The following is a 57,671-nucleotide window of genomic DNA, read 5'->3' as shown; positions in this document are numbered from 1 at the left end:
GTTGATCGCGAATTCCTGGGTGTCCGCCGGAATCTGCATGTCCGGCGTGGTCAGCACGAACTCGCCCTTCTCGCGGTCCAGGGTGAACGCGTGCGTGCCGTGGCCGACGGTGAGCACCATCTGCGTGCTCGGCCCGTAGATGCAGTAGCCGGCCGCGACCTGCGCGGTACCCGGCTGCAGGAAGCTGGCATCGCTGGGCTGCTCGGTGCCCGGCGGGCAGCGCAGCACCGAGAAGATGGTGCCGACCGACACGTTGACGTCGATGTTGGAGCTGCCATCGAGGGGATCGAACAGCAGCAGGAAGTCACCGCGCGGGTAGGTGTCGGGCACCGGCTGGCAGTGGTCCATTTCTTCCGAGGCGCAGGCGGCGAGGTGGCCGCCCCAGGCATTGGCTTCCAGCAGGATCTCGTTGCTGATCACGTCCAGCTTCTTCTGCGCTTCGCCCTGCACGTTGCCGGTACCGGCTTCGCCGAGCACACCGCCCAGCGCGCCCTTGCTGACCGCGATGGAGATGCTGGTGCAGGCGCGGGCGACGACAGCGATCAGCTGGCGCAGATCGGCGTTGATGCGGCCGGCATGTTGCTCTTCGATCAGATAGCGGGTCAGCGACGTCTGGGACATGGAATCAGGCGGCCTTCAGAGGAGAAGCGCCTATTGTCGCCCTTCGCCGGAGCCATTACGAGGCGCGGGCGGCGCCAGATAACAGAACGGCCGCGCATGGCGGCCGTTCTGCTTCAGAGGGGCGATATCGCTCAGCCCTTGCTGACGGTCGCCACGGCCTTGGCCACGTATGCCAGGTTGCCCTGGTTGAGTGCGGCCACGCAGATGCGGCCGGTACCGACGGCGTAGATTGCGAACTCGTCGCGCAGGCGGTCCACCTGGGCGCGGCTCAGGCCCGAGTACGAGAACATGCCCGCCTGGTCGTTGATGAAGGCGTATTCCGGTGCGCCGGCGGCGACCAGATTCTCCACCAGGCCATGACGCAGGGCGTGGATGCGCTCACGCATCTCGGTCAGTTCCGCTTCCCACACCTGGCGCAGCTCAACGCTGTTGAGCACGCCGGCCACCAGCGCGGCGCCGTGGTTGGACGGGCTGGAGTAGATCGTGCGGATGATGCGCTTGACCTGCGACTGCACGGCCTTGGCCGCGTTCGCGTCCGGGGCGACCACCGACAGCGCGCCAATGCGCTCGCCATACAGCGAGAACGACTTCGAGTACGAGTTGGCGACCACGAAGCTGTCGATGCCGGCCTCGGCGATGATGCGCACGGCGGCGCCGTCTTCGCTGATGCCCTTGTCGAAGCCCTGGTAGGCCATGTCGATGAATGGGAACAGCTGGCGATCCTTCAGCAGCTCGGCCACCTGCTTCCACTGCGCGACGGTGAGGTCGGCACCGGTCGGGTTGTGGCAGCACGCGTGCAGCAGCACCACGGTGCCCGGCTGCAGCTTGCCGAGGTCGGCCAGCATGCCGTCGAAGTCCACGCCGTGGGTGGCGGCATCGAAGTAGGTGTAATCGACCACGTCGAAGCCGGCCGCGCCGAACACTGCGCGATGGTTTTCCCAGCTCGGGTTGCTGATGGCGATGGTGGCGTGCGGCAACAGCTTGTGCAGCAGGTCCGCGCCGATGCGCAGCGCACCGCTGCCGCCGATGGTCTGCGAGGTGGCCACGCGGCCGGCGGCCAGCAGCGGCGAGTCCTTGCCGAAGACCAGCTCGCGGGTGGCCTGGTTGTAGGCCGGCAGACCGTCGATCGGCAGGTAGCCGCGCGGTTTGGCGTCATTGGCCAGCTGCTGTTCGATCTTGTTCACGGCGCGGAGCAGCGGGATGCGGCCGCTCTCGTCGTAATAGATGCCCACGCCCAGGTTGACCTTGATCGGGCGGCTGTCGGCGTTGTAAGCCTCGGTCAGGCCCAGGATCGGGTCGCCTGGGACCAGTTCCACATTTGCAAAGAAGGACACGGCGGTACTCATTCGGATGACGGAAGGGGGAGGGTGGCGCGACGCGGAGTTGGCGGCAGAATCAGCCAAAACCGACCCATCGTAACAAAGCCCCGCCGAGGGCGCCGAGGCTGTCGTCACGTACGCTTCCGTACCATGGCGTGCGGCACGCCCATTCACCGAGGATCCCGCCCCGCATGCTCCGTCTTACCCCGCTGGCCCGCCACTGTGCGCTGGCCTCGGCCGTGTTGCTGCCATCGCTGGCGCAGGCCCAGAACACTCCCGCCCCGTCCGCGCCGATCGAGCGGCTGCCCACGGTCCAGGTCCAGGCCGCGCGCGTGGCACAGGTGGCCGATATCGACCTGCCGGCCTCGCTGACCACGGTCTGGGTGGACGAGGACCGCACCGGGCCGCTGGCGCAGCTCTCCGAGGCGCTCAACGGCATTCCCGGGGTGGTTGCCCGCGATCGTCAGAACTACGCGCAGGACACCCAGCTCTCGATCCGCGGCTTCGGCGCGCGCTCGACCTTCGGCGTGCGCGGCGTGCGCGTGCTGGTGGACGGTGTACCGGCCACCATGCCCGACGGCCAGGGCCAGCTCTCCCACGCCAGCCTGCTCTCGGCGCAGCGCGTGGAAGTGCTGCGCGGGCCGTTCTCGGCGCTCTACGGCAACTCCTCCGGCGGCGTGGTCCAGGTCTGGAGCGCGGACGGCGCCGAAGGCGACCCATGGCGCCTGCGGGTGGATACCGGCAGCGACAACACCGTGAGCGCCGGCGCCCAGCTGCGCGGCGTGCAGGGCCCGGTCCGCTACAACGTGGCCGCCAACCACTTCCGCACCGATGGCTGGCGTGACCACAGCCAGGCCCGCCGCGAGTCGCTCAACGCCCGGCTCGGCACGGATGTCGGTGGCGGCCAGCTGGATCTGGTCCTGAACTACTTCGATGCGCCCGACGCACAGGATCCGCTCGGCCTGACCCGCGCGCAGGTGCGCGAGAACCCGCGCCAGGCCACCGCCGTGGCGACCCAGTACAACACCCGCAAATCCGTGCGTCAGGCCCAGGCCGGGCTGGTGTTCACCCGAACGGAAGGCGCGCAGACCTGGCGTGCGATGGGCTATGCCGGTCAGCGCAGCGTGGAGCAGTACCTGGCGATCCCGCCGGGGCCGCAGCTGAATTCGCCGCTGCACGCTGGTGGGGTGATCGATCTGGACGGCGATTACGGTGGGCTCGACGCGCGCTGGGCGTGGCACGGTGACTGGGCCGGTCGCCCGCTGGATGTGGTGATCGGCGCCAATGCCGACCGCCAGCAGCAGGATCGCGGCGGTTACGAGAATTTCGTGGGTGATCAGGTAGGTATCAAGGGCCGCCTGCGCCGCGACCAGAGCGACCGGGTCGAAAACGTGGACCAGTTCGCCCAGGCGTGGTGGCAGTGGGCGCCGCGTTGGTCGTTGCTGCTGGGGGTGCGCCACAGCACGGTCCGTTTCCGCTCCAACGACCACTACATCACCGCGGGTAATCCCGACGACAGCGGGTCGCGTCGCTACGAGGCGACCACCCCGGTGGCCGGCGTGGTGTTCCGCGCCACCGATGCCTGGCGGCTGTATGCCTCGGCCGGGCGTGGCTTCGAGACCCCGACCTTCAACGAGCTGGGCTATCGCGCCGATGGCCAGGCCGGGCTGGCGCTGGATCTCTCGGCGGCCCGCAGCCGCAACCTGGAAGTCGGCAGCAAGTGGCATGGACAGAATGGCGCGCAGGTCGAAGCCGCGCTGTTCCGCGCCGATACCGATGACGAGCTGGCCGTGGCGAGCAACAGCGGCGGCCGCAGCACCTACCGCAACATCGGCCGCACGCGCCGCCAGGGCGCGGAGGCCAGCTATGTGCAGCCGCTGGGGGCGCAGGCGGATCTTTCGCTGGCCTACACCTGGCTCGAAGCCACCGTGCGTGATCCGTACGCGCTGTGCGCGGCCGCTGGCTGCAACACGGTGACCGCCGGCTCACGCCTGCCCGGCGTGCCCAGGCAGCAGTGGAACGCGCGGGTGCAGTACCGCCCGGGCCCGTGGCAGTGGGCCGCCGAGGTGGTGGCCTCCAGCGACACCGTGGTCAACGATCTGGCCACCGAGCGCGCGCCGGGCTACGCGCTGCTGAATCTGGAACTATCGCGGCGCTGGACCACCGGACAAGGCACGCTGCGTGCCTTCGCGCGGATCGACAACGCCCTGGACCAGCGCTACATCGGCTCGGTGATCGTCAACGACGGCAACCAGCGCTTCTTCGAGCCGGGGCCGGACCGCCGCTACAACGTGGGCCTGCAGTGGCAGTGGGCGCCCTGATCCACTGGACCTGGACCTACCGGGGCGGTTTGGCCGGCACGAACGGTGAGGTCGGGTCGCTGGCCGGGAAGGTCTCTTCCAGCGCCTCGTCCTGGTTGTCGCTGGCGTGCTCCTTGCGCTGTCGGCGCTGGTATTCATCTTCGCGGCGATGATGACCGGCCGGGCCTTTCTCGCCGGCCGCCGAATCCTTGCGGTCGCGCGGAACGGGATCCGGCGTAACCGCCACCGGCAGGTGATCGGGTGCGTCGTCGGGCACGGACATGCCGGCGCCGCGGTCTTCGGCGTCCTGATTGTCATGTTTGGCGCGCTGCTCGCCGGGGACCGGGGCGGTGGCGTCGCGCAGGGGATCGCGGGGCATGGGAGTTCTCCAGTAGCTGTGCACCCCACTACAGCGCGCGGCGGGTGAAGTCGCCGCGAATCCCGGTGCATCAACGAATCTGTCACGGCTCGATAACGGTGGCGGGTCTATTCCTGCCTGCCCCGCCGCTGTCGGAGTCGTGTCATGCCCCGCCTGGACCGCCGTGCCGCACCCGCGTTGTTCAACGCCTACCTGCAGCCGGAACGGAGCGGGCGCCGTGCGCGCCGTGACCGTGCCGAGGACGCGCAGGCGGTTGCACAGGACTACCTGCAGTACATGCGCAGCGATTACGAGCAGCGCCGCAGTCACGGCCGGCGCAGCTGGCGCGACCTCTATCCCGCCTACGCCTTCGCGCTGACCACGCACTATGCGGACTGGCCGCGCGGTGCCGATGACACCGATGGCGAGCTGGCCGAGCACTGGGAACAGATGCGCGGGCAGTCGCGACTGGGCTGGCACCAGGCCCGCGCCGTGGTCGAAGACGCGTGGCTGGCGCTGGACCACATGCCGGCCGCGGCGGTGCACGGCCTGCTGCAGTAGCTGCGGCGTGCAGCCGGCCTGCACAGCCCGGACACAGGCGTTTCACGTGCTGCGCGGTACAGCTGCCCTCCCTGTAGCGTTGGAGTGGCGCCACCATGGCCCGACCGATCTGGACCGGCACGCTGTCATTCGGGCTGCTCAATGTCCCGGTGTCGCTGATGTCCGGCGAACGCAATGTCGATCTGCACTTCCGGATGCTCGATTCGCGCGACCGCAAGCCGATCCGCTTCGAACGGGTCAACGCCGATACCGGTGAAGAAGTGCCGTGGAAAGAGATCGTCAAAGCCTACGAGTACGACAAGGGCAGCTACGTCGTACTGGAGGAAGACGACATCCGCTCGGCCGCACCGCAAAGCCATGAGGCGGTGGAGGTGGAAACGTTTGTCGATGCCGGCACCATCGATCCGCGCTATTTCGAGAAGCCCTACCTGTTGGTGCCCGCCAAGAAAGCCGAAAAAGGCTACGTGCTGCTGCGCGAAACGCTGCGCAGCACCGGCAAGGTCGGCATCGCGCGGGTCGTGGTGCGCACCCGCGAGTACCTGTGCGCGGTGATGCCGCACGGCGATGCGCTGGTGCTGATGATCCTGCGCTATCCGCAGGAACTGGTGGACCCGGAAGACTACAAGCTGCCCAGCGGCAGCCTGTCCGAGTACCGCATCAACAGCAAGGAAACGGCCATGGCCGAGCAGCTGATCGCCTCGATGTCCGGCGAGTGGAAGCCGGACGAGTACCACGATGAATTCCGCGAGCGCCTGCACACGTTGCTGAAGAAGCGGATCAAGGCCAAGGGCGGCACCACCAAGGTGGAGGAAGAGCCGGTCCCGCGCGAGGACGATGCGACCAACGTGGTCGACTTCATGTCGCTGCTGCAGAAGAGCCTGGATGCCAAGAAGCGCACGCCGGCCGCCAGAAAGACAGCGGCGAAGAAGGCCACGGCCAAGGTCGCCAAACCCACGGCGGCCAAAAAGGCGACCAAGACAGCAGGCAAAGCGACCAAGAAAACCACCAAGCGTGCACCCGCGCGCAAGGCCGGGTAAGCCGCCGTGTCCCTGCAGGAATACCGTCGTAAACGCCGTTTCGACGGCACCCCCGAGCCGGACGCCGAGCGCCGCGATGCGCCGGCGCGGCGGCCGATCTTCGTGGTGCAGCTGCACCATGCCAGCTCGCGCCATTACGACTTCCGGCTCGAAGCTGACGGCGTGCTCAAGAGCTGGGCGGTACCGAAGGGCCCCTCGCTGCGTGTCGGCGAAAAACGGCTCGCCGTGGAGGTGGAAGACCATCCCCTGTCCTATGCGACGTTCGCCGGCGATATCCCCAGCGGGCACTACGGCGCTGGCCATGTGGATGTCTATGACCACGGCACCTGGGCCTGCGATGGCGACCCCCTGGAGGCGATCGCGGCCGGCAAGGTGGACTTCGTGCTGCACGGCGAGCGCCTCAAGGGCGGCTGGAAACTGGTGCGCACCGCGATGAAGGGCAAGCAGCATCAGTGGCTGCTGATCAAACGCGATGATGATGAGGCGAGGGATATGGAGGCCGATGATCTGTTGGAGGCGCCACCGGAGGCCGCCAAGCGCACGGGCACCAGGAAGGCCGCCGCTGCCAACACAACGAAGGCCACCCCGGCCAGGAAAACCGCCCCCGCCAAGGCCGTGACGACCCGCGTCGCACGCAAGGCCGATGCGCGCTGGTCCAAACGCGCGCTGGCGCTTGAAGGCGCACGCGAGAGGCCCTACCCGCACGATTTCAAGCCGCAGCTGACCGACCATCGCGCCACCGCGCCGGACGGCGAGCAGTGGCTGCACGAGATCAAATGGGATGGCTATCGCCTGCTCGCCGACGTGCGCGAAGGCGTGGTTGCGCTGCGCTCGCGTGGCGGGCTGAACTGGACCGACGAGTTCCCCGAGGTGGTGCAGGCGATCGAACGGCTGCCGGTGCGCGATCTACGCCTGGACGGTGAACTGGTGGTGCTGGATGCGCAGGGCCGCAGTGACTTCACCGCGTTGCAGAAGGTCATCGACGGCACCGCGAAACAGCCACTGCGCTATGTGGTGTTCGATATGCCGGGCATCGCCGGTGTGGATGTCAGCCGGGTGCCGCTGCTGGAGCGCAAGGCGCTGCTCAAGGATCTGCTGGGCAGCAAGCCGGACACCCTGGCCTACAGCGACCATGTGCGCGACCACGGCCCGGCGGTGTTCGCCGCCAGTGGCGAGGCCGGGTTCGAAGGCATCATCAGCAAGCGGATCGATGCGCCCTACGTCAACGCACGCTCGCGCGACTGGATCAAGATCAAGCACGAGAACACCGATGAGTTCCTCATCGTCGGCTATACCGAGCCCAAGGGATCGCGCAGCGGCTTCGGCTCGCTGCTGATGGCCACCCCGGACAAGGGCGGATTGCGTTATGTCGGCCGCGTCGGCACGGGCTTCGATGATGCCGCGCTGCGCGCGCTGACCAAGCAACTGACGCCGCTGACCGTGAAGGACGCGGTGGTGGAGCTGCCCGCGCATGTGCCGTTCACCGCGCGCAGCGTGCACTGGGTGAGGCCGGTGCTGGTGGCAGAGGTCGCTTTCCGCGGCTGGGCCAAGGAAGGGTTGCTGCGCCAGGCCAGCTTCAAGCGGCTGCGCGAAGACAAACAGCCGAAGGATCTGGGCGCGGCAGCCAACGTCACTACCGTCGCTGCGTCCGCCTCCGCCCCGGCGGCGAAAACCAGCGGCCGGAAGAAGGCCGCGGCTGCGCAGGAAGAGAGCACCGTGGCGATCAGCCATCCCGAACGCGTGGTGTTCGCCAAGGCGAAGATCACCAAGGGCGAAGTGGCCGACTACTACCGGCGCATGGCGCGCTGGATCCTGCCCGAGGTGGCGCACCGTCCGCTGTCGGTGCTGCGCTGCCCGGACGGGGTGGACAAGCCCTGCTTCTTCCAGAAGCACCATGGCACCGGGCTGGGCGGTGCGGTCAAGGCGATCCCGCTGGAGCAGAAGAGCGGGCGCGAGGACTACCTCTACATCGAGGATGTGGAGGGGCTGCTGCAGTTGGTGCAGATGAACACCCTGGAGCTGCATCCCTGGGGGGCCACCGTCGAGGATCCCGAACATCCGGACCGGCTGGTGTTCGATCTGGATCCCGGCGAAGGCGTGAACTGGACCCAGATCAAGGCCGCCGCACGCGATGTGCGCGCGCGCCTGCAGGAAGCCGGGCTGGAGAGCTTCGTCCGGCTCTCCGGCGGCAAGGGTGTGCACGTGGTGGTGCCGCTGCAGCCCAAGGCCGACTGGGCGCACGCCAAGGACTTCTGCGAGGCCTTCGCGCAGGCCATGGCCACGCAGGCACCGGAGCGCTACGTGGCGACGATGAGCAAGGCCAAGCGCGACGGGGTGATCTTCATCGATTGGCTGCGCAATGCGCGCGGCGCCACCAGTGTGAGCTCGTGGTCGCTGCGGGCGCGGCCGGGTGCCGGCGTGGCGGTGCCGTTGCGTTGGGAAGAACTGGGTCGCATCGCGGCGCCGGACGCTTTCCCGATGGCGAAGGCGCTGCAGCGCGCGAAGCGGTTGAAGCAGGACCCGTGGGCGGGCATCGAGCAGGTGAAGCAGGTGCTGCCTGGCAGCTGATCAGGCGCGCCCTGGCCGGAACCGCGTGCCCACCCACACCCCCAAGAATGCCTGCACCGGCAGCGAGACCAGCAGGATCACCACGAACCAGAACGGGAAATCGCTGCCGAAATCCCAGGCGGTGTAGATCGATGCGGCCGCGATCACCGCCCACACCACGCCGCCGTGGCTACGGGGCCAGGTCGGCGCATAACGGCTGGCAAAGGCGATCGCGGCGATGCCGCTGAGGATCGTCCAGGCCAGGTCCCAGGCCAGCTGGGGCTCGCCGCCCGGCGGAATGCGCAGCAATGGCACCAGCCACGAACCGAGGCTGTTGACCAGCACCATCACCGCGAACGCGAACACGACGGCCAGCACCGACAGCAGTGGATTCTTCAGGGCGGACCACACAGGCATGGCAGGGGCGTCACGGCGGGAGAGCCGCCATTATGGACGGGTTGCCGCAGGGAATTTCAGACCCGGCCGGCGGCTTGGAGCTGGGCGAACTCCTCATCGCTGAACAAGCGCGAGCGGACCAGGAAGCGCACACCCTCGCCGTTTTCCAGCGAGAACATGCCGCCCCGGCCGGGCACCACGTCGATGATCAGCTGGGTGTGCTTCCAGTATTCGAACTGCGCGGGGCTGATGTAGAACGGCGCCCCGCCGATGTCGCCCATGCGCACATCACGGTCGCCCACGATGAAATCGCCCTGGGCGAAACACATCGGCGAGGAGCCGTCGCAGCAGCCGCCGGACTGGTGGAACAGCAGATCGCCGTGGCGTGCCTGCAGGGTCTCGATCAGCTGCAGCGCCGGGAGGGTGGCCAATACCTGGAGCGGGAGGTCGGTCATGATCGGGGTGCCAGGGACGCCGGCCAATGGCCGGCAGGACGGAAGAACCGGCGCTGCCGTCCTGCTGCCACCGGGAGAGGGGGAGTGGCGCAGGACGGCAACGCGCAGCCGGTTACGCGCTCATGTCCAGCACCACGCGGCCTTCGATCTTGCCGGCCTGCATGCGCGCGAAGATGTCGTTGATGTTCTCCAGCGAATCGCTGGTCACCGTCGCGGCCACCTTGCCCTGCTCGGCGAATTCCAGCGATTCCTGCAGGTCCAGACGGGTGCCGACGATCGAGCCACGCACGGTGATGCCGTTGAGCACCATGCCGAAGATATCCAGCGGGAAGTTGCCCGGCGGCAGGCCGTTCAACGAGACGGTGCCGCCGCGCCGGACCATGCCCAGTGCCTGCTCGAAGGCCTTCGGCGAGACCGCGGTGACCAGCGCCCCGTGTGCCCCGCCGATCTCCTTCTTCAGGAACGCGGCCGGATCGGTGTTGCGCGCGTTGACGGTGATCGTCGCTCCCAGCCGCTCGGCCAGGGCGAGCTTGCCGTCGTCGATATCCACCGCGGCCACGTTCAGGCCCATCGCCTTGGCGTACTGCACGGCCATGTGGCCGAGCCCGCCGATGCCGGAGATCACCACCCACTGGCCGGGCTTGGTATCGGTGACCTTCAGGCCCTTGTAGACCGTGACGCCGGCGCACAGGATGGGCGCCACCTCGATGAAGCCCACGCCCTTGGGCAGCAGCCCGACATACGCAGCGTTTGCCAACGCGTACTCGGCGAAGCCACCGTTCACCGAGTAACCCGTGTTCTGCTGCGCTTCGCACAGCGTTTCCCAGCCGCCCAGGCAGTGCTCGCAGTAGCCGCACGCCGAATACAGCCACGGGATGCCGACACGGTCGCCTTCGCGGATATGGCTGACCCCGGCGCCGACCGCGACCACGTGGCCGACGCCCTCGTGGCCGGGAATGAAGGGCGGGTTCGGCTTGACCGGCCAGTCCCCGTCCACCGCATGCAGGTCGGTGTGGCACACGCCACAGGCTTCGATCTTCACCAGGATATCGCCGGGCCCCGGACGCGGCACCTCGACTTCCTCGATACGCAACGGCTTTCCGAACTCGCGGACAACAGCGGCCTTCATGGTCTTGTTCATGCGTGGATCTCCGTGGATGGCCAATGACAGCACTGTGGCGCCGGCCGCATGCCGGCGCCTTGATCGGGATCAAGCCCGGGGCAGGCTCAGAAGAAGCCCAGCTTCTTGGGCGAGTAGCTGACCAGCAGGTTCTTGGTCTGCTGGTAGTGGTCGAGCATCATCTTGTGGTTCTCGCGGCCGATGCCCGACTGCTTGTAACCACCGAACGCAGCATGCGCCGGATAGGCGTGGTAGCAGTTGGTCCACACGCGCCCGGCCTGGATGCCACGGCCCATGCGGTACAGGCGCGAGGCATCGCGGCTCCACACCCCGGCACCGAGGCCGTACAGGGTGTCGTTGGCGAGCTCCAGGGCTTCTTCCTCGGTCTTGAACGTGGTCACCGAGACCACCGGCCCGAAGATCTCTTCCTGGAACACGCGCATCTTGTTGTGGCCCTTGAACACGGTCGGCTTCACGTAGAAGCCGCCGGCCAGGTCGCCCTCCAGCTTGGCCTGCTCACCGCCGATCAGCACCTGCGCCCCTTCCTGCCGGCCGATGTCGAAGTAGGAAAGGATCTTCTCCAGCTGCTCGGAGGAGGCCTGCGCACCGACCATCGTGTTGGGATCGAGCGGATTGCCCTGCTTGATCGCGGCCACGCGCGTGAGCGCACGTTCCATGAATTTCTCGTAGATCGATTCCTGGATCAGCGCGCGCGAGGGGCAGGTGCAGACCTCGCCCTGGTTGAAGGCGAACAGCACGAAACCCTCCACGGCCTTGTCGAGGAAGTCATCGTCCTCGGCCATGACATCAGCGAAGAAGATGTTCGGCGACTTGCCGCCCAGTTCCAGCGTCACCGGGATCAGGTTCTGGCTGGCGTACTGCATGATCAGGCGGCCGGTGGTGGTCTCGCCGGTGAAGGCGATCTTGGCGATGCGCGGGTTGGAGGCCAGCGGCTTGCCCGCCTCCACGCCGAAGCCGTTGACCACGTTGAGCACACCCTTGGGCAGCAGATCGCCGATCACCTCCATCAGCACCAGGATCGACGCCGGGGTCTGCTCGGCCGGCTTGAGCACCACGCAGTTGCCGGCGGCCAGCGCGGGCGCGAGCTTCCAGGCCGCCATCAGCATCGGGAAGTTCCACGGGATGATCTGCCCGACCACGCCGAGCGGCTCGTGGAAGTGGTAGGCGATGGTGTCCTTGTCGATCTCCGACAGGCTGCCTTCCTGCGCGCGCACCGCGCCGGCGAAGTAGCGGAAGTGATCGGCCATCAGCGGCACGTCGGCGTTGAGCGTTTCGCGGATCGGCTTGCCGTTGTCCCAGGTTTCGGCATGGGCGAGCAGCTCGAGGTTCTGCTCGATGCGGTCGGCGATCCGGTTGAGGATGTTGGCGCGCTCGGTGGTCGAGGTCTGGCCCCAGGCGGTCTTGGCCGCGTGGGCGGCGTCCAGCGCCGCTTCGATGTCCTCGGCGTTGGAACGGGCGACCTCGGTGAACACCTTGCCCGTCACCGGCGTGGTGTTCTCGAAATACTGGCCGCTGCGCGGGGCCACCCACTCCCCGCCGATGTAGTTGCCGTAGCGCGGCTTGAAGATGGACTGCGGGTCGGTGGCGTGCGGCTTGGCAGACGTGACGGCATTCATGGTGCATCTCCGGATGGCGGTGGACAGGCCCGATAAGGGTCTGTTCCATGGCGCAAGGACGATGCCAGGTTCCGTGTGGTGCAGTGCGGCAAGGCGTCACCCGGCGTACCGATTGGAGCGGGGTTCGGAAACTGATGCGGTGCACCACGGCCGGTCATTGCACGGTAACGCCGGGTGTGGTGTTTATCGGAACAGGCCCCGCTACAACTGTCGCAGATTGCGACACTGGAGAATCCAGGTGTCCCAGCTCCCGCTCCAGCACCGTGTCGGCAATGCGCGACGCTCCTTTTTCGAGCGTGGCGCGGCGCCGGTCGGCAGCGTGCCCGACACCATCCTGCAGTCGTGGCAGCGCTGCCAGCGCGGCGGGCTATCGGTCGATGCACAGCCGGAGGTCGAACCGCTGCCGGACGCCCGCCTGCGCGAGCTGCGCCAGCGCCAGGAAACGCTGTGGCGGCTGGCGCGACCGGAGCTGGATGGCCTGGCCGCCGACATCGCCGCGACCGGCAGCATCGCGCTGCTGACCGACGAAGCCGGCTGGATCCTGGATGCGGAGGGCAACCCGGGTTTCCTCGACAAAGCCGGGCGGGTGGCGTTGATGCCAGGCGTGCGGTGGGATGAAACCACGGTGGGCACCAACGCGATCGGCACCGCCATCGTCGAAGGTCGCTCGGTGGAGGTACGTGGCGGCGAGCACTACTTCGCGCCGCACGCGATCCTGACCTGTTCGGCAACACCGATCTTCGATCCGTACGGGCAGCGTGTGGGCGTGCTCGACATCTCCGGCGACGCGCGCCAGCAGCACCTGCACGCCCGCGTGCTGGCACGGCAGGCGGTGGCGCATATCGAGCACCGCTACTTCGAGGCGGGACTGGGCGACTGCGAGGTGGTCCGCCTGCATCACGACGCCGGCCTGCTCGGTACCGCGCGCGAAGGCGTGCTGGGCTTCCGCAATGGCCGCCTGGTGGCCGCCAACCGTGCCGGGCTGGCCCTGTTCGGGCTGGACCACGGCGACATCGGCAGGGCGCCCTACGAGGCGCTGTTCGATGGTCCACTCTCACGGCTGCATGATGACGGCGCGCTGGTGGATCGCCAGGGCCGCGCGCTGTACGGCCACGTGAGCCCTGCCGGCGGCGCCACGGTCCGCTCGCCGCTGCCCGCGCGTCCGACCCCCGCCGCACCCGCGCGTGCCGCCGCAGCGGCGGTGCGGGCGGATGCCAGCCCCCTGTTCGACGCCGCCCAGCAGCAGGTGCTCGAGCGCGCCTGCCGCGTGCTGGATGCGCAGCTGCCCGTGCTGCTGCAGGGCGAGACCGGCACCGGCAAGGAGGTGTTCGCACGTGAACTGCATCGGCGCAGCACGCGTGCCGACAAACCGTTCGTGGCGGTCAACTGCGCGGCGCTGCCGGAAGGCCTGATCGAAGCCGAGCTGTTCGGCTACGAGGAAGGTGCCTTCACCGGGGCGCGCAAGAGCGGCAATACCGGCCTGCTGCGCCAGGCCCAGGGCGGCGTGCTGTTCCTTGATGAGATCGGCGATATGCCGCTGGCGCTGCAGCCGCGCCTGTTGCGCGTCCTTCAGGAGCGCACGCTGTCACCGCTGGGTGGCGGCAAGCCGGTACAACTGGATTTCGCCTTGATCTGCGCTACCCACCGCGATCTCGATCAGGCGATGGCCGCCGGTGACTTCCGCAGCGACCTCTACTACCGCATCGCCGACCACAGCGTGCGCCTGCCGGCCCTGCGCGAGCACGCCGAACGCGCGGCGCTGGTGCAGGGGCTGTGGCAACGGCTCGGCGAGGGCCGGCAACTGGAGAGCGCGGCGCTGGAGGCGCTGGCCGGGTATGCCTGGCCGGGCAATCTGCGGCAGCTGTGTTCCTGCCTGCGCACGCTGGTGGCGCTGAGCGATCCGGGTGAGGTGATCCGGCACGCGATGCTGCCGGCCTATCTGCAGGCCGCGCCTGCCCCGGTGATGCCGTCCGCGGCCGAGGGGCTGGAGGCGATGACCGAAACCGCCATGCGCGAGGCACTGCGCGCGAGCCATGGCAATGTCGCCCAGGCGGCGCGCGCGCTGGGCATCAGCCGCAGCACGCTGTATCGCCGTGTCGGGGCGACGGCCCGCCGTCACTGAGACGGCAGGCCGTGTGGGCTCAGCCGACCAGCGCGGCCGAATCGCGCGCCAGCTGCTCGATGCCGGCCCAGTCCCTGGCCTGCAGCAGCGCCCGGGTGGTCAGCCAGGACCCGCCCACGCACAGCACGTTGGGCAGGTGCAGGAAATCGCGTGCGGTCTGCGCGCTGATGCCGCCGGTCGGGCAGAAGCGCACATCGCCGAACGGGCCGTTCCATGCCGACAGCATGGCCGCGCCGCCAGCCTGCACGGCCGGGAAGAACTTGAAGGTATCCAGGCCGTGTTCCAGGCCGAGCATCAGCTCCGACGAGGTCGCCACGCCCGGCAGGAACGGCAGATCGGTATCGCGGGCGGCGGCGTACAGGCGCGCGGTCGCGCCCGGCGACACCGCGAAGCGCCCGCCCACCTGCTTGACCTTCTCCATCTGCGCGGCGGTCAGCACGGTGCCGGCGCCGACCACGGCATCGGGCACCGCCTCCACCATCGCCTGGATCGCGTCCATCGCCATCGGCGTGCGCAGCGTCACTTCGATCACCGGCAGGCCGCCGTTGAACAGTGCGCGTGCGACCTCGACGGCATCGTCGACGTTTTCCGGGGTGAACACCGGAATCACCGGCGCCAGTTTCAGGACTGCGCGTACGCGCGGATCAGCGCCGGACATCGAATCGCTCCTCGCCCGTGAGGGCCATGATGTCAGCCTCGCTGACAGGGTTGAAGTCGCCGGGGATCGAGTGCTTCAGGCAGCCTGCGGCGAGGCCGAAACGCACGATCGCGTCCGGCGCGAAGCCGCGCATCATGCCATGCAGGATGCCGGCGGCGAAGGCATCGCCACCGCCGATGCGGTCCACGATGCCGATCATCTCGCGGGTCGGCGCCACCGCGCGGGTGCCGTCGCGGCCGATCAGCATCGCCCCGAGTGCGTGGTTGTCCACGCTGTGCGGCGTGCGCTGCGTGCAGGCCATCCACTGCAACCGCGGGAACGCGGCGAAGGCCTGCGCCGCGGCCGCGTCGACGCGCTCACGCACATCGGCCTGCTCGAACTCCCCGCCGAGCACCACGCCGATATCGCGGTAGTCGGCGAAGACGAGATCGGCGCAGGCGAACAGCTCGCGCAGGATGCCGGGCGCATCGCCCTGCCAGCGCGCCCACAGCGACGGGCGGAAGTTGCCGTCGAAGGAGACCTTCACGCCCCGCGCGCATGCCGCACGGGCCGCGGCCAGCGTGGCCTGGGCCATGGCCGGGTTGAGCGCCGGGCTGACCCCGGACAGGTGCAGCCAGTCGGCGCCGGCCAGCAGCGTGTCCCAGTCGTAATCGGCGGCGCTGCTGTTGGCGAAGGCCGAATCGGCACGGTCGTAGACCACTTCGCTGGCGCGCTGCACGGCGCCGGTGGTCAGGAAGTACAGGCCCATGCGGCCGTCGGTGCGGCGCACGGCGCTGGTGTCCACGCCATGCCGGCGCAGCTCGCCCAGCGCGAACTCGCCCAACGGGTTCGCCGGCACCGTGCTGACCGCCGCCACCGCATGCCCAAGATGGGCCAGCGAGACACCGACGTTGGCCTCCGCGCCCCCGGCGTGGACCGCCAGCTGGCCGCGCTGCAGCAGCAGCTCGCGGCCGGGTGCGCTCATGCGCAGCAACAACTCTCCGAAACAGACAACACGACTCATGGTCCTGGATCCTTGTGAGGGCTGCGGACGCCGCAAGGACGCCCCGCAGCAATGGCTAGCGGTGTCATTCTAGCGATGGACGCCGCCCCGTCCACCTGTCCCGAATGTCGGAACCATTGTCCTGCAAGCGTCTGCGGGACATTCAAGGTCTGCTGCGGTGCAAGATGCCGGATCAGTAACGGGCTGTTAACGTCCGCCCTGACCAGCGGTGTCATTGCACTGACATGTCGTTGGATAGCTGTTTCATGTAGCACCTTGGGAGAGGGAAAACATGCAAGTCCAGAACACGCAGAAAAAGACACCGGTTACCTTGCTGGCATTGTCGATCGGCCTGGCGCTGAGTGGTACCGCGCTGGCCCAGGATGCGGGCACCAACCCCACCGACCTGGATACCGTCACCGTCACCGGCTACCGCGCCAGTGTCGAGAAGGCGCTGGACATCAAGCGCGGCGAAGCCGGCGTGGTCGATGCCATCGTGGCCGAGGATATCGGCAAGTTCCCGGATCTGAACCTGGCCGAATCGCTGCAGCGCATCCCCGGCGTGGTCATCACCCGTGAGGCCGGCGAAGGCCGCAACATCTCGGTGCGTGGCCTGGGCCCGGACTTCACCCGCGTGCGCATCAACGGCATGGAAGCGCTGACCACCGTCGGCGCCGGTGACCAGAGCGGCGGCACCAACCGCGGCCGTGGCTTCGATTTCAACGTGTTCGCCTCCGACCTGTTCTCGCAGCTGCTGGTGCGCAAGACCGCCTCGGCCGATGTCGAGGAAGGCTCGCTCGGGGCCACGGTCGACCTGCGCACCGCGCGCCCGTTCGACTATGACGGCTTCACCTTCGCCGCCAGCGGCCAGGCCGGCTACAACGCGATGGCCGAAAAGGCCGACCCGCGCATGGCCGCACTGATCTCCAACACCTTTGCCGATGGCACCTTCGGTGCGTTGTTGTCGGTGGCCTATTCCGAGCGCCAGGCGCTGGAGGAAGGCTCCAATACCGGCCGCTGGGCCAATGGCCCCAGCAACGGCGGCTTCAGCGCCACCTCGCCGTTCGCCGCGGCGCGTTCGGCCGATGTCTACCACCCGCGCTTCCCGCGCTATGTGCAGATGGAACATGAGCAGAAGCGCCTGGGCGTGACCGGTACCCTGCAGTGGAAGCCGAGTGACGCCACCGAGTTCTCGCTGGACGCGCTGTACTCCAAGATCGACGCCACCCGCGATGAACATTACATCGAGGCGATTTCCTTCAGCCGCAACCGCGATTCGGCCACCGGCGCGCTGCGTCGCCCCGATCGCGACGGCAAGCCGTCGATGATCGTCAAGAACGGCGTGATCGAAAACAACGCCCTGGTCTACGGCGAGTTCGACAACGTCGACATCCGCTCGGAGAACCGTCACGACGAGTGGAGCACCGAGTTCAAGCAGCTCAGCCTCAACGGCCAGCACCGCTTCGGTGACGACTTCACCCTGTCCGGAAAGATCGGCATCTCGCGCTCCAAGCACGAGAACCCGGTGCAGACCACGGTCATCATGGACAAGTACGACGTCGACAATTACAGCTACGACTACCGGGGCAACAGCCGGTTCCCGACGCTGAACTACGGCATCGACCCGACCAATCCCGCAGGCTGGGAACTGGCCGAAATCCGCCTGCGCCCGCAGTACGTGGACAACGACTTCGATACCGGCCAGCTGGATTTCAACTGGAACATCAGCCCCGGCTTCCGCTTGAAGGGCGGCGTGCTCGCCAAGGACTACACCTTCAAGACCACCGAACTGCGCCGTGCCAGCGAACTGGCCGTGCCCAACTTCGCCGATGGCACCAAGATCGTGCCGGTGGACATGACCGCGCAGGCCGGCCTGAAGGGCATCAACGGCAGCCCGTCCAACTGGGTGGTGCCGGATCTGAACGCCATCGCCGATCAGTTCGACATCTACAGCAACAGCGGCATCTTCGCCGTCGCCCCGCGTGCCAACAACGTGCGCAGCGTCGAAGAGAAGGACCGCGGTGCCTACCTGATGGGCGAGTTCTCCACCGAACTGGGCAGCCTGCCGCTGTCGGGTAACGTGGGCGTGCGCTACGTGCGCACCAAGCAGAGCTCCACCGGCCTGTCCACGCTGGCCACCGGTACGGTCGCCACTACCGAAAACCGCACCTACAACGACACCCTGCCCTCGTTCAACCTGGTGGCCGAAGTCAGCCCGGACTTCCTGATCCGCCTCGGCGCGGCCAAGGTGATGAGCCGCCCGGGCCTGGGCAGCCTGACGCCTGGCGCAACGGTGGCCGTGGCCGGTGGTGCACGCACCATCTCCAGCGGCAACCCGGACCTGGAGCCGATCCGCGCGACCAACGTCGACCTCGGCTTCGAGTGGTACTTCGCCGAAGGCGCGATGGCCGGCATCGGTCTGTTCTACAAGGACATCGAGAGCTTCGTGCAGACCACCCGCGAAGTGCGTCCGTACTCTGACAGCGGCCTGCCTGCCTCGCTGCTGATCGGCACCGGTGCCTCGCCCACGGATGACTTCACCTACAGCCGGCCGGTCAACACCCCGGGCGGTGAGCTGCACGGCGTGGAAGCCAACTACACCCAGCCGTTCACCTTCCTGCCGGGCAAGTGGTCCAACCTCGGCGTGCAGTTGAACTACACCTGGGTGGAATCGCAGATCCAGTACCTCAACGCCGCGGGCCAGCCGGTGATGAAGACCGACCTGACCGGTCTGTCCAAGTCCTCCTGGAACGCCACATTGTTCTACGAAGGCAAGGTCTTCTCCGGCCGTGTCTCGGCGACCAACCGCGATGACTACCTGACCCAGGCACCGGGTACGGAAACCGGCTTCAATCTCGATGGTTATCACGGCATGACCGGCACCACGGTCCTCGATGCCTCGATCCGCTACACAATCAGCGACCAGCTCGAACTGAGCCTGGAAGGCATCAACCTGACCAACGAAGCCTCCGACGAGTGGGTCTACTCGCCGGCCACCGGTCGCCTGCCGCTGCAGTACACCGAAACCGGCCGCCAGTTCCTGCTCGGCGTGCGCTACAAGTTCTGATTCAACGGCCGTACCCACCGGCGGCGTGAGCGATCACGCCGCCGGCTGCGCGCACGCCGCCATCGTTGCCATCCCTCGACCCTCGCCAGCACACGCACGCTGCTGCGGCGCAAGATGCCGCCCCGTGAAGGGTTTGTTACGTTTCGGATGACCAGCGGTGTCACGCGGCAATGCGCGACAGACGCTCCGGGGGAGGCCGGACGTCATGACTCATCAACATCAAAGTCGCATGGCGGCGCACCCTGGGAGGGGGTTACACACGATGGATCGACTCGACACCCGTAAAAAGACACCGGTTACCTTGCTTGCGGTCTCAATCGCGTTCGCGCTGCAGAGCGTGGCCGGCATCGCCGCGGCACAGCAGACGCCCGAAGCGGCCGCCTCGCTCAATGCAGTGGATCTGGACAAAGTGGAGGTCAAAGCGACCTACCGCGAAAGCCTGCAGCAGTCCCTGGATGAAAAGCGCTACAGCGTCGAGCAGGTCGATGCGATCTACGCCGAAGACATCGGCAAGTTCCCGGATCTGAACCTGGCCGAGTCGATGCAGCGCATCGCCGGCGTCTCGATCGATCGCGAAGGTGGCGAAGGCCAGCAGATCTCCGTGCGCGGCCTGGGCTCGGATTTCACCCGCGTGCGCATCAACGGTCTGGAAGCGCTGTCCACCGCCGGCAGCGGCACCACCGGCGTCAACCGCAGCCGCGGCTTCGACTTCAATACCTTCGCCTCGGAGCTGTTCAGCCGGGTCAAGATCAACAAGACCCAGTCGGCGCAGACCGACGAGGGCTCGCTGGGTGCCACGGTCGATCTGCGCGGCTCGCGCCCGTTCGATTTCGAGGGCTTCCAGGCCTCGCTCGGTGGCCAGTACGGCTACAACGAGCTGTCAAAAAACAAGGATCCGCGCATCTCCGGCCTGATCAGCAACACCTGGGCCGACGGCCGCGTCGGCGCGCTGATGTCGGTGGCCTACAGCAAGCGCACCATCTTCGAGGAAGGCTACAACCCGGTCCGCTGGGAGCACGGCAACTACCGCAACTCCAACCAGAGCACCGCGGCCAACAACGGCACCTACGGCTTCTGCAGCCCGGCCGGCTACGACCCGCAGACCCCGCGCAATCCGCTGGCCAACGAGACCGCCGCCGGTGTCGGCAGCGCCGCCAACCAGGCGCGCAGCAACGGCTGGGGCAGCTACGGCATCGATGCCACCCACTGCGGCCCCGGCCTGGACCGCCCCGCGGCGACGGCCGAGAACATCGCCGCCTACGAGACCGCGACCAACGCCTGGATCCCGCGTTACCCGCGCTATATCCGCACCGAACATGAGATCGAGCGCCTGGGCGTCACCGGCGCGCTGCAGTTCAAGGTCAGCGACGACACTCAGCTGAACCTGGACATGCTGTATTCCAAGCTCGACAAGAACGTGCGCGAAGATTCCATCGGCGCCAACCTGCACCGCACCGCGCAGTACGGCGGCAAGACCCAGATCGTGGTCCGCGAAGCACAGGCCGATGAACAGAACCGCCTGACCTACGGCGTGTTCGACAACGTGGATTTCCGCACCGAATCCACCGCGATCGAAGAGAGCACCGAGTTCAAGCAGTTCAGCCTGAACCTGGAACATCGCTTCAACGATGCGGTGCGCCTGGATGCGGTGATCGGCCACTCCGAATCCAACTACGAGCGGCCGGTCTTCTCGATGGTCAGCTTCGACAACAGCAACCTGGATGGCTTCGTGCTGGACATGCGCAACGGCAAGGTGCCGGCGATGTCCTTCCCGTTCGATCTCAACGCGGTGGATAACTGGAAGTGGCTGGGCTACGGCAGCACGCCGGTCAATGCCAACGGCACGGCGCGCGGCGGCAACATCAGCGAAGTGCGTTTGAACCCGCAGTACGTCGACAACGCCTTCGACACGGCCAAGGTCGACCTCACGTTCAACATCAATCCCACCTTCACCCTGCGCGGCGGTCTGGCCTACAAGGACTACGACATGAGCACGCAGGAGTACCGCAACATCAGCTACGGCCGCCTGTCGCAGGCGCTGCCGGCCGGTGTGGGCGTGGGTGACCTGAGCAACACGCTGAGCGGCTTCGGCAAGGGCATGGACGGCAACCTGCCCAACGCGTGGCTGGTGCCGGACTTCAACCAGATCGCCAAGCTGCTGGACATCTACTGCAACTGCAACACCGGCACGCTCGGCGGTGATTACCGCCTGGCCAGCGTCGGTCACTTCGGGGCGTCCAACAACAACTTCGACGTCAACGAGAAGAGCTACGGCAGCTACCTGCAGTTGGACTTCAACACCGACCTGCTGGGCCGCGCGTTCCGCGGCAACCTGGGCGTGCGCTACGTGCAGACCCGCATCACCGCCGATGGCTATGCGCCGTGCACGGCCACCAACGCCAATGATCTGTCCTCGGCGTGCGAGCCGTTCTTCGGCGTGGCCAGCGCCACTGCCGATCCCGGCGAGCGCCTGCAGGTCGGCACCCGGGTCGGCCACAAGTACGACGACTGGCTGCCCTCGTTGAACCTGGCCTGGGACCTGAGCGATACCTTCGTGCTGCGCTTCGGCGCGGCCAAGACCATGGCCCGCCCGACCCTGTCCAACCTGTCGCCGAGCGTCAGCGGTGGTCCCACCGCCTACTTCGATGACGACCGCAGCTACTCGATCAACCTGGGCAATCCCAAGCTCGATCCGTTCCGCTCGACCAACTACGACCTGAGCGCGGAGTGGTACTTCGACGAAGGCGCGCTGCTGTCGGCCGCGGTGTTCTACAAGGACATCGAGAGCTATGTGCAGCGCACCCGCCTGCTCACCACCTGGGCGGACATGGGCTACTCGCTGGATCTGCTGCCGACCGGCTTCAGCCCGGACACGGTGTTCAACGTGCAGAGCTACTTCAACACCCCGGGCGGCCCGCTCAAGGGCTATGAGGTGTCCTACCAGCAGCCTTTCAGCTTCCTGCCCGGCTTCTGGCGCAACTTCGGCGTGCAGCTGAACTACACGCACGTCGAATCCAAGATCAAGTACATGTTCAGCTCGGGCACCGGCAGCACGATCGTCACCACCTACACCGAGAACGACCTGCTGAATCTCTCGCCGAACTCGTACAACGCCACGCTGTACTACGACGACGGCCGCTTCAGCGCCCGCGTCTCCACCAGCTACCGCGACGCGTACATCAGCACCATCCTGTCGCAGGAGAACGTGTGGGACCTGGACGGCAACCAGTTCGCCACGGCTGATGTGCAGGGCAAGTACAGCGTGGAGAACGTGGATTTCAACATGTCCTACAAGGTCAACAAGAACCTCTCGCTGACCTTGGAAGCGATCAACCTGCTCGACACCGCCGATGAGCGCTATGTCGATTCGGCGTTGTCGCTGCCGGACCGCTACACGCATACCGGGCGGCAGTACTACCTCGGCCTGCGCTACAAGTTCTGACCGTGCTGCGCCTGCCGCCACCTGTATCGCGCCCGTCCCTGTCCTTCTCTCCGGGATGGCGGGCGCGGTGCGGGGGCGGGAGGCCACCGTGAGCCGCTGACGCCCGCTGGTGGTTCCGCTGTACTGTTTCTGCTGTCGAAAGGAAGGTCCCATGCATCGCCCTGTCGCCCCCTTGATCCGTCCCTCCCGCCTGTCCGCCAGCCTGCTGGCGCTGCTGCTCGCCGGCAGTGGTACCGCCTGGGCGCAGACCGCACCGCAGCTGCTGTTCCACGTGTCGGCCGACCAGAGTCTGCAGGCCGATACCGCTGTGGGTGACCCGGTCCCCAACTTCGTGGACAAGGTGAAGCGGGTGCCCAACGGCGCGCATGGCAGCGCGATCGAATGGGCGGATGATGGCGTGTTGTCGTGGAACGCACCGGGCAACATCCAGGCACAGCGCGGCACACTCGGCTTCTTCTGGCGCTCGCGCTATGCGGTGGGTGAAGCGCCGTTCGTGATCTTCCGGGTCGGCTATGCCGACCACAGCAGCTGGGACATGGCCTGGCTGCGCATCGACTGGAATGGCCACGGCTTCGATGCCTTCGTCACCGATGCCAACCTGGCGCGCACGCGCGTGTCGTTCAAGCTCGACCAGAACCCCTCGCCGCAACAGTGGCAGCACATCGCCTTCGGCTGGGATGAGAACCACGGCGTGCGGCTGTACGTGGATGGCAGGGAGGTCGCCCGCCAGGAGACCACCGCCGACTACGATGCCGCACTCGATCAGCTCGGCCTGGCCGCGCGCGTGATGGCCCCCTACCAGGTGCAGAGCCGCTACAACTTCCTGCGCGGCAGCGATTTCGACGAGATCCGCGTCTATGACCGCCTGCTCGACCCAGCCGGCATGGCCGCGCTGGCCCGCAATGCCGCGCCCCGCACGGCAGTGGCCGAACCGGATCCGATGCGCGCCTGGCGCCATCGCCATGGCTGGGACGCTGCGCCGCCGCCGGCGTTGACCGCGCCGACCACCACGATCCGCAAGATCGAATTCGCCGATACCAAGGACCACAAGCAGTGGATGTGGAAGGCGACCGACGGCATCGCCGAAACCACCTGGCCGGGTGTCTACAACCGTTCACGGCTGCCGGGCCGCAACGATTACTTCCAGCTGCCGGACTGGAATACCTATGTAGAGGGTGGCCAGCAGCTCGACCTGACCCTGCCGGCCGGTGAGACCGTCAACCGCATCGAAGTGCGCGGCGCCGCCTTCGGCGGGTTGAGCCACAGTGTGGACGGCCAGCCAGCGCAGGCCCTGTTCGAGCGCCCGCAGGGGGTGGTCCGCAGCGTCAACCAGATCCCTGCGCAGGCGGGCGGCGTGCTGCACTTCCGCAATACCGCGCAGGAAACCCCGATCCAGGAAATCTGGGCGTACCAGGTCAGCGATGCCGCCGAGCCGGAGGGCACGGTCAAGCAGCGCTACCTGATCGACAGCCAGGCCCTGCCGGACTACACCAACATCGCGGCGCTGCGCGAGTACATCGACGGCCGCTACCCGGCGGCCGAACGCAGCACGGTGATGGCGCTGCCCAAGGGCGCCGGCTCACGCAAGCGCACGGCCGACACGCTGCCCGCGCAGCCGATGCCGATCGTGCACGTGCTGATTCCCTCCGGCGTCAGTGATGCCCCGGCGGCGCAGCCGCTGATCCGCAGCTGGGCGCATAGCTGGGAGAACATGCATGACGGGCTGGACGGCGTCGCGATCGATCTGCCCAAACTCGATCTGCCGGCCACCCATGACGGCCTGATCCCGCTCAACATCCGCATCAAGGACCCGCTCTGGCCGGCGCGCGACATGATCGACGTGTCGGTTTCGGTCAAGCCGGGCCAGAAGCGCACCCTGTGGCTGGACCTGCGCGACCGCATCCTGACCGCCGACAGCCTATGGATCTCCGTCGCGTCGGCCGCGCCCGGCTTCAACGCCAGCGCGCTGGACGGTGCGGAAATCCGCATGGTCTACAAGGACCGCGAGGAGGCCAGGAAGGAACACATCGCCGACCGCTTCAACCAGGTGCGCGACAACTGGGGCTTCCTGGTCGAAGAGCACACCACCTCCAAGCGCCAGCGGCTGTACGCGCGCGTGTACGCCGATCTCAGCGACCTGCTGCGGGTGGACCCGGACCACGAGCTCGGCCGCCTGTACTGGAATTACATCAGCTACAACAGCCAGGGCAAACCGCCGTTCGCCCAGCCCGCGGCGCCCAACGGCGTGCCGCTGTGGGCGTTCCGGCAGACCGAAGATCTCAAGTACGTGCGTCGCTTCATCGAATGGTGGATCGATAACCGCCAGATCGCCTACGGTGATTTCGGCGGCGGCATCTCCGACGATTCCGACCTGACCCAGCAGTGGCCGGGGCTGGCCCTGATGGGCGTGCAGCCGGACAAGCTCAATGCCTCGCTGACCGCGCTGTCCGATGCGGTGTACCGCAATGGCATGTTCAGCAACGGCCTGAGCACCATCGAGACCGACGAACTGCATTCCTACGAGGAGGGCATCAACACCAACAGCGCGATGCTCTACCTCAACTGGGGCGATCCGCTCACCGTCGAGCGCCTGATGGAAACGGTGAAGGCGTTCGACGAACGCATCATCCTGCCCAACCCGCAGGGCCATCTGCTGTTCTCCAGCAACTGGTTCGGCGGCAACAAGGTCTACCGCGAACCGAACTGGCAATGGCAGAAGCCGTATTCCTTCCCGGTCCTGCACCCGGCGTTCCTGATCGGCCAGTACAACGCTGATCCGACCGGCCGCAAGCTGGTCACCGGCCTGGCCGATGGCTATCTCGCCCACGCCTACACCGACGACAAGGGCCGCTGGGCACTGCCGAACGAGATCAACTGGGCAACCGGCAAGACCCGCGGCGGTGAGCTCAACAACGGCTCGGGCAGCGGCGACATCATGCACACCTTCTGGGCGGCATGGCGCTGGACGGGCGATGATAAGTACCTCAAGGCGCTGGATTATCGCGTCGAGCGCGGTGGGCCGGGGGCGCTGTCCAACCTGGGCGAGAACTATGTCGAGGCCCTCGGCCGCGGCGCCGAATGGAACCCGCGCTTCATCAGCGATGCCGAGGGTGGCAGCACCGGCTTCGCCAGCCTGATGGCGTGGCAGGCCACCGGCGACAAGAAGTATCTGGAAGCGCTGCATGCCGACGGCATCCAGGCCAAGGCGCAGCGCGAATACATGAACACCGAAGGCCACTGGTGGTCCGACCGTGTCGAAGCGCCAAGCGAATTCCTGCAGCGTGCACGCCTGGGCGGCATCGCGCTCAAGCGCAACCAGAGCTGGCCGGGCCACACCGTGAGCTGGCGCTTCGCCCAGCCGCAGGCCGCCGAGCAGGTCGCGCTGCTGGTGCACGCGCCCTCGCCGGACCGCTTCAAGGTGATCGCCTACAACCTGGGCAAGCACGCGGTGGAGGCGGAGATGAGCACCTGGAACGTCACCGCCGGGCAATGGCGGATGACCAGCGGCGTGGACCGCAACGGCGATGACACCATCGACGGCAAGGCCACCACGCGTGATCTCACCCTGGAACGCAGTGCCTCGACCACGCTGCGGTTCGTGCCGGGCCAGAGCCAGGTGTTCGAATTTGAGCTGGTGCAGGCCGGCACGCCGGTCGAACAGCGGCCCGACCTCGGCATCGGGCGCGGCGATGTGCGCGTGGACGGGCGCCAGGTGCAGGTGACCGTGCACAGCCTGGGCCATGTCGCGACCGGTGTGGGCGTGGCAGTGCTGGAAGATGCCAGGGGCCGTGAGCTGGCCCGGGCCGAGATTCCGAGGTTGGCGGCGCCGAGCGACCTGCTGCCGAAGACCACGATTGTCAGCCTGCCGTTGCCGGCCGGGGATCGCGGTGGCCTGCGCGTACGGGTGATGCAGGCCGACGGTGCGGCCGAAGTGACCCAGCGCAACAATGGGGTGGCGCTGGACCCGTAACGCCATGCGGTGCATGGCGCTGCCGGCTCCCGGCCCCTGTCTGGCTCACAGCGTGACCTGCCCCTCGATGCAGGTCACACAGTCGCCACCGATCCACAACGCATCGCCCACCCGCTCCACCCGCAGCCGCCCGGCACGGCCGATCGCCGTGCCCTGGCTGATCACATAGCGATCCGGTGCTTCGCCGGTGGCCAGCAGCCAGCGCGCGATGCCGGCATTGAGGCTGCCCGTGGCCGGGTCTTCCGGCGCGCCGTCGCCGGCAATGAAGGCGCGGCTCTCGTACTGGGCCTCCTCGCCATCACTGGGCAGCCAAGGCCCGAACACACCCACCTTCACGCCCTCCAGCTGCGCATAGTCCGGCTGGACCGCAAGTACGGCCGCACGATCACGCAGGCGCAGTGCCAGCCAGCCGGTACCGTTGTCTGCCCAGCGCGCGTCCATGACGTCCTCCGCGGCTACGCCGAGACCGCGGCGCACCTGTTCGCGCAGTGCCGGTGCCAAGGGCTCGCCGCGCAGCAGCGGCGGCGCCAGGAATGCCAGGCCGGACGCGCTGCGCCGTATCCGCACCAGGCCGATCCCGCACTCCTGCACGATCTCCTCGCCCTTCGGCACGCCGCCATGCGCCAGCCACGCATGGCAGCTGCCCAGGGTGGGATGCCCGGCGAACGGCAGCTCTTCCAGCGTGGTGAAGATGCGCACGCGATAATCCGCCTGCGGATCGGTCGGCGGCAGCAGGAAGGTGGTCTCGCTCAGGTTGGTCCAGCGGGCGAACGCGGTCATGCGAGCGTCGTCCACGCCTTCTGCATCGAGCACCACGGCCAGCGGATTGCCGCGCAGCGGATCCTGGCTGAAGACATTGACCTGTTGGAACGGCAGCGTAGGCATGGCGGAATGTCGGGAAACGGGTGGAGTGCGCATGATGCGCGGCACCGCGGCGTCGGGTCGAGCGCTGCGCCCGGTCGCACCCTAGGCTGCGTCGGTTTCCATCACCTGCACGCGGCGCTGGTACCAGTCATCGGCCTCGGGTTCGAAGACGGCGCTGCGGGTCATCTCGCCCTGGTACACGTGTACCGAGATCGCCAGGTCGTCATCGCTGGTGTTGCGGATGGTGTGGTACTCGTGCGGCGGGATCAGGCTGCCGGCACTGCCGCAGTCGCCCAGCACGGGCGGCTCCGGGCGGAAACGGAAGCGTTCGCCGTCGCGCTCCAGCAACTGGTACTGGGTGATCGCCAGCTGGCCCAGCCAGACCCCCTCCACGCACCACAGCCCGCTGTGGTCGTGCAGCGGCGTGCCCTGCCCGGGACCCCAGCTCATGGCGACGATGCTGTAGCCGTGCTCCGGGCTGCGATACAGCTCGCGGCGGGCATAGTGATCCTCGATCGGGTGGTGCACGCAGGCCGGCAGCTGGATGCGGCTGTCGGCGATCGCCTCGCGCAACGCCGCGCGCAGCGTGGCGGCGATCTGGTGCGCGTGCTCGTGCTGGACGGCATGGTCGACGGCGGCGATCAATCGATCACGGCCATGGAACGGAGGAAACGGGTTGCATTGGTCTTGCATGCCCCGAGTCTAGGCGATCCCGGTGAACAGCGTGTTTGACCTGAATCACATCCAATCGACCCACAATCCCCGACGTAGCAATCTATTCGAAAGAATTCGAAGGGTCCGCCTATCGATCAGGGAATCAGCAACGGTCGCAACGACGGGACCTGCCGGGCCAGTTCCTCGGTGACCAGCGTGGCGAACAGCGCCGCGCCATCCGGGCCCAGGTGGGTGTAATCGAACGCGACCTTGGCCTGCCCCATGGGCTCGGTGACGGCGTTGTTCTGCGCGGCCGGTGCGCCAGCCACGGGCGCTGCGCCCACAGTCGTGCCGTCCAGCGCTGCGCTGACCTGGGCGGGCGTGGCGGCCGCCTGCGCCAGCGGCATGGCCGCGACCGGCCCCAGCGCCTGTACCACCGCGCGGCTGCGCGCGTGCAGGTCCACCAGGGGCACCTCCAGCTCGCGCGCCACGGCGCGGACCGCCTCGGCCCAGGGGGCCAGGTCATCGATCAGCACGCCATCGGCGAACTGGCGTCGGGTCAACGGGGTCAGCAGCACCGGCTGCGCACCGGCGGCACGGATCTCACGCACATAGCGGCGCAGGTTGTCCGGGAACTCGCGCTGCAGATCGGTGGAGCGGCCCGGCTTGCCGGGCTGGTCGTTGTGGCCGAACTGGACCAGTACCCATGTGGTGGCATAGCCGGGCGTGCGCATCTCCGCCTCGGCCAGCGCCCACGAGCCCTCGGCGCGGTAGTTGTAGGTACTGCGGCCGCCACGGGCCAGGTTGGTGCAGGTCAGGAACGAGGTCACGTGCCGCGCGCAGAAGGCCGGGCCCCAGCCGCCCTGCACGGCCGTGGTGGAATCACCGACCAGCACGATCTTGCTGGCCCGGATCGGGGTCGGGGCCGGGCGATCCAGCACCGCCGGATCCACGGCGGCCTGCGCCGCGCTCATCAGGCCGAACAGCGCGCTGCCCAGCAGCCAGGACGTACACCGCATCAGAACGTACCTCGTTGAATGAAGGGGGCCTGCTGATAGAGGCGACGCTCGCCACCGCGCGGGTCGTCGGCCTGCTGTGGGGGGGTATCGAACAGCATCGTTTCGCGGCGGGCCAGCGAATAGGTCTGCCAGCGTGGCAGTCCGCCGTGATTTGGATCGCCATGGCGGGCGAAGGCGATCAAGGCCTCGCTCATCGTGGCCGCCACGCGGGTCGCCGCTTCGCTGTCACCGGTGCGCGAGCCGGGCCGATCGGTGGTATCGAACACCAGCGGGATATCCAGCGTGTGGAACGCGCCAAACTTGCCGCCGTCCAGCGGCGAGCCCCAATCGAGTTGATAGGCCCAGGTGGGTGCGCCCTGGCGCGCACGCGCCTCCAGTTCCTCCACCGCACCGCGCCACGAACGACCGGCGGTGGTGGCCGCGAAGAACACTTCCGAAGGCGTGTAATGCGGATACAGGCGGCGGTACTCGGCGATCACCACCGAGGGCAGCAGGTCCACGTACTGCTCTTTTTCCAGCTTGGCCGGCAGCGTCTCCCAGGTCAGTGCGAAGTTGGCCGGGTCGTTGCCGAGGAAAGCGCGGGTTTCATCGTGGGTGTTGCCGATCACCATCGGAATCCCGGCGGACTGCGCGGGCGCCTCCGGCCAGAACGGATGCACCGGCAACGAACGCCCGTCGAGCACCGGCCCGACGTAGAGACTGCTGTTCTCCACGCGCGAAGGGTCGCGCGCACGGGTGGCGGCCAGCAGCGCTTCCATCGGCATCGTGCGCAACGCGTCGGCATCGGCTGCGCCCACCGCCTGCATCGCGATCTGCGCGCGCTGGGTGGCGGCACGCGGGCCGGCCGCGGTCACCTGCTGCCCGCTCATGGTCCACGCGCGCTGGAACAGGCCGCGCGCGGCGGGCATGGCCATCAGCGTGGCGATCTTCGCGCCGCCGCCGGATTGCCCCACCACGGTGATGTTGCCCGCATCGCCGCCGAACTCGGGCGCATGCTGGCGCACCCACTGCAGCGCCTGGACCAGATCGAGCTGGCCGACGTTGCCGGAATCGGCGAAACGCGCATCGCCCAGCTGCGCCAGGTACAGATAGCCGAACACATTGAGGCGATGGTTGACCGTGACCACCACCACGTCGCCGCGCCGGCACAACGCGCTGCCGTCGTACAGCGGGTCGCTGCCCGAGCCGTTGTTGTAGGCGCCGCCGTGGATGTAGAACACGATCGGGCGCTTGCCGCCATCGCGCAGCGCCGGGGTCCACACATTGAGGTAGAGGCAGTCTTCGCTGCCCGGCCCTTCGCTGCCGCCCTGCGGCGCGGCATTGCCGTACGCCAGCGCATCACGCACGCCGCGCCAGGCCGATTCCTGCACGGCCGGCTGGAAGCGCCGGGCGGCGGTATCGGCGCCGTAGGGAAGGCCGCGGAACACGTGGATGCCCTGCTCCTGCTGCCCGCGCACGCGGCCACTGCGCACGCGCGCCAGCGGCGCGGCATCGTGGCGCGGGCCGGGCACGCCCGCGAAGGCGGGCAGCAGGGGCAGGCTGGTCGCACCGAGCATCACGGCATAGCGCGCGCTGTCGCGCAGGAAACGGCGCCGCTGCAGGTCGGCGGGGGAATCAGTCATGGCGCGCGGGCTCCGTGTGGCGCGAGGGAATCCAGCGCAGCGCCAGCTCAGGCCACTGCGCGACGGTCAAACCGGCCGGGATGCGCACGCCGAAGCCATGGCCGCCGAACGGGAACAGATGCATTTCGGTGGTGACACCGGCGCGCAGCAGCGCCTGGTAATACACCAGGCTGTTGTGCACCGAGACCACGTTGTCGTCCTGCGCATGCACCAGGAAGGTCGGCGGCGTATCGGCGCGGACCTGATCCTGCATCGAAAACTGCTGCTGCAGCGCCGCATCCGGATGCGGCCCGAGCAGACGGGTACGCGAGCCGGTATGCGCATGCGTGCCCATGTCGATCACCGGGTAGATCAGCAGCGCGACATCCGGCCGCGCGCTGAGCGCATCGATGGCATCGCGATGCGGATAGGCCGGTGCATCGAAGCCGTTGCTCAACCGCGCGGCAACGTGCCCGCCGGCCGAGAAACCCATCACCCCGATGCGCTGCGGATCAATCTGCCATCGCGCGGCATCGGCGCGGATCACCCGCATCGCACGCTGGGCATCGGCCAGTGCGGCCTGGCGATCACTGCGGCCGGCGGGCAGCCGGTAACGCAGCACGAACAGGGTCACCCCACCCTGCTCGACGAACGCCGGCACCAGCGCGGTGCCTTCCTTGTCGAGCACGATGCGCTGATAGCCGCCGCCCGGCACCACCAGCAGGGCGCTGCCATTCGGGCGCGACGGCCGGTATACGACCAGGTAGGGCGCACTGACGTTGTCGATGTAGCGGTCCGTCAGCGCCGGATCGCGGCTGCGCTCGATCACGTTGGGCACGGTGGCCGGGCCGCCTTCGCCGGGCACCTGGCCGTCCGGCCACAGCACGATGCGATCGGGGGCGCCGGCGGCCGGTTCGGTTTCCGGTACGGCACGCTCGGCCGCGTGGGCCAGGCCGCCGGCCAGCAGCAGGAGAGTCAGCATGGGCAACGCGAGGAAGCGGCGCATCCGGGTACGTCCTTGGGCATGGGAACAGGCATCGTGCCTGACCGGCAGCCGTTCTGATGCGCTGCACATTGCCAATGACACCGGTTTACCATATACAGCACATCCAACCGCTGTCGATTGGCAGTGCAACAATTTTTCCGGGAGACCCGCTTGAGCAACGACCACGGCAAACAGGACCTGCCCGACCAGGGGTTGGGCGAGATCGCCCGGCACTTCGTCAGCGCCCGCCAACACGGCCAATCCCTGCCCGATTTCCCGGGAACGATCCCGGAAGACCTGGTCACCGCCTATCAGGTACAGGACCAGGCCATCGGCCTGTGGGACGACCAGGTGGTCGGCTGGAAGGTCGGCTACATCGCCGCCGAGCGCCGCGATGCCTCGGGCGATGATCGCCTGCTGGGCCCCATCTTCTCGCGTCAGCTCTGGAATGCTACCGGTGGAACAGTCGAGATTCCGGTGTTCGTCGGCGGGTTCGGCGCGGTCGAGGCCGAGTACGTGATCCAGCTGCAGGAAGACGCCCCGGCGGACAAGCTGCACTGGACCCCCGAAGAGGCCGAGGCGCTGCCCGCCAGGCTTTTCATCGGTGTGGAAGTGGCCAGCAGCCCGCTGGCGACGATCAACAAGCTCGGCCCGCGCGTGGTGGTGTCGGACTTCGGCAACAACAACGGCCTGGTGCTCGGCACCGAGATCGCGGACTGGACGCGCCTGGATGACGCCGACCTGCGTGCGGAAACCCGCATCGAAGGCGAGGTGGTCGGCACCGGTGGCGCGACCCTGCTGCCCGGTGGCCTGCGCACCGCCTATGCGTTCGCGCTGGGGCGTTCGGCGCAGCGTGGGCGGCCGTTGAAGGCCGGCGATCTGATCGCCAGTGGCAACGCCACCGGCATCCACGACATCGCCGTGGGCCAGCAAGCATTGATCCGTTTCGTCGGCTACGGCGACATTACCTGCAAGGCCATCGCCGCCGGATAACCGCGCGGACATGGCGAGCACGCTTGGGAGGGCGCAGATGTTCACTCGCAGAAGTTTCCTGGCTACCAGTCTGGGCGCGCTTGCCGCGCCCGCGCTGACAGCCTGTTCGCGGTCATCCAACGCCGCACCGGCCGGTGCGCAGCTGTTGACCGCCACCGACGTCCACGTCGCCGATTACCCCACCGTCACCGCGGTGAAATGGATCGGGAAAACGCTGGAAGAAAAAACCGGCGGCCGGCTGCGGCTGCGCCAGTACCACTCCGGCCAGCTCGGCCGTGAGTCCGAGGCGATCGACATGGCCCGCTTCGGCGCCATCGATATCACCCGCGTCTACTCCGGCGCGCTCAACAACGCGTTTCCGCTGACCCAGGGCCTGTGCCTGCCGTATGTGTTCGAGTCGGTGGCGCACATGCGCCGCGCGCTCGATGGCGGCGTCGCCGATACGGTCCTGCAGGGCTTTGAAACGCGCGATCTGGTCGGCCTGGCCATCTACGATTCCGGTGCGCGCTGCTTCTACAACACCAAGCACCCCATCGTGGAGCCCAAGGACCTGCACGGCCTCAAGCTGCGCGTGGCCTCCTCGGACATCTTCATCCAGCTGATGCGCCTGCTCGGTGCCAACCCGACCCCGATGTCGCTGGGCGACACCTTCTCGGGCATGGAAACGCACATGATCGACGGTGCGGAAAACAACATGCGCAGCTTCCACTCCAGCCGTCATTTCGAGGCCGCGCACTACTGGTCGCAGAGCGATCACTCCTACGCACCGGACGTGCTGCTGATGTCGCGCCAGAGCTTCGATGCGCTGAGTCCGGCCGACCGCACCCTGGTGATCGAGACCGCACGTGAATCGGTGCAGGTGATGCGCGAGCAGTGGGATGCCTCGGAAAACAACGCCCGCCAGGCCGTGGCCGATTTCGGCATCAGATTCAACGAGGTCGACATGCCGGCCTTCCGCAAGGCCGCCGACCCGCTCCTGCAGCGTTACCTGCAGCAGCCGGAGCTGGCCGCCCTCACCCGTCGCATCCGCGACTTCGCCTGAGGCTCCGACGCGATGTCCGACTCGACTTCCGAAACCGTCATCACCCCCACCGCGCCGCAGCGCCTGCTCAACGTGATCGCCGATGTGGCGATCTACATTGCCGTCATCGCCCTGCTCGGCCTGGTGGTGGTGCAGGGCTGGCAGGTGTTCGCCCGCTATGTGATCAATGATTCGCCCAGCTGGACCGAGCCGGTCACGCTGCTCCTGCTGGCCACGGCGATGAGCCTGGGTGCGGCCACCGGCGTGCATACTCGCCGCCACTTCGGCTTCTTCCTGCTGGCCGCGCACATGGGCCCGGGCCTGCGCCGTGCGGTGGACGTGTTCGCCGCGCTGGTGGTGGCCGTGCTGGGCGTGGTCATCGCCTGGTGGGCGGCCGTGCTGCTGATGGACGGCCTGGATATCAAGGCCGCCGGCGCCCACCTGCCGCAGAGCATCAACTACCTGCCCCTGTCGATCGGTGGCGCCTTGATGGCGATCTTCGCCGCGAACCAGATGGCGCTGGCTGTACGGCCGGCCGATGCCGTTGCCGAGGGAGATCGCTGAGTCATGGGTATTACGATTCTTTTCACCGTGTTCGCGGTGCTGTTGCTGCTCGGTGTGCCGGTCGCGTTCGCGCTGGCCGCCGCCGCCCTGGCCACCCTGTGGTACCTGGATCTGCCGACGCTGGTGCTGGTCCAGCAGATCTCCGCCGGTACCGGCTCGGCTTCACTGATCGCCATTCCCTTGTTCATCTTCGCCGGTGAAATCATGATGCGCGGCGGCATCTCCGAGCGCCTGATCTCACTGGCATCCTCGCTGGTGGGGCGCATGCGCGGTGGCCTGGGCCAAGTGTCGATCCTGTCCTCGCTGTTCTTCGGCGGTGTGTCCGGCTCGGCCATCGCCGATGTCTCGGCGGTCGGTGGCACGATGATCCCGCAGATGGTCAAGCGGGGTTACGACCGCGACTTCGCGGTCAACGTCAGCATCACCGCCGCGCTGGTGGCGCTGCTGGTACCGCCGTCGCACAACCTGATCCTGTTCTCGGCCGCCGCCGGTGGTGGGCTGTCGATCGCCGATCTGTTCGCGGCCGGTATCGTGCCGGCGCTGCTGATGACCGTCGTCCTGATGATCACCGGCTATCTCGTGGCACGCCGCCGCGGTTACGGCGTGGAGATCTTCCCGGGCTGGCGTGCGGTGCTGCTGCGCCTGGTCTCGGCGCTGCCTGGCCTGGGCCTGGTCGCGCTGATCTTCATCGGTATCCGTGCCGGCATCTTCACTGCGGTGGAGAGCGCGGCGATCGCCGTGGTCTACGCGCTGCTGGTGACCACCGTGCTGTACCGCCAGCTGGACTGGCGCGAGTTCCTCGGCACGGTCACCCATGCCGCGCGCAGCACCGGTGTGATCCTGTTCGTGATCGCCACGGCGGCCGTGTTCGGCTGGCTGCTGGCGTATCTGGAAGTGCCGTCGGCCGCGGTCAACTTCCTGCAGTCGTTCGCGCACAGCCAGTTCATGGTGCTGTTGATGATCGTGATCATGCTGTTGCTGCTGGGCACCTTCATGGATCTGGCGCCGATGATCCTGATCTGCACGCCGATCTTCCTGCCGGTGGCCAAGGCCTACGGCATCGATCCGATCCACTTCGGCCTGGTGCTGGTGCTGACCGGTGGCCTGGGCCTGGTGACACCGCCGGTGGGCTCGGTGCTGTTCATCGGTACCGCGATCGGCAAGATCAGCGTCGGTGAGAGCATGCGCTCGATCTGGCCGTTCTGGTTCGCTGCGCTGGGCGTGCTGTTGATCGTCACCTTCTTCCCGGAAATGTCGCTGTGGCTGCCCGCCCTGCTGCGCGCGTAAGCGTGCGGCGGCTCGCGGTACTGCTGTGGATCGCCCTGCCCTGCGCCGTCATGGCGCAGGGCCAGGAGATCCCGCTGCGCGGCTTCCAGGACGGCATCAACCATTGGCAGAGCGGGCACGGCACGGACTACCCGCGCTATGCCCCCGATCAGTACCGACAGATCGCCGACACCCTGGTGGCGCTGCAACGCCATGGCGGCGGCTGGGCGGTCAACCAGGATCCGCAGCGGATCCTCGACGATGCCGCCAAGGCACAGGTGCTGGCTGACCAGGCCACGCCGGGCGGCAGCTTCGACAACCGCAACATCTACACCCAGGTCAGCTACCTGGCCGAGGCCTTCGCGCGCAGCGGCGATGCCCGCTACCGCGACGCGGCCGTGCGCGGCCTGGATTTCATCCTCGCCGAGCAGATCCCCCGCTGTGGCGGCTGGCCGCATTCGGTGCCCTCGCGCACCTCGTACCACGGGCACATCACGTTCGCTGACGACGTCACCAGCGGCGTGCTGACCACGCTCCGGCGCATCCAGCGTGAACCGGCGTTCGGCTTCATCACCGCCGATCAACGTGCCCGCGTGGACGCGGCCGTGACCGCCGGTGATGCCTGCCTGCTGCGCCTGCAGGTGCGCCAGGACGGCGTGCCGACGATCTGGGCCGGGCAGTACGACCGCACCACCCTGCTGCCCGCGCAGGGGCGGAAATTCGAACTGCCGGCGCTGGTCACCGACGAGAGTGTCGGCGTGGTCCGCTACCTGATGTCGATCCCGGATCCTTCGCCGCAGGTGGTCGCCTCGGTCAACGCCGCGATGGCGTGGTTCCAGACCCACGCGTTGACCGGGTGGCGGCTGGAGACCTTCGAAACGACGCCGGAACAGTTCGCGTTCCACCGCACCACGGTCGACCGCCGCCTGGTCGCCGATGCGGGCGCGCCGCCGCTGTGGGGGCGCTTCCACGACCTGCACGACAGTGGCGTGCTGCTGGCCAACCGCGAGGGCGAACGCGTCGCCACGTTCAACGACATCCCGCGCGAGCGCCGCACCGGCTATCACTGGTACGGCACCTGGCCGCAGGCCCTGATCACCACCGAGTACCCACGCTGGCAACAGCGTCTTGCCGGGACCGGGGCGCGCTGAGCGCAGCCGGCCCACGATACGTTCAAGGGAGAAAGACGATGCACCTGAGGAAGACCCTGGCCAGCTTCGCCACCGCCTGCCTGCTGCTGGCAGGCGCCGGCCACGCCGCCGAGCCGGCCACCAACTGGACGCGCGGGATCGAGAACCAGCGCCAGGCCGATCTGGGCAACGGCACCTTCCTCAATCCGGTGTTCGCCGGTGATCGCCCGGATCCTTCCGTGCTCAAGGATGGCGAGGATTACTACCTCACGCTGTCCTCGTTCGATGCCTACCCCGGCCTGCCGATCTGGCACTCGCGCGATCTGGTCAACTGGCAGCCGCTGGGCCACGCGATCACCAGGAACGTAGGTGCGATCTGGGCCCCGGACATCGTCAAGCACGGCAGCCGCTATTACATCTATTTCCCGGCCCGCACCGGCGAAACCCGCAGCAACTTCGTGGTCTGGGCCGACAGCATCAACGGCCCGTGGAGCGAGCCGATCGACATCGGCCTGGGCGGCTACATCGATCCCGGCCATGCGGTGGGCGAAGACGGCAAGCGCTATCTGTTCCTCAGCGGTGGCGACTACGTGCAGCTGGCCGATGACGGCCTGAGCGTGGTCGGCACGCCCAAGCACGTCTACGACGGCTGGAAATACCCGGAAAGCTGGGACGTGGAGGCCTATGCGCAGGAAGGCCCGAAGATCAATTTCCGCGATGGTTGGTACTACATGACCACTGCTGTGGGCGGCACCGCCGGCCCGCCGACCGGGCACATGGTGATCACCGCGCGCTCGCGCTCGATCCACGGCCCGTGGGTGAATGCGCCGAACAACCCGATCATGCGCACCCGGTCGGCCGCCGAGCCGTGGTGGTCGCGCGGGCACGCCACGGTGATCGAAGGCACCGACGGGCGCTGGTGGATGATGTATCACGGCTACGAGAACGGGTACTGGACGCTGGGCCGCCAGGCGCTGCTGGAGCCGATCGAATGGACCGCCGATGGCTGGTTCGTGGCCAAGGGCGGTGACCTCGGCCAGCCGCTCGCCAAACCGTCGGGCACCTCGGTCGGCCAGCACGGCATGGGCTTGTCCGACGATTTCCGCGGCAGCACGCTCGGTGCGCAGTGGTCGTTCTTCAACCCGGCCCAGGACGAGTACAAGCGTTTGGCCTTCACCGGCAAGGGCATGGTGCTGCAGGGCAAGGGCAGCACCCCGCGCGACAGCTCGCCGCTGACCGCCATCGCCGGCGACAAGGCCTACCAGTTCGAGGTCGAGATGGAGATCGCCCCGGGCGCGGTGGGCGGTGCCCTGCTCTACTACAGCGACCGCCTGTATGTGGGCGTGGGCAGCAACGGCGAGAAGTTCATCATGCACCGCTACGGCGAGGAGCGCCCCACCCGGCTGACCCCGAGCGCCACCGGCGGCACGCTGTGGCTGCGGGTGACCAACAACCGCCATATCGTCACCATCCACTCCAGCACGGATGGTAAAACCTGGCAGAAGTACCCGGTTCAGATGGAAGTCTCCGGCTACCATCACAATGTGGCAGGCAAGTTCCTGGCCCTGAAGCCGGCGATCTATGCTGCTGGCGACGGCAAGGTCCAGTTCCGGAATTTCCGCTACCGCGCCCTCGATTGAGCTCCCCGCTAGAATCCCTTGACTCATCCCCGGTTTGAACGACATGTCATTGCGCAGCAAAACCGATCCGTCGCCGCACGGATTGACCAAAGGCAAGGCCGCCACGATCAACGACATCGCGCGTCTGTCCGGGGTATCGAAGAAGACCGTTTCGCGCATCATCAACAACTCACCGCTGGTGCGTAAGGACACCCGCGAGAAGGTTGAAGCACTGATGCGCGAGGTCGGTTACACGCCCGATCCGCTGGCCCGCGGGCTGGCCTTCCGGCGCTCGTTCCTGATCGGCATGGTGTACGACAACCCGACCGCCCAGTACATCGTGGACATGCAGTACGGCGCGCTGGATGCGCTGCGCGGCTCCAGCTTCGAGCTGGTCGTGCACCCCTGCGATTCGCGCAGCCCCGGCTACATCGACGGTGTGCGCCGCTTCGTGCAGCAGCAGAAGCTGCACGGCGTGATCCTGGTGCCACGTGCCTCCGAAGACCAGGCGCTGGTGGACATGCTCGATGAAATCGGCTGCCGCTTCACCCGGATCGCCTCGCTGCCGCTGGACGATACCTCGCAGATGGTGGTCACCCACGACCGCGACGGTGCCGCCGAAGCGGCCGATTACCTGCTCTCGCTGGGCCACCGCGACATCGCCCTGGTGACCGGCCCGAGTGCCTACCGCTCTGCGCACGAACGCACCGCCGGCTTCATCGATGCCCTCGCCAAGCGCGGCATCGAGCTTCCCCCGGCACGCATCGTGGAGGCCGGTTACACCTTCGAATCCGGTGTGGCCGCGGCCGAGAAGCTGCTGCTGGGCAAGCAGCGCCCGACCGCCATCTTCACCGGCAACGATGAAATGGCCGCCGGTATCTACAAGGTCGCGCTGCGCGCGGGTATCAACATCCCGCGCCAGCTCTCGATCATCGGCTACGACGACAGCCCGCTGGCCTCGCGCCTGTGGCCGTCGCTGACCTCGGTGCGCCGGCATACCCGCGACACCGGCCGCACAGCGGCCGCGATGCTGATCCAGCCCGACGGCCAAGCCGTGATGCAGCACGCCAGCGTCCGCCCGCACCTGATCGTGCGCGACTCCTGCCAGCCCCCCGAGGATTGACGCCCAAGGCGTCAACCCTCGGTAGGTTACGACCGTTGGTCGTGACGCTTCTTCTGTCGTCCCCCCTGTTCTGTCGTGTCGCCTTCTGTCCCGACCCCGTCCGCGGGCCACCCGGCCTATCGTGCGCTGCAAAATGACACCGGTTTACCAACTGGCTACAATCACCTGGAATCGTGCCGGGGCCGACGCATCGCCCCACCCCTGCTCTGGAGACGCCATGTACTGCAAGACCCATTACGCCACCCATCCCGACGCCATCAAGGGCGCCAGCAATGACGACCTGCGCGATCTGTACCTGCTCGACGGTCTGTTCAACGCCGATGCGGTGACCCTGAAGTACACCCACTACGAGCGCTTCGTCCTCGGCGGTGCGGCCCCGGTCAACGGCCCGGTCTCGCTGCCCAAGCAGACCGAACCGGCCTCGGCCGCCGGCCATGCCTTCCTGGAGCGCCGCGAGCTGGGCGTGATCAACGTCGGCGCCGGCAGCGGCACCGTCACTGTCGATGGCACCGTGTTCAAGCTCGGGCCGAAGGATGGCCTGTACGTGGCCATGGGCAGCACCGAGGTGGTGTTCGCGTCCGATGACGCCGCCACTCCGGCCCAGTTCTACCTGGCCTCGACCCCGGCGCATGCGCGCTTCGAGACCAAGGCGCTGTCGATCAAGGATGCCGTGGCCCTGGACCGTGGCGCGCTGGAAACCAGCAACGAGCGCACCATCTACCAGTACATCGTGCCGGCCACCTGCCAGTCCTCGCAGCTGCTGCTGGGCCTGACCGTGCTCAAGCCGGGCAGCGTCTGGAACACCATGCCGCCGCACCTTCACGACCGCCGCAGCGAGGTCTATTTCTACTTCGATCTGGGCCAGAACGACCGCGTGTACCACTTCATGGGCGAGCCGGACGCGCAGCGCCACATCGTCATCCAGAACAACGAAGCCGTCGTGTCGCCGCCGTGGTCGATCCACATGGGCGCCGGCACCAGCAACTACGCCTTCATCTGGGCGATGGGCGGTGAGAACCTGGATTACACCGACATGCACGTGCTGGACATCTGCCAGCTCAAGTGACCCCGACGCGCCGCCGGCATCGCGCCGGCGGCGTCTGTTACGCATTGGACAAGGACTACATACGCAATGGCTAATCCGTTCAGTCTGGAAGGCAAGGTCGCCCTCGTCACCGGTGGCAACACCGGCCTGGGCCAGGGCATCGCGGTCGCATTGGCGCAGGCCGGTGCCGACGTCGCCGTGGCCGGCATCGCGCCGCCCACCGAGACCATCGCCAAGATCACCGCGCTGGGCCGCCGCTGCCTGGCGATCGAAGCGAACCTGATCAGCATCGAGCCGGTCGAGCGCGTCATCCGCGAAACCATCGAAGGCCTGGGCGGCCTGGATATCCTGGTCAACAACGCCGGCCTGATCCGCCGCGCCGATGCGGTGGAGTTCAGCGAGCAGGACTGGGACGACGTGATGAACGTCAACATCAAGTCCGCGTTCTTCATCTCGCAGGCCGCCGGCAAGCATTTCATCGCACAGGGCCGCGGCAAGATCATCAACATCGCCTCGATGCTGTCCTTCCAGGGCGGTATCCGCGTGCCGTCGTACACGGCCAGCAAGAGCGGCATCGCCGGCATCACCCGTCTGCTCGCCAACGAATGGGCCAGCAAGGGCATCAACGTCAACGCGATCGCCCCGGGCTACATGGCGACCGACAACACCGCCGCGCTGCGCGCCGACGAGGACCGCAACAAGTCCATCCTCGATCGCATCCCGGCCGCACGCTGGGGCACCCCGGAAGACCTCGGCGGTACCGCCGTGTTCCTGGCCTCCAGCGCCTCGGACTACGTCAACGGCGCGGTGCTGCCGGTCGACGGTGGTTGGCTCGCCCGGTAACACCCTCGCGACGCGCTGGCGCGCCCACGATCTGCGCTGCAGATCGTGGGCTCCGGTAGTGCCGGCCATTGGCCGGCAGCTCTTCACCCAGGAGCATGACCATGCTGCGTTTGCTGTTGTCCCTGTCGCTGCTTCTCGCGGCCCCCAGCGTGCTGTGTGCCCCACACCGCATCTTCATTGCCGGGGATTCCACCGCCGCCGAGTACGGCCCGGAGCGCGCGCCACAGGCCGGCTGGGGCCAGGCCTTGCAGAGCTATCTAGATCCCGCCGTGTGGGAGGTCCGTAACCACGCCAAGGGCGGCCGCAGCACCCGCAGCTTCATCGACGAGAAACGCCTGGATGCGATCTCCGCCGAGCTTCAGCGCGGTGACGTGCTGCTGATCCAGTTCGGCCACAACGACGCCAAGTTCGAAGACCCCACGCGCTACACCGATCCTGCCACCGCGTACCCGCAGTTCCTGATGCGCTACGTGCAGCTGGCCCGCGACAAGGGCGCCACGCCGGTGCTGATCACCCCGGTGGCGCGGCTGCTGTATGACTTCGGTTCGCTGCTGGACACGCACGGTGTGTATACCCAGGCGGTGAAGGCGCTGGCCACCCGCGAGCAGGTCGCGCTGATCGATCTCAACGACAGTTCCACGCGCTGGATCCGCGGGCTGGGCGAGCAGGGTGCCAAGCCGTACTTCCTGTTCGTGCCCGAGCAGAACAAGGCCGATGGCACGCACTTCAGTGTGGCAGGGGCGACCGCAGTGGCGTGTCTGGTGATGCGCGACTGGGTGGCGTTGCAGCCCGGACTCACGTCGGCGCTGAAGCGCGATATCGACTGCGAGGTGCGCAGTGCGGGGCAGGGCGGTGAGGCCGCCAGGCCCTCGCGCGTGGTCCACGAGCGTGACATCGCGGTGACCCAGCCCGGCCCGCATGGTGGAGCGGGGCCGACCACGGCGTATCCGTTTTTCGCCGAAGACACCGACCTCCCGTTCGTGCTTCGCAAGCGCGTGCTGCACAAGGGGGCCGGCATCGGCCTGCATCCCCAGCACAAGGACGAGATTTACTACATCGTCAGCGGGCAGGGCAGCTACGTGCTGGATGGGACGCAGTACGACGTGGCGGCGGGGGATGCGCTGCTGACGCGAACGGGCAGTTCGCATGCGCTGCAGCAGGTGGGGGAGATGGATCTGGTCGTGCTGCTGGCGTATCCGCGATGAAAAGCAGCAGCGCATGACCCGGCTCCACCCATTGCCAACCTTCAAAAGCTCCCGAGGCTTTTGAAGGTTAGGTGTCTAAACTTCAACCGCCCCGGTGAATTGCGTCACGACGTTACACGTCGCCGCCGTCTTCCCAGCCTTCGCCCGTGCCCTTCTGGAACACGCGGTCACCGTCCTGCACCTCACCGGCCGGCAGATGCTCCCTGGCCTCCAGCGCGGCATAGATCGGGGTGAAGTCCGGTGCGGTCGCGGCCATCAACTGCTCGAAGCTGTCGATGACGAAGTAGGTTTTCTGGAAGGTGTCGATGCGGTAGCGGGTGCGCATGATCCGCTCCAGATCGAAGCCGATCCGGTTCGGCGCCGCCGACTCCAGCGAGTACAGCGACTCGCCCTTGGACGACACGATGCCGGCACCGTAGATGCGCAGGCCTTCGTCGGTGTTGATCAGGCCGAACTCCACCGTGTACCAGTACAGGCGGGTCAGGTGCTGCAGCGCCTCCGGGCCGATCGCATGCGCCTTGACGCCACCGCGGCCGTAAGCGGCCATGTAGTCGGCGAACACCGGGTTCATCAGCAACGGCACGTGTCCGAACAGGTCATGGAACATGTCCGGCTCGGCGATGTAGTCGATCTGGTCCGGGCGACGGATCCACCACGTCACCGGGAAGCGGCGGTTGGCCAGGTGATCGAAGAAATCAAGCTCGGGCAGCAGCCCTTCCACCCCGACCAGGGTCCAGCCGGTGGCGGCGCCCAGCACCTCGTTGAGCTGGTCGAAGCGCGGGATCATGTGCGCGCTCATGCCCATCTCGTCCTGCGCGTGCAGGAACTCCTTGCTGGCGCGGCCTTCCAGCAGCGCACGCTGGCGCTGGTACAGCGTGCTCCAGGTGGCGTGGTCGTCGGCGGTGTAGCTGTCCCAGGGCTGTTCCACGATGGCGGTGGTATAGACCGGCACGTAACCCTTGTCGGTCTGCTGGTGTTCGACGCGGCGGGGGGCGGTGGCGGTTTCCATCGTGGTGGTCTCCTGGGAAGTCATCTGTCGATGCTAGGGCAGGGTGCGCGCAAGAGGTTTGCAAAGTTGCGCGAATATGGGCTTCTGGCGCAAGATCATTGCGTCCACCTCATGTTGCGGGGCAGCAATGGCCGGAGATACCCAGTTCGACCGCACGGATCTGCGCTTGCTGGCGGAAATCCAGCAACACGGCCGCGCGACCAATGCCGAGCTGGCCGCACGGGTGAATCTGTCCCCGTCGGCCTGCCTGCGGCGCGTCCAGCGGCTGGAAAGCGAGGGCGTGATCGCCGGGTATGGCGCCCGCCTGGAGCCGCGCCAGATCGGCCTGGGCCTGCAGGCCTTCGTCCGGGTGCAGCTGGAGAAGCACGACCAGCACGCCATCGGCGTGTTCGCCGACAGCGTGCTGATATGGGATGAGGTGGTGGCCTGCCATGCGCTCACCGGCGACATGGATTACCTGCTGCACATCTACGTGCGCGACCTGGAGCACTTCTCCAGCTTCCTGCTCGACAAGCTGCTCAATGCCGCCGGCGTGGCCGACGTCAATTCCAGCTTCGTGCTGCGCACGGTGAAGGACTTCCGCGCGCTGCCGCTGTCGCAGCTGGAGTAAGGCCGCCGGGCAGCGCCCGGCACTACCGGGTTACACGCACTTTTCCTTGCGCCCCATCAGCTTGCCCACGCGCGAAGGCTCATCGCACTTGGGCGCGGCCGGCGGCGGGGCCAGCGCGGCGGCACGCGCCTTCTGCAGCTGCTGCACCTTGGCACGGATCTGCGGCATCGCCGCCATCGCGGCCTTCTCGCCTTCCAGGATCGCGTTGTTGCGCTGGCCGAAATCGGCGGCGCCGATGTCCAGCACCTTCGGCCGGATGATCACGTCCGCGCGCGCCAGTTCCTGCTCGCCCAGGCGCTGGCCCATGATCGAGATCGACTGGTTGACGATGCCGAGCATGCCGGTCGGCGCCTTGCCGCTGGCCTTGCTGGAGATGTCCACGGCGATCACGATGTCCGCGCCGAGCTGGCGCGCCGCATCCACCGGCACCGGGCTGACCACGCCGCCGTCGATGTAGTTGTACTTGCCGATCTTCACCGGTTCGAACACGCCGGGGATGCTGCTGGAGGCGCGCACCGCCTGGCCGACGTTGCCGCGCACGAACACGGTGCGCTCGCCGGTTTCCAGCTGGGTGGCAACCGCAGCGAAGGGCTTGCTCAGCTTCTCGGCCGGGCGGTTGTCGACCTGTGTGTTGACGTAATCCTGCAGCTTCTGGCCCTGGACCAGACCGCCGGAGAACAGCCGCACGTCGCGGATGCTGGCTTCATCCAGGGCGACCGCCTTGGACTGCATCTGGAACGCGTCCATGCCGCTGGCATACAGCGCGCCGACCACACTGCCGGCACTGGTGCCGGACACCACCACCGGCTCGAAGCCGTTGGCCTCCAGCATCTTGATCACCCCGATGTGCGCGAAGCCCTTGGCCGCGCCGCCGCCGAGCGCGATGCCGATCTTGACCGGCTTGGCCGGAGTCACCGGGATCGCCGCCGGCGGCGGGGTCGGGCGCACGGGATCACCGCCGCAGCCGGCCAGCAGGCCGAGCAGGGCAACGGACAGCGTCAGGCGGGTACGGCGCAGTGAAGTCATCGGCGTGGCAACTGAATGGGCATCGAGGGCCGCCAGCATACCGAAGCGGTGGCGAGCCCGGCAGGACGGCGGGGCAGGGCATTCAGGCCATGACCGGGGATGCCGGGCCGCGACCGCCGTCACAACGCGCGCTCCCGGAAGGGGGTAATGAATAGCGGTTGTTTGCGGCTCTGTTGCTGTACTGCAACAATTGTCTGGTAGCGCCGGTCCACCACCCCTCCCAACACAGCCTAAACGCCATGTTCCCGAACCGCACTGCCCACGGCCGTTTCCCGTCCGTGCACCCGCTCGTTGTCGCCCTCGCCGCCCTGCTGCCATTGACGGCCGCAGCCCAGGACGCTCCCGCCACCAAGGATCCGGTCGCCCTCGATACGCTGCAGGTCACGGCGCAACGCCGCGTCGAAAACGCCAAGGACGTGCCGGTCTCGATCTCGGCCATCCAGGGTGAAAAGCTCGACGTACTCGGTTCGGCTGGCGATGACATCCGCTTCCTGTCGGCGCGTGTGCCGAGCCTGAACATTGAATCGTCCTACGGTCGTGCCTTCCCGCGTTTCTACATCCGCGGCCTGGGCAACACCGATTTCGACCTCAATGCCTCGCAGCCGGTGTCGCTGGTGTATGACGATGTGGTGCAGGAAAGCCCGCTGCTGAAGGGCTTCCCGCTGTTCGACCTGGCCGGTGTGGAAGTGCTGCGCGGCCCGCAGGGCACGCTGTTCGGCCGCAATACCCCGGCCGGCGTGGTGAAGTTCGATTCGGCGCGTCCCTCGCAGGATGCCGACGGGTACATCAAGGTCGCCTACGGCAGCTACAACACCTGGAACACGCAGGGCGCCTACGGCGGCCCGCTGACCGACCGCTGGTCGGCGCGCGTGTCCGCGCTGTACCAGCGCCGCGACGACTGGGTCACCAACACCCGCCAGGGCGCCCCGGCGCAGGGCTTCGAGGGCTATGACGAAGCCGCCGCCCGCGTGCAGTTCCTGTACGAAGGCGACGACGTCGAAGCGCTGTTCAACCTGCACAAGCGCAAGCTCAACGGCACCGCGCGCCTGTTCCGCGCCAACATCCTCAAGCCGGGCACCAACCAGCTGGTCGAAAACTTCGACCGCGATGAAGTCTCCACCGATGGCCAGAACTTCTCCGACCTGGAAACCTGGGGCGGCAGCGCGCGGCTGAAGTGGGATCTGGGCCGCGTCACCCTGCACTCGATCACCGGGTACGAGACCGCTGAATCGCTGAACCGTGGCGACATCGACGGCGGCTACGGTGCCAGCTTCCTGGGCGCCGGCAACTACGGCCCGGGCAACATCCCGTTCGCGTCCGAATCGGCCGATGGCCTGCCGCACCACCGCCAGTGGACCCAGGAATTCCGCGTGGAATCCAACGAGTGGGGCCGCTTCGACTGGCAGGCCGGCGTGTTCTACTTCGATGAAGACGTCACCATCGACAACTTCAACTACGACTCGCTGACCCCCGGCAACCCGCAGACCGGCCACGTCGTGCAGAACCAGCGCAACAAGGCGTGGGCCGCGTTCGCCTCCGGCGATTTTGACGTGACCGAGCGCTTCAAGCTGCGCGGTGGCGTGCGTTACACGCAGGACAAGAAGGACTTCAGCGCCAGCGTGCTGCAGGCCGTGCCGTTCGGTACCCCGGTCAGTGGCCCGTACATCGCCAGGACCGACGTCAACGACGTCAGCTGGGACCTGAGCGGCGTCTATCAGATCACCGACAACCTCAACGCGTACGCCCGCGTGGCCAAGGGCTTCCGCGCCCCGTCGATCCAGGGCCGCCTGGCATTCTCGCCCGGCCTGTCGCAGGCCAACTCGGAGAAGGTCATCTCGTACGAGGCCGGCATCAAGGCCGACCTGTTCGACCGCCGCGCCCGCCTGGGCTTCAACGTGTTCCGCTACAACGTCGACGGCCAGCAGCTGATCGCCGTGGGTGGCACCAACAACACCGCGACCCTGCTCAACGCCGACAAGACCCTCGGCCAGGGCGCGGAGCTGGACTTCGAGGCCTACCTGACCGACCACGTCCTGCTGACCCTGGGCAGCAGCTACAACGACACCGAGATCAAGGACAAGGATCTGGCGGTGGCGATCTGTGGCGGCGGCTGCACCATCACTGACCCGACCACGGTCATCGATGGCGGTACCTACGCGCTGGTCAACGGCAACCCGCTGCCGCAGGCGCCGAAGTGGATCCACAACCTGACCTTGCGCGCCGGCTTCCCGGTCAACGATGCCAGCGAGTTCTACGTCTACACCGACTGGGCGTACCGCAGCCCGGTGAATTTCTTCCTGTACGAGTCGCCGGAGTTCCGCAGCCGCTCCTCGCTGGAAGGGGGCCTGCGCCTGGGCTACAACTGGGATTACGGCCAGTACGACGTGGCCGCGTACGGCCGCAACCTGACCGACCAGGTCCGTGTGGTCGGCGCGATCGACTTCAACAACCTGACCGGCTTCCTCAACGAGCCGCGCACGTTCGGTCTGGAGTTCACCGCTAAGTTCTGATGCACGTCATGCGGTAGGTGCCCAGCGTAGGTGGGCATCTTGAAAAACGAAAACGGCGCGGAGAGATCCGCGCCGTTTTCTGTTCTGAGCTGATGTTGTTGAACGCGGATGGGTAGTGCCGGCCGCTGGCCGGCTCTGCATCGTCCTGATCGAGATCGCGGAGAGCCGGCCAGCGGCCGGCACTACCCACAATGCCATCGACAGGTGGCGCCGCCTTACAACGCGCTCGCCGGGCGCACCTTCAGCACCGCTTCTTCAGCCGCACAATCCCGCGCGGAATGCTGCCCCGACTTGCGTGCCGCGGCGATCTCCCTGCGGGCGGTCAGCAGGTCGCTGTTGAACGCGGCATTGTCATGCAGGCGTGCCACGGCGGCGGCGCCCATGAAACGGCCTTCCAGGATGTCGCTCTGCCAATGCACGTTGCAGACCAGGCGGCTCTCGCCGTAGTTGCGGCCGCGTGCCTGGATCGCATCGGCGCGGTCCGGGGCGATCTCCGAGAGGATCAGGGCCCAGGCCCAACCGATCGAGGTGTGGCCGGACGGATATGAGCCGTTGCCGCGCAGGTCCTGCTCGTCTTCGGGCGAGCAGGTGGGCTCACCATTGACCATGAACGGCCGCGCGCGCTGGTAGTGCTTCTTCGCCGTGCGGGTAGCCGCGCTGGCATCGATCCGGCTGCGTTCCAGCAGGCGGTACAGGGCCGGCGTCTTCACCGCATCCACGTCGACATCGATCGCGCAGGAGAACTGGTTGGCGCCGGCCGGGAAGGCGAGTTCGGCGTCGCGGTGTGCCTGTTCGAAGCGCGGGCTGCCGCGCAGGGCACGGGCTTCACGGCTGACCTGTTCGTCCAGTGCGAAGCCGGCCGAACCGGCGGCCGGCGGTGCCGGTACCAGTGCCAGGCTGTCCGGCACGGCCGTGCTCTGCAGGTAGCCGACGGCCTTGGTGGTGACCGAGGCTTCCACCGGCGTGGTGCGCGGTGCGGCCGTTGACGCGCAGCCGGCCAGGGCGGCGAGCAGGGCGGTCACCAGCATCGGGCGGACGGCAGCGGAGCGCAGGGACGAGGACATCGGCAGGTCTCGAAAAGGGGGGGAGCCGCATGATCGCAGCTTCCTATGGCGACGACAGCGGCGGTTGGTGATCCGGCCAGATCCGGCATGGCCGTGCCCCGGATGACGGAAACCCGCGACTGGTTCACGGATTTCATGGGTCGCACGACATAGCGTCATCGAAGGCGCCATCGTTCGTCATATCTCCATGGATACATGCACCCATGGCAACGCGGCAGCGCCGGTCATCAGGGGGATTACCTGCAAGGAGACAGCGGATGCGAAGCAGCGCGGGAAGGTGGGGGGGCGGTCTCGCCCTGGGTCTGATGCTGGCGTGCGGCACGGTGCACGCGGCCGATGTAGTGGGGGTCGCGTTCGTGCATGGCACCGGCAAACAGACCGATGCGCGCGTGGACTACTGGCAGCCGGGCATCATCGATACGGTGCGCCTCGGACTGCCCAACAGCAGCAACTACACCGTCATCAACTGCGATTTCGAGCAGTACATGTGGACGCCCGAGGCGGCCGGCTGCCTGGCGGGACAGCTGACCAGCTTCATCAACACCCGTGGCATCACCAAACTGGTGGTGATCACCCATTCCAACGGTGGCAACGTGGTGCGCTGGATCCTGTCCAACCCCACCTATGACAGCCGGTATCCGAAGATCATCCAGACGATCAGCAAGGTCACCGCCCTTGCGCCGTCCTCGGCCGGTACGCCGCTGGCCGATGCGGTGCTCAATGGCAACATGTTCGAAACCTCGGTGGGCTGGCTGCTGGGCTACAAGAGCGATGCCGTGCGCCAGCAGCAGGTGGGCCACATGGCCACCTACAACGCGCAGAACCTGTATGGCACGGCCGGCCGGCCTGCATTGCCCAGGCCGTTCCGCGCAGTGGTCGGCTCGGATGTGGAATCGGCGGTGTGGGACAGCAACAGTTACTGCGGTGGCTATGCGCAGAACGTGGGCCTGGAGTTCACCCAGAACTGGTTGAGCAGCTGCTCGGATGGCTTCCTGGAGTGCAGCAGCCAGAAGGCGGCCGGCACCACCTGGTTCACCGACACGCAGCGCACCAAAGGCGCCGAGCCACTCAGCCACAACCAGAGCCGGCGCGAGTGCTTCGGCCTGGGCACGATCCTGCGCAACGACCTGACCCTGTGAGGAGCCCCCCGATGATGCGACAGACGACGATCGCGGTGGCCCTGTTCGCCGCGCTGGCAGCCGTGCCACTGCAGGCGGCACAGCCGCTGCTGGCCGCCCGCGCCAGTGACCAGGTGCCACGTGCGGTAGAGCGTGCGCCCTTGCCGGCCGGACCGGTGGAGCAGGCACCGCTGAGCTTTGCCTGGGCGCTGGATCCAGGCCAGGTACTGACCCCCGCACCGACCTTCATGGCCAGCAGCCGCAGCTACTGGGAGATGGTGGATGCACCGGCGCTGCAACGGGGCCTGGCGTTGCCGCTGACCGCGCCCGATGCGGTGATCCAGGTCAGCCCCGTGCAGGGCGCCCGTGCGCTGGATACCACCCAATGGCAGGTGCGTGATCCTTCCGGTGCGCTGGCGGTGGACAAGGTGGTCGATGACCAGCAACTGCGTGCGGCGGGGATGTCGGTCGGCCCGGGCACGGCCATGGTCCGCACGGGCGCCACCTCCGCGGCAGGCAGCTACCGGCTGCAGAGCACGCAGGCCCAAGGCCGCTACGTGGTGCAGGTACTCGAACCCAACAGCCCGATCGCGCTGCAGCTGCAGGCGAGCAGCGACCGCGTGCTGGCCGGTGGCACGCTGGCGCTGAGCGCGCGGCTGGTCAACGACGGTGGCTTGGCAGCGGCGCAGGCCGCCCGTGCGCGGCCGCGGCCGCTGCCGGCCGTAGGCGAGGCCCTGCTGGTGGCGCCCGATGGCCGCAGCTGGCCGGTTCCGCTGGTCGCCGCCAGACACGGTCTGCGTGCACAGGTGACGGTGCCGCAGGACATCGGCACGGCGCAGGGGTTGTGGGAACTGCAGGCGTTTGTCAGTGCCGACGGCGTGCAGCGCGATGCCAAGGTGGCGTTCGCGGTGGCGCAGGCGACGGCGCGCTTCCAGGGCCAGGTCGAGGCGGATGCCAGCCGCCGCGAGGTGCGCCTGCCGCTGCAGATCGGTGCGCCGGGCCGCTATGAGGCGCGTGGCACCCTGTATGCCACCGGCCCGGACGGGACGCTGCGGCCAGTGGCGCAGGCACATAGTGCGGCGTGGTTCGCGACGGTAGGGGCGGGTGAGCTGCGGCTGCCGTTCGCCAGCGTGGCGTTGCCGAGCGGCTATGCCGCCCCGTTCGAGGTGCGTGACCTGCAGCTGCAGGACCAGAGCCGGATGGCACCGATCGAATCACGTGCGGTGGCGGTGAGGTTCTGAGTTCAACCCGCGAACGCGCTCAACCGGCCGGCCTGATCCACCACGCGGATCGGGCCGCCGAACAGCTCGGATAACGGTGCATCGCGCAGCAGCGCCGCGCGTGGGCCGTCAGCGAGGATCTTGCCGCCGCGCAGCATCACCACCCGTTCGATCTCGGGAATGATCTCCTCGATGTGGTGGGTCACCAGCACCAGGGTGATGCCTTGGCGGGCGAGCTCGCGCATGGTGGCGATCAGCTGCTCGCGGGCGATCAGGTCCAGCCCGGTGGAGGGTTCATCCAGCAGCAGGGCCTGCGGCCGGTTCACCAGCGCCCGGGCGATCAGCACGCGCCGGGTTTCGCCGGCCGAGAGTTCGGCATAGCCGCGCTGCAGCAGCGGCAGGGCACCGGTCATGGCCAGGGTTTCACGCGCGCGTTCGCGCATCTCCGGGCTCACCTCGCGGAAGGCCGGCACCACGAAGCTGGCGAAGAAGCCGGTCAGCACCGCCTCTTCCACGGTCAGCCCGGGCATGTCGGAGAGATTGCTGCTCAGGTCCCCGGTGACGATGCCCAGCTGCGAGCGCAGCCGGTCCACCTGCCAGCGGTTCTGGCCGAGCACGCGCACCGCCACCGTGCCATCACCGTGCGCCAGCGGATACAGCTCGCGGGTGATCAGCTTGATGAAGGACGACTTGCCGCAGCCATTGGGGCCAAGCAGGGCGGTGTGCTGGCCCTGTTCGATGCGCAGGCTGAGATCGTGCAGGACCCGGACCTGGCCGCGGATGACGCAGGCGCGGTCGAGCTCGATCAGGGGGACGGGGGAGGCCGGCACCGCCGGCGAGGCTGCGACTGTCATGAATGCGGGGGCATGCTCACGAAGGTAAGGGAAGAACTGAATGACTGCGCAAAAATGGCATCGAAGGGATGAAGTTTGCAACGTCAGGCCCCATCATGTCCGAAGGTATCCCTGTTTCCTTGACGGCCGAGTGCGGCCCGGAGTCCTGCGATGTTCGATACGCTCCTCAACTTCCTGACCGGCGGTGTCGTCGGCCTCGGCTGGTGGGGCATGGGCCTGGTGCTGCTGGTGTTCACCCAGCTGACCATCTTCGCCGTGACCCTGTATCTGCACCGCAGCCAGGCGCACCGGGGGGTGGATTTCCACCCGGTGATCGCGCACTTCTTCCGGTTCTGGACCTGGCTCACCACCTCCATGATCACCAAGGAGTGGGTGGCGATCCATCGCAAGCACCACGCCAAGGTGGAAACCGATGAAGACCCGCACAGCCCGGTGACCAAGGGCATCGGCATGGTCTTCTGGCGGGGCGTGGAGCTGTACCGCGAGGCCCGCGCGATGCGTGCGGATATCGAGCAGTACGGCCGCGGCGCCCCGGATGACTGGATCGAGCGCCACCTGTACACCCCGCACGCCAACCTCGGCCCGGTCGCACTGCTGGTCATCAACAGCATGCTGTTCGGCCTGCCCGGCGTGGCCCTGTGGGCGATCCAGATGGCCTGGATCCCGTTCTGGGCGGCCGGCGTCATCAATGGCCTGGGCCACTGGTGGGGCTACCGCAACTTCGAATCTGCCGACACCTCCACCAACCTGACGCCGTGGGCGTTCTGGGTGGGCGGTGAAGAGCTGCACAACAATCACCATGCCTTTCCGAGCTCGGCGCGCTTCTCGATGCGCCGCTGGGAGTTCGATATCGGCTGGGCCGTGATCCGCGGCCTGCAGGCCCTGCGCCTGGCCAAGGTGCTGCGCGTGGCGCCAAGCATGGACGTGCGCCCGAACATCGCCGTGCCGGATGCGGAAACGCTCAAGGCCCTGTTGTCGCACCGCTTCCAGGCGATGACCGATTACCAGCGCAATGTGTTCGTCCCGGCCCTGCGCGAAGAAGCTGCGATGGCGGGCGCCAAGCTGCGCAAGCTGCTGCCGCGCCGCATGCGCCGTGGCCTGGTCAACGACGGCCGCTGGCTCAAGCCGGATTGCCGCGCCCAGCTCAGTACCTGGGTCGAGCAGCGCCCGCGCATCCGCGTGCTGGTGGAACACCGCGCCCGTCTGGCCGCCCTGCTGGAAGCGCGCGGCAACGACGCCGCCGAGCGCTTGAAGCTGCTGCAGGCCTGGTGCCACGAAGCCGAAGCCAGTGGCATCGCCGCGCTGCAGAACTACGCCGCGCGCCTGAAGGGCTACGCACTGACGGCGCACTGATCGATGCGCTTCCCGACCGGGAAGGTCTCCGCGAAACGCCGCTTAGCGCGGCGTTTTGCGTGTCTGGGCCTGGCCGTTGGGTTGCTGGGTGCGACGGCACAGGCCCAGGTCACTGATACCGGCAGCTACCTGCAGCGCATGGACACCGACGGCGACGGCCGGGTCAGCGTGGAGGAGTACGTGCAGTGGCTGCTGTACGCCTTCGATCGCATGGACCGCAACGGCGATGGCGTACTCAGCGCCGATGAGCTGCCCGGTGGCAAGGGCCCGCCGATCACGCGCGAGCAGCAGCGGCAGACGCTGATCCAGCGGTTCTACAAGCAGGATGCCAATGGCGACGGGTATTTGAGTGCGCGCGAGTTGGCTGCGCCGCCGCGCTGAGCGTCGCGCTCGGATCGCCGCGAGGCAGCGCCCCGCGCTACACCGTGGTTCATCGGCGGACCCCTTAGAATTCCCCCATGCCCGAGCTCCCTGAAGTAGAAACCACCCGCCGCGGCCTGGCCCCGCACCTGGAAGGCCGCAACGTCCACGGCGTGATCCTGCGCCGGCCCGACCTGCGCTGGCCGATCCCGCCGGAGATCAGCACGCTGCTCCCCGGGCAGGCCATCCAAGGCGTGCGCCGGCGTGCCAAGTACCTGTTGCTCGATACCGCCGTGGGCAGCGCACTGCTGCACCTGGGCATGTCCGGCAGCCTGCGCGTGCTGCCCGGCGACACCCCGGTGCGCGCGCACGACCACGTCGACATCAGCCTGGACAACGGGCGCCTGCTGCGCTTCAACGACCCGCGCCGCTTCGGCAGCCTGCTCTGGCAGCCGGCCGGAGAAACCCATTCGCTGCTGGCCGGACTCGGCCCGGAGCCGTTGGATGAGGCCTTCGATGGCGACTATCTGTTCGCCCGCAGCCGTGGCCGCAGTGCCTCGGTGAAGACCTTCCTCATGGACCAAGGCATCGTGGTCGGGGTGGGCAACATCTACGCCGCCGAAAGCCTGTTCATGGCCGGGATCAACCCGCTGCGCGAGGCCGGCAAGATCTCCCGTGCGCGCTACCAGCGCCTGGCCGATGCGGTGAAACAGATCCTGACCTATGCCATCACCCGCGGCGGCACCACCCTGCGCGATTTCATCAATCCGGACGGGGCGCCGGGCTATTTCGAGCAGGAGCTGCTGGTCTACGGGCGTGAAGGCGAGCCCTGCCGCCAGTGTGGCCGGCTGCTCCGCCACGCCACCATCGGCCAGCGCGCCAGCGTCTGGTGCGGGCACTGCCAGCGCTGAATCGTCGCGCGCCTGTCGCCTGCCCGGCGGTATAGTCCGCCCAACGTCACCGGCGGGGGTGTGCGATGGACGAAGGACCGGATATCACCGTGTGGCTGGATTCAGCCCGGGCGGGCGACCGCGCCGCGCTCGACCGGGTCCTGACCCTGCTCTATCACGAGCTGCACAGCATGGCCCGCCGGCAGCTTGCCGGGCAGCAGGGGCGCACCCTGGATGCCACCTCGCTGGTGCACGAGTCCTACCTGAAGCTGCTCGGCTCCCGCGGCGCGGCCCGCTTCGAAGACCGCGCGCATTTCTTCGCCTACGCCGCCTCGGCAATGCGCAGCGTGGTGGTCGATTACGCACGCAACCGGCTGGCGCGCAAACGCGGCGGTGATCTCAAGCGGGTGGAGCTGCCCGAAAACAGCAGCAGCGGCGTGCGTCTGGATGAAGACCTGCTGGCGCTGGATGTGGCGTTGGCCCAGCTGCATGCGGTGGATGCACACCTGGCCAAGGTGGTGGAACTGCGTTACTTCGCTGGCCTGTCCGAGCAGGAGATTGCCGATCTATGCCAACGCTCGGAGCGCAGCATCCGCCGCGACTGGCAGAAGGCGCGTATGTTCCTGCTGGCCTCGGTCGGGGAGCCCTGAAAGGCCACGCATCGTCCGGGGAGAGGACCGATGGAGGCGTCACGCTGGCGGCAGCTGTCCTGCCTGCTGGATCAATTGCTGGAACTGCCCGAACCGGCGCGAGAGCAGCGGCTGCTGCGCCTGCGTGAGGACGATCCGAGCCTGGCCGACGATGTGGAGCGCCTGCTCGCACATGAGCGCGACAGCCACGAGTTCCTCGCCCAGCCGTTGTGGACCGCTGCGCCGGAAGACAGCCGGGTGGGCACACGGGTCGGCCCGTACCGGTTGCTCCGGCCTCTCGGCGAGGGCGGCATGGGCGAGGTCTGGCTGGCCGAGCGCGCCGATGGCCTGTACGAGCGCCAGGTCGCGCTGAAGCTGCTGCGCAGCGGCTACGCCGATCCCGGCCTGCGCCAGCGCTTCAGCCGCGAGCGCGAGATCCTGGCCCGGCTGCAGCACCCGAACCTGGCCCATCTGCTGGATGCCGGCGTGGATCTGCAGGGGCAGCCTTACCTTGCGCTGGCCTATGTGGAAGGCGAGCCGATCACCGAGCACTGCCAGCGCCTGGCGCTGCCGCTGGAGCGGCGTCTGCAGCTGATGCTGCAGGTCTGTGCGGTGGTCAGCCATGCGCATGCCAACCTGATCGTGCACCGCGACCTCAAGCCCTCCAACATCCTGGTCACCGCCGAGGGCGAGGTGAAGCTGCTGGACTTCGGCATCGCCAAACTGCTCGACGATGACGAGGGCAAACCGCCCGTGCATCCCCCCACCGAAGCGCGGGCGTTCACCCTGCACTACGCCGCGCCGGAACAGGTGCGCGGCGAGCCGGTCTCCACGCTGACCGATGTGTACTCGCTGGGGGTGGTGCTGTTCGAGGTGATCACCGGGCAAAAGCCCTATCGGCTGCGCCGGCACAGTGATGCCGAGTGGGAACGCTCGATCCTGGAGGTGCAGGCACCGCGCGCCTCGGCCGTCATGGCGCGCGTGGCCGCCGCCGGCGGCGAGCCGGCCGGGGCGGCCAGGCGCCTGTCGCGGCGCCTGCGTGGCGATCTGGATACGATCCTGCTCAAGGCCCTGCAGAAGGAGCCTGCGCAGCGTTACGCCTCGGTGGAAGCGCTGGCGCAGGACCTGCGTCGCTTCCTCGAGGGCCGCCCGATCCACGCCCGCCCCCAGCACGTGGGCTACCGGCTGCGCAAATACCTGGGCCGGCATCGCTGGGGCGTCGCGCTGGGCACCATGGCGGTGCTGGCGCTGCTCGCATTGGCACTGACCGCGCTGTGGCAGATGCAGCAGGCGCGGCGCGAGATCGCGCGTGCGCAGGCCATGCAGGATTTCACCGTGGGCCTGTTCGACCGCGCCGCCAGCGTGCGCCATGGCAGCTTCGATCTGCGCCAGCTGCTGGCCACCGGTCAGCAACGCGGTGAGGCGGAACTGCGCGATCAACCGCTGTCGTTGGCCGAGCTGGAAGGCGTGATCGGCCGGTTGCGGATCGGTATGGGCGACTACCAGCTGGCGCTGCAGACGCTGGACCGCCAGCGCGCGCTGCTGGAGGAGGCCGGCGAGGTGCCGCCTACCCTGCAGCTGGAAGCGGTGACCCAGCGCGGCCGTGCGCTGCGCATGCTGGGCCGCTCGCGCGAGTGCGTGACGCACCTCACCCCGATGCAGGCGCTGGCCGCCGAGTATCGCCTGCGGCTGCCGGCGGCCGTGGCCGAGTACCACACCCAGCTCGGGCGCTGCCAACAACTCCTGGGGTACCGCGACAACGCCCGCGCCGCCTTCGAACAGGCCCTGGTGCTGCGGCGCGATGTACTGCGCGATACCCCCGGCACGTCGGAGAGCCTGGCTGACCTGGCCGCACTGGACAGCGACGATGGCCGCGGCCCGGCGGCACTGGCCGGCTACCAGCAAGCGCTGCAGCTGCTGCAGGCCGGTGACACCGTGCGGTATCCCCAGTTGATCGCGCTGCGCCGGCACATGGGCGAGACACTGGCTGCGCAGGGCGATCTGGACGCAGCCGAGCGGGCCCTGAAGATCGCCAGCGCCGATGCGGTGGGCATGTATGGGCCGGATCACCCGGAAACCCTGTCGATCCGCCGGCTGCGTGCCCTGCTGGCGATGCAGCGCGGTGATCTGCAGCAGGCCGACACCCAGCTGCAGCAGGTCCATCACCTGACCCGGCAGGCCTTGGGCGAGCAACACCGCGACACCGGGCTGACCTGGCACGCGCTGGGCAGGTTGGCACTGGAGCGCGGTGACAGCACCCTGGCGATCGATGACTTCGCCCGGGCGGTGGCGATCTGGCGGCAACCCGACTGCGTGGGGCTGCTGCCGCAGGGCCTGTATGACCTGGGCGAAGCCTTGGCCCAGGCGGGGCGCTGGCAGGCGGCGCTGGCTGCCCTGCACGAGGGACGGCAGTGGCAGGCCGCGCAACGGGGCGACGACGATGCGTCGGTGCAACAGGCGGATCGGCGCATGGCCGAACTGGTCAGCGCATTCGGCGACCCGCA

At 67.7% G+C, this 57,671-nt stretch carries 45 protein-coding genes (1 of these 45 running past the window's edge); 27 read left to right on the top strand and 18 right to left on the bottom strand.

The window, feature by feature from the left end:
• Both ACW6W5_RS12015 and ACW6W5_RS12010 read right to left on the bottom strand, forming a co-directional pair.
• Positions 1-621 carry the 5' portion of a class 1 fructose-bisphosphatase gene (locus ACW6W5_RS12015; RefSeq protein ID WP_152152788.1) on the bottom strand. 396 nt of this gene lie to the left of the window's left edge, so only the first 621 of its 1,017 coding nucleotides appear in the window; the start codon lies at positions 619-621; its stop codon lies off the left edge, out of view.
• A gap of 131 nt (positions 622-752) precedes the next feature.
• Positions 753-1,955, bottom strand: a complete 1,203-nt coding sequence (locus ACW6W5_RS12010; RefSeq protein ID WP_152152786.1) for an amino acid aminotransferase — start codon at positions 1,953-1,955, stop codon at positions 753-755.
• Positions 1,956-2,131: 176 nt separating this feature from the next.
• Between ACW6W5_RS12010 and ACW6W5_RS12005 the strand changes: the two genes are divergently transcribed.
• Complete coding sequence (locus ACW6W5_RS12005) at positions 2,132-4,261, top strand: TonB-dependent receptor family protein (RefSeq protein WP_152152784.1); 2,130 nt, start codon at positions 2,132-2,134, stop codon at positions 4,259-4,261.
• A gap of 16 nt (positions 4,262-4,277) precedes the next feature.
• Here ACW6W5_RS12005 and ACW6W5_RS12000 read toward each other — a convergent pair whose 3' ends face one another.
• Positions 4,278-4,619, bottom strand: a complete 342-nt coding sequence (locus tag ACW6W5_RS12000; RefSeq protein WP_102788774.1) for a hypothetical protein — start codon at positions 4,617-4,619, stop codon at positions 4,278-4,280.
• A gap of 144 nt (positions 4,620-4,763) precedes the next feature.
• Between ACW6W5_RS12000 and ACW6W5_RS11995 the strand changes: the two genes are divergently transcribed.
• From ACW6W5_RS11995 to ligD, 3 genes are all read left to right on the top strand, one after another.
• Positions 4,764-5,159 (top strand): hypothetical protein, encoded by a 396-nt coding sequence (locus tag ACW6W5_RS11995; protein WP_121043771.1) that lies wholly within the window; start codon positions 4,764-4,766, stop codon positions 5,157-5,159.
• A gap of 95 nt (positions 5,160-5,254) precedes the next feature.
• Positions 5,255-6,196, top strand: a complete 942-nt coding sequence (ku, locus tag ACW6W5_RS11990) for a non-homologous end joining protein Ku (RefSeq protein WP_152152782.1) — start codon at positions 5,255-5,257, stop codon at positions 6,194-6,196.
• A gap of 6 nt (positions 6,197-6,202) precedes the next feature.
• A complete protein-coding gene (ligD, locus tag ACW6W5_RS11985; protein ID WP_152152780.1) occupies positions 6,203-8,764 on the top strand; it encodes a DNA ligase D in 2,562 nt (853 codons plus the stop codon).
• Here the strand turns inward: ligD and ACW6W5_RS11980 are convergent, their stop codons facing one another.
• The 4 genes from ACW6W5_RS11980 to adh form a co-directional block, all read right to left on the bottom strand.
• Positions 8,765-9,160 carry a hypothetical protein gene (locus ACW6W5_RS11980; protein ID WP_152152778.1) on the bottom strand — a complete coding sequence of 132 codons (396 nt, stop codon included), beginning with the start codon at positions 9,158-9,160 and terminating at the stop codon, positions 8,765-8,767.
• A 56-nt stretch (positions 9,161-9,216) separates the two neighbouring features.
• Positions 9,217-9,594 (bottom strand): DUF779 domain-containing protein, encoded by a 378-nt coding sequence (locus ACW6W5_RS11975; RefSeq protein WP_152152776.1) that lies wholly within the window; start codon positions 9,592-9,594, stop codon positions 9,217-9,219.
• A gap of 112 nt (positions 9,595-9,706) precedes the next feature.
• The gene (adhP, locus tag ACW6W5_RS11970) at positions 9,707-10,735 is read right to left on the bottom strand and encodes an alcohol dehydrogenase AdhP (RefSeq protein WP_046272245.1); all 1,029 of its coding nucleotides are present in this window, start codon (positions 10,733-10,735) and stop codon (positions 9,707-9,709) included.
• Between the two features lie 86 nt (positions 10,736-10,821).
• Complete coding sequence (adh, locus tag ACW6W5_RS11965; RefSeq protein WP_121043786.1) at positions 10,822-12,351, bottom strand: aldehyde dehydrogenase; 1,530 nt, start codon at positions 12,349-12,351, stop codon at positions 10,822-10,824.
• A 238-nt stretch (positions 12,352-12,589) separates the two neighbouring features.
• Here adh and ACW6W5_RS11960 point away from each other — a divergent pair, with 238 nt between their 5' ends.
• Positions 12,590-14,473 (top strand): sigma-54-dependent Fis family transcriptional regulator, encoded by a 1,884-nt coding sequence (locus ACW6W5_RS11960; protein ID WP_152152774.1) that lies wholly within the window; start codon positions 12,590-12,592, stop codon positions 14,471-14,473.
• A gap of 19 nt (positions 14,474-14,492) precedes the next feature.
• Here ACW6W5_RS11960 and eda read toward each other — a convergent pair whose 3' ends face one another.
• Positions 14,493-15,131: a bifunctional 4-hydroxy-2-oxoglutarate aldolase/2-dehydro-3-deoxy-phosphogluconate aldolase gene (eda, locus tag ACW6W5_RS11955; protein WP_152152772.1), complete on the bottom strand. Its 639-nt coding sequence runs from the start codon at positions 15,129-15,131 to the stop codon at positions 14,493-14,495.
• Entirely contained in the window at positions 15,118-16,134 is a 1,017-nt protein-coding gene (locus ACW6W5_RS11950; protein ID WP_152152770.1) for a sugar kinase, read from the bottom strand. The genes eda and ACW6W5_RS11950 overlap by 14 nt, the downstream gene beginning before the upstream one ends.
• 271 nt (positions 16,135-16,405) lie before the next feature.
• Here ACW6W5_RS11950 and ACW6W5_RS11945 point away from each other — a divergent pair, with 271 nt between their 5' ends.
• The 3 genes from ACW6W5_RS11945 (at position 16,406) to ACW6W5_RS11935 (ending at position 26,592) form a co-directional block, all read left to right on the top strand.
• On the top strand, positions 16,406-19,180 hold the full coding sequence (locus tag ACW6W5_RS11945; protein ID WP_121043795.1) for a TonB-dependent receptor: 2,775 nt from the start codon (positions 16,406-16,408) through the stop codon (positions 19,178-19,180).
• Positions 19,181-19,442: 262 nt separating this feature from the next.
• Positions 19,443-22,622, top strand: coding sequence for a TonB-dependent receptor (locus ACW6W5_RS11940; RefSeq protein ID WP_152152768.1), 3,180 nt, complete (start codon positions 19,443-19,445; stop codon positions 22,620-22,622).
• 151 nt (positions 22,623-22,773) lie between these two features.
• Positions 22,774-26,592 (top strand): LamG-like jellyroll fold domain-containing protein, encoded by a 3,819-nt coding sequence (locus tag ACW6W5_RS11935; protein ID WP_193222798.1) that lies wholly within the window; start codon positions 22,774-22,776, stop codon positions 26,590-26,592.
• 45 nt (positions 26,593-26,637) lie between these two features.
• Here the strand turns inward: ACW6W5_RS11935 and ACW6W5_RS11930 are convergent, their stop codons facing one another.
• The 5 genes from ACW6W5_RS11930 to ACW6W5_RS11910 form a co-directional block, all read right to left on the bottom strand.
• Positions 26,638-27,477, bottom strand: coding sequence for a PhzF family phenazine biosynthesis protein (locus ACW6W5_RS11930; RefSeq protein ID WP_152152766.1), 840 nt, complete (start codon positions 27,475-27,477; stop codon positions 26,638-26,640).
• A gap of 81 nt (positions 27,478-27,558) precedes the next feature.
• The gene (locus tag ACW6W5_RS11925) at positions 27,559-28,149 is read right to left on the bottom strand and encodes a cysteine dioxygenase family protein (protein WP_152152764.1); all 591 of its coding nucleotides are present in this window, start codon (positions 28,147-28,149) and stop codon (positions 27,559-27,561) included.
• A gap of 116 nt (positions 28,150-28,265) precedes the next feature.
• The gene (locus ACW6W5_RS11920; RefSeq protein ID WP_152152762.1) at positions 28,266-29,129 is read right to left on the bottom strand and encodes a rhamnogalacturonan acetylesterase; all 864 of its coding nucleotides are present in this window, start codon (positions 29,127-29,129) and stop codon (positions 28,266-28,268) included.
• Positions 29,129-30,751, bottom strand: coding sequence for a carboxylesterase/lipase family protein (locus ACW6W5_RS11915; RefSeq protein WP_121043808.1), 1,623 nt, complete (start codon positions 30,749-30,751; stop codon positions 29,129-29,131). Before ACW6W5_RS11915 ends, ACW6W5_RS11920 begins: the two co-directional genes overlap by 1 nt.
• Positions 30,744-31,712, bottom strand: coding sequence for an alpha/beta hydrolase (locus ACW6W5_RS11910; protein ID WP_152152760.1), 969 nt, complete (start codon positions 31,710-31,712; stop codon positions 30,744-30,746). The genes ACW6W5_RS11915 and ACW6W5_RS11910 overlap by 8 nt, the downstream gene beginning before the upstream one ends.
• 174 nt (positions 31,713-31,886) lie before the next feature.
• Between ACW6W5_RS11910 and ACW6W5_RS11905 the strand changes: the two genes are divergently transcribed.
• The 10 genes from ACW6W5_RS11905 to ACW6W5_RS11860 all read left to right on the top strand — a co-directional run bounded on the left by ACW6W5_RS11905 (position 31,887) and on the right by ACW6W5_RS11860 (position 42,524).
• Positions 31,887-32,708 carry a 2-keto-4-pentenoate hydratase gene (locus ACW6W5_RS11905; protein ID WP_121043811.1) on the top strand — a complete coding sequence of 274 codons (822 nt, stop codon included), beginning with the start codon at positions 31,887-31,889 and terminating at the stop codon, positions 32,706-32,708.
• 37 nt (positions 32,709-32,745) lie between these two features.
• The gene (locus ACW6W5_RS11900; RefSeq protein ID WP_121043814.1) at positions 32,746-33,750 is read left to right on the top strand and encodes a TRAP transporter substrate-binding protein; all 1,005 of its coding nucleotides are present in this window, start codon (positions 32,746-32,748) and stop codon (positions 33,748-33,750) included.
• Positions 33,751-33,762: 12 nt separating this feature from the next.
• Positions 33,763-34,293, top strand: coding sequence for a TRAP transporter small permease (locus ACW6W5_RS11895; RefSeq protein ID WP_121043817.1), 531 nt, complete (start codon positions 33,763-33,765; stop codon positions 34,291-34,293).
• A gap of 3 nt (positions 34,294-34,296) precedes the next feature.
• A complete protein-coding gene (locus tag ACW6W5_RS11890) occupies positions 34,297-35,580 on the top strand; it encodes a TRAP transporter large permease (RefSeq protein WP_123730975.1) in 1,284 nt (427 codons plus the stop codon).
• Positions 35,553-36,710, top strand: a complete 1,158-nt coding sequence (gene pelA, locus ACW6W5_RS11885; RefSeq protein WP_152152758.1) for a pectate lyase — start codon at positions 35,553-35,555, stop codon at positions 36,708-36,710. Before ACW6W5_RS11890 ends, pelA begins: the two co-directional genes overlap by 28 nt.
• Before the next feature lie 38 nt (positions 36,711-36,748).
• Positions 36,749-38,329, top strand: coding sequence for a family 43 glycosylhydrolase (locus ACW6W5_RS11880; protein WP_152152756.1), 1,581 nt, complete (start codon positions 36,749-36,751; stop codon positions 38,327-38,329).
• Between the two features lie 43 nt (positions 38,330-38,372).
• Entirely contained in the window at positions 38,373-39,431 is a 1,059-nt protein-coding gene (locus ACW6W5_RS11875) for a LacI family DNA-binding transcriptional regulator (RefSeq protein ID WP_121044030.1), read from the top strand.
• Positions 39,432-39,648: 217 nt separating this feature from the next.
• The gene (kduI, locus tag ACW6W5_RS11870) at positions 39,649-40,497 is read left to right on the top strand and encodes a 5-dehydro-4-deoxy-D-glucuronate isomerase (protein WP_121043829.1); all 849 of its coding nucleotides are present in this window, start codon (positions 39,649-39,651) and stop codon (positions 40,495-40,497) included.
• A gap of 66 nt (positions 40,498-40,563) precedes the next feature.
• Entirely contained in the window at positions 40,564-41,319 is a 756-nt protein-coding gene (gene kduD, locus ACW6W5_RS11865) for a 2-dehydro-3-deoxy-D-gluconate 5-dehydrogenase KduD (protein ID WP_019184096.1), read from the top strand.
• Positions 41,320-41,420: 101 nt separating this feature from the next.
• On the top strand, positions 41,421-42,524 hold the full coding sequence (locus ACW6W5_RS11860) for a GDSL-type esterase/lipase family protein (RefSeq protein WP_152152754.1): 1,104 nt from the start codon (positions 41,421-41,423) through the stop codon (positions 42,522-42,524).
• 112 nt (positions 42,525-42,636) lie between these two features.
• Here ACW6W5_RS11860 and phhA read toward each other — a convergent pair whose 3' ends face one another.
• Entirely contained in the window at positions 42,637-43,533 is an 897-nt protein-coding gene (gene phhA, locus ACW6W5_RS11855; protein WP_152152842.1) for a phenylalanine 4-monooxygenase, read from the bottom strand.
• Positions 43,534-43,660: 127 nt separating this feature from the next.
• On the opposite strand from phhA, the gene ACW6W5_RS11850 reads away from it, so the two are divergent.
• Entirely contained in the window at positions 43,661-44,143 is a 483-nt protein-coding gene (locus ACW6W5_RS11850) for an Lrp/AsnC family transcriptional regulator (protein WP_121043838.1), read from the top strand.
• A 30-nt stretch (positions 44,144-44,173) separates the two neighbouring features.
• Here ACW6W5_RS11850 and ACW6W5_RS11845 read toward each other — a convergent pair whose 3' ends face one another.
• Positions 44,174-45,169, bottom strand: coding sequence for a patatin-like phospholipase family protein (locus ACW6W5_RS11845; RefSeq protein ID WP_121044033.1), 996 nt, complete (start codon positions 45,167-45,169; stop codon positions 44,174-44,176).
• 239 nt (positions 45,170-45,408) lie between these two features.
• Between ACW6W5_RS11845 and ACW6W5_RS11840 the strand changes: the two genes are divergently transcribed.
• Positions 45,409-47,679: a TonB-dependent receptor gene (locus ACW6W5_RS11840; RefSeq protein ID WP_121043841.1), complete on the top strand. Its 2,271-nt coding sequence runs from the start codon at positions 45,409-45,411 to the stop codon at positions 47,677-47,679.
• Between the two features lie 215 nt (positions 47,680-47,894).
• Here the strand turns inward: ACW6W5_RS11840 and ACW6W5_RS11835 are convergent, their stop codons facing one another.
• Positions 47,895-48,743: an acid phosphatase gene (locus ACW6W5_RS11835; protein WP_152152752.1), complete on the bottom strand. Its 849-nt coding sequence runs from the start codon at positions 48,741-48,743 to the stop codon at positions 47,895-47,897.
• Positions 48,744-49,000: 257 nt separating this feature from the next.
• Here ACW6W5_RS11835 and ACW6W5_RS11830 point away from each other — a divergent pair, with 257 nt between their 5' ends.
• Together ACW6W5_RS11830 and ACW6W5_RS11825 are read left to right on the top strand one after the other, a co-directional pair.
• Positions 49,001-49,882 carry a lipase family protein gene (locus tag ACW6W5_RS11830; protein WP_152152750.1) on the top strand — a complete coding sequence of 294 codons (882 nt, stop codon included), beginning with the start codon at positions 49,001-49,003 and terminating at the stop codon, positions 49,880-49,882.
• An 11-nt stretch (positions 49,883-49,893) separates the two neighbouring features.
• Positions 49,894-51,102 carry a DUF4785 domain-containing protein gene (locus tag ACW6W5_RS11825; protein ID WP_152152748.1) on the top strand — a complete coding sequence of 403 codons (1,209 nt, stop codon included), beginning with the start codon at positions 49,894-49,896 and terminating at the stop codon, positions 51,100-51,102.
• A gap of 2 nt (positions 51,103-51,104) precedes the next feature.
• On the opposite strand, the gene ACW6W5_RS11820 is transcribed toward ACW6W5_RS11825, so the two are convergent.
• A complete protein-coding gene (locus ACW6W5_RS11820) occupies positions 51,105-51,935 on the bottom strand; it encodes an ABC transporter ATP-binding protein (protein ID WP_121043854.1) in 831 nt (276 codons plus the stop codon).
• 150 nt (positions 51,936-52,085) lie between these two features.
• Here ACW6W5_RS11820 and ACW6W5_RS11815 point away from each other — a divergent pair, with 150 nt between their 5' ends.
• From ACW6W5_RS11815 to ACW6W5_RS11795, 5 genes are all read left to right on the top strand, one after another.
• Complete coding sequence (locus ACW6W5_RS11815; RefSeq protein ID WP_152152746.1) at positions 52,086-53,288, top strand: DesA family fatty acid desaturase; 1,203 nt, start codon at positions 52,086-52,088, stop codon at positions 53,286-53,288.
• A 3-nt stretch (positions 53,289-53,291) separates the two neighbouring features.
• A complete protein-coding gene (locus tag ACW6W5_RS11810) occupies positions 53,292-53,669 on the top strand; it encodes an EF-hand domain-containing protein (RefSeq protein WP_152152744.1) in 378 nt (125 codons plus the stop codon).
• A gap of 77 nt (positions 53,670-53,746) precedes the next feature.
• Positions 53,747-54,559, top strand: a complete 813-nt coding sequence (gene mutM, locus ACW6W5_RS11805) for a bifunctional DNA-formamidopyrimidine glycosylase/DNA-(apurinic or apyrimidinic site) lyase (RefSeq protein ID WP_121043860.1) — start codon at positions 53,747-53,749, stop codon at positions 54,557-54,559.
• Positions 54,560-54,624: 65 nt separating this feature from the next.
• Positions 54,625-55,188: an ECF-type sigma factor gene (locus ACW6W5_RS11800; protein ID WP_088435324.1), complete on the top strand. Its 564-nt coding sequence runs from the start codon at positions 54,625-54,627 to the stop codon at positions 55,186-55,188.
• 30 nt (positions 55,189-55,218) lie between these two features.
• The coding region (locus ACW6W5_RS11795) for a protein kinase domain-containing protein (protein WP_458233647.1) at positions 55,219-57,671 on the top strand (2,453 nt) is incomplete at its 3' end.

The sequence above is a fragment of the Stenotrophomonas sp. IS26 genome (assembly GCF_054188265.1).
This window is presented reverse-complemented; position numbering and strand designations above follow the sequence as displayed.

Coding starts and splice junctions, on each gene's coding strand:
- ACW6W5_RS11945 (WP_121043795.1), top strand. CDS start 16,406: ATGCAAGTCCAGAACACGCAGAAAAAGACACCGGTTACCTTGCTGGCA.
- ACW6W5_RS11930 (WP_152152766.1), bottom strand. CDS start 27,477: ATGCCTACGCTGCCGTTCCAACAGGTCAATGTCTTCAGCCAGGATCCG.
- ACW6W5_RS11940 (WP_152152768.1), top strand. CDS start 19,443: ATGGATCGACTCGACACCCGTAAAAAGACACCGGTTACCTTGCTTGCG.
- ACW6W5_RS11875 (WP_121044030.1), top strand. CDS start 38,373: ATGTCATTGCGCAGCAAAACCGATCCGTCGCCGCACGGATTGACCAAA.
- ACW6W5_RS11800 (WP_088435324.1), top strand. CDS start 54,625: ATGGACGAAGGACCGGATATCACCGTGTGGCTGGATTCAGCCCGGGCG.
- ku (WP_152152782.1), top strand. CDS start 5,255: ATGGCCCGACCGATCTGGACCGGCACGCTGTCATTCGGGCTGCTCAAT.
- ACW6W5_RS11840 (WP_121043841.1), top strand. CDS start 45,409: ATGTTCCCGAACCGCACTGCCCACGGCCGTTTCCCGTCCGTGCACCCG.
- ACW6W5_RS11925 (WP_152152764.1), bottom strand. CDS start 28,149: ATGCAAGACCAATGCAACCCGTTTCCTCCGTTCCATGGCCGTGATCGA.
- adhP (WP_046272245.1), bottom strand. CDS start 10,735: ATGAACAAGACCATGAAGGCCGCTGTTGTCCGCGAGTTCGGAAAGCCG.
- ACW6W5_RS11920 (WP_152152762.1), bottom strand. CDS start 29,129: ATGCGGTGTACGTCCTGGCTGCTGGGCAGCGCGCTGTTCGGCCTGATG.
- ACW6W5_RS11830 (WP_152152750.1), top strand. CDS start 49,001: ATGCGAAGCAGCGCGGGAAGGTGGGGGGGCGGTCTCGCCCTGGGTCTG.
- ACW6W5_RS11995 (WP_121043771.1), top strand. CDS start 4,764: ATGCCCCGCCTGGACCGCCGTGCCGCACCCGCGTTGTTCAACGCCTAC.
- ACW6W5_RS11890 (WP_123730975.1), top strand. CDS start 34,297: ATGGGTATTACGATTCTTTTCACCGTGTTCGCGGTGCTGTTGCTGCTC.
- ACW6W5_RS11980 (WP_152152778.1), bottom strand. CDS start 9,160: ATGCCTGTGTGGTCCGCCCTGAAGAATCCACTGCTGTCGGTGCTGGCC.
- ACW6W5_RS11975 (WP_152152776.1), bottom strand. CDS start 9,594: ATGACCGACCTCCCGCTCCAGGTATTGGCCACCCTCCCGGCGCTGCAG.
- ACW6W5_RS11860 (WP_152152754.1), top strand. CDS start 41,421: ATGCTGCGTTTGCTGTTGTCCCTGTCGCTGCTTCTCGCGGCCCCCAGC.
- mutM (WP_121043860.1), top strand. CDS start 53,747: ATGCCCGAGCTCCCTGAAGTAGAAACCACCCGCCGCGGCCTGGCCCCG.
- kduD (WP_019184096.1), top strand. CDS start 40,564: ATGGCTAATCCGTTCAGTCTGGAAGGCAAGGTCGCCCTCGTCACCGGT.
- adh (WP_121043786.1), bottom strand. CDS start 12,351: ATGAATGCCGTCACGTCTGCCAAGCCGCACGCCACCGACCCGCAGTCC.
- ACW6W5_RS11895 (WP_121043817.1), top strand. CDS start 33,763: ATGTCCGACTCGACTTCCGAAACCGTCATCACCCCCACCGCGCCGCAG.
- ACW6W5_RS11915 (WP_121043808.1), bottom strand. CDS start 30,751: ATGACTGATTCCCCCGCCGACCTGCAGCGGCGCCGTTTCCTGCGCGAC.
- ACW6W5_RS11950 (WP_152152770.1), bottom strand. CDS start 16,134: ATGAGTCGTGTTGTCTGTTTCGGAGAGTTGTTGCTGCGCATGAGCGCA.
- ACW6W5_RS11935 (WP_193222798.1), top strand. CDS start 22,774: ATGCATCGCCCTGTCGCCCCCTTGATCCGTCCCTCCCGCCTGTCCGCC.
- ACW6W5_RS11835 (WP_152152752.1), bottom strand. CDS start 48,743: ATGTCCTCGTCCCTGCGCTCCGCTGCCGTCCGCCCGATGCTGGTGACC.
- phhA (WP_152152842.1), bottom strand. CDS start 43,533: ATGGAAACCGCCACCGCCCCCCGCCGCGTCGAACACCAGCAGACCGAC.
- eda (WP_152152772.1), bottom strand. CDS start 15,131: ATGTCCGGCGCTGATCCGCGCGTACGCGCAGTCCTGAAACTGGCGCCG.
- ACW6W5_RS12000 (WP_102788774.1), bottom strand. CDS start 4,619: ATGCCCCGCGATCCCCTGCGCGACGCCACCGCCCCGGTCCCCGGCGAG.
- ACW6W5_RS11815 (WP_152152746.1), top strand. CDS start 52,086: ATGTTCGATACGCTCCTCAACTTCCTGACCGGCGGTGTCGTCGGCCTC.
- ACW6W5_RS11850 (WP_121043838.1), top strand. CDS start 43,661: ATGGCCGGAGATACCCAGTTCGACCGCACGGATCTGCGCTTGCTGGCG.
- ACW6W5_RS11900 (WP_121043814.1), top strand. CDS start 32,746: ATGTTCACTCGCAGAAGTTTCCTGGCTACCAGTCTGGGCGCGCTTGCC.
- ACW6W5_RS11880 (WP_152152756.1), top strand. CDS start 36,749: ATGCACCTGAGGAAGACCCTGGCCAGCTTCGCCACCGCCTGCCTGCTG.
- ACW6W5_RS11825 (WP_152152748.1), top strand. CDS start 49,894: ATGATGCGACAGACGACGATCGCGGTGGCCCTGTTCGCCGCGCTGGCA.
- ACW6W5_RS11810 (WP_152152744.1), top strand. CDS start 53,292: ATGCGCTTCCCGACCGGGAAGGTCTCCGCGAAACGCCGCTTAGCGCGG.
- ACW6W5_RS11845 (WP_121044033.1), bottom strand. CDS start 45,169: ATGACTTCACTGCGCCGTACCCGCCTGACGCTGTCCGTTGCCCTGCTC.
- ACW6W5_RS11820 (WP_121043854.1), bottom strand. CDS start 51,935: ATGACAGTCGCAGCCTCGCCGGCGGTGCCGGCCTCCCCCGTCCCCCTG.
- kduI (WP_121043829.1), top strand. CDS start 39,649: ATGTACTGCAAGACCCATTACGCCACCCATCCCGACGCCATCAAGGGC.
- ACW6W5_RS12005 (WP_152152784.1), top strand. CDS start 2,132: ATGCTCCGTCTTACCCCGCTGGCCCGCCACTGTGCGCTGGCCTCGGCC.
- ACW6W5_RS11910 (WP_152152760.1), bottom strand. CDS start 31,712: ATGCTGACTCTCCTGCTGCTGGCCGGCGGCCTGGCCCACGCGGCCGAG.